This window comes from Brachybacterium aquaticum, from assembly GCF_014204755.1.
GTDB lineage: Bacteria > Actinomycetota > Actinomycetes > Actinomycetales > Dermabacteraceae > Brachybacterium > Brachybacterium aquaticum.
In genome coordinates this window covers 3,405,884-3,449,336 of record NZ_JACHLZ010000001.1, presented here as the reverse complement: position 1 = coordinate 3,449,336, position 43,453 = coordinate 3,405,884, and the positions used below count along the sequence as shown (strand labels likewise).

The following is a 43,453-nucleotide window of genomic DNA, read 5'->3' as shown; positions in this document are numbered from 1 at the left end:
TCCCCATCGTCCCCCCCCCTCAGGATCCCCTACCTTCGTCCACCCCGCGTCCGCCGTCAAACCGGTCTCGAACCAGCTCTCATGTGCTCCGCACCGCGGGCGCACCGCCCGTCGGCGGGGCCCGGACAAACTTGTGCGCGCTCACGGTCGACGCCAGACCCGGCATCGACCGTGAGCGCGCACGACTCAGGCAGGGAGAGGCGGGGCCGCCCGGCCCCGTCGGCCGTCGGACCTCCAACCGCCAGACACCGTCGGCCGCCGGACCTCCAACCGCCCGGCCCCGTCGGCCGTCAGCCCTCCGCGTCCACCGCGGGGATCGCGCCGGTCGTCGTGCCCTCGCGCACCGAGCCCTCGCGCACCGCCTCGTCCTCGTCGGGGTCCACCCCTGCCGCGAACTGGGACCAGTACAGCCGGTGGTAGGCGCCGCCCGCCTCGAGCAGCTGCTCGTGCGAGCCCTGCTCGACGATGTCGCCGTGCTCCATCACGAGGATGACGTCGGCGTCGCGGATGGTGGAGAGGCGGTGCGCGATGACGAAGCTGGTGCGGTCGGTGCGCAGCGCCGCCATCGCGTGCTGGACGAGCACCTCGGTGCGGGTGTCCACCGAGGAGGTGGCCTCGTCGAGGATGAGCAGGGCGGGATCGGCGAGGAAGGCGCGGGCGATGGTGATGAGCTGGCGCTCACCGGCGGAGACGTTCGCGCCCTCGTCCTCGATGACGGTGTCGTAGCCGTCGGGGAGGGTGTGCACGAAGCGGTCCACGAAGGTGGCGCGCGCGGCGGCGACCACCTCCTCGTCGGTCGCGTCGAGGCGGCCGTAGCGGATGTTCTCGCGGATGGTGCCGCCGAACAGCACCGCGTCCTGGAGCACCATGCCCACCTGGGAGCGGACGGCCCCGCGATCGAGCGCGCGGATGTCCACGCCGTCCAGGCGGATCTGCCCGGCATCGATCTCGTAGAAGCGCATCACGAGGTTCACGAGGGTGGTCTTCCCGGCGCCCGTCGGGCCGACGATCGCGACCGTCTGCCCCGGCTCGGCGACCAGGGACAGGTCGCTGATCAGCGGCTTCTCCGGGGTGTAGGAGAAGGCGACGTGGTCGAACTCGACCCGGCCGCGGGTGGGGGCGGTGAGCTCGGCGCGCTCGATCCGGCGCTCGCGCAACTCCCCGTCGGCCGCGACCTCGCGGGCGGTGATCTCGCCGTCGGGCTGCTGCTCCTCGGCGTCCAGCAGCTCGAAGATCCGCTCGGCGGAGGCGACGCCGGAGATGAGCATGTTCGCCATGCCGGCGACCTCGCCGAGCGGCGCGTTGAACTCGCGCGAGTACTGGATGAAGGCGGTGACCTGGCCGAGCGACATCTGTCCGCTCGCGATGCGCAGTCCGCCCACCACGGCGATGCCGACGTAGCCGACGTAGGTCACCCACTGCATGATCGGCATGATCATTCCCGAGTAGAACTGGGCCTTGAACGAGGCCTCCCACAGCTCCTCGTTGCGCTCGTCGAACTGCTCGCGCATCGAGTCCTGGCGGTCGAAGACGGTGACCAGGTCGTGGCCGGTGAAGGACTCCTCGACGTGGCCGTTCAGGCGGCCGGTGTTGCGCCACTGGGCGGTGAACAGCTTCTGGGACTTGGTGCCGATGATGCCGATGACCACGGCGGACAGCGGCAGGGCGATCATCGCGATGAGGGCGAGCTGCCAGGACAGCCAGAACATCATCACGGTGATGCCCACGATGGTGAGGACCGCGTAGATGAGCGAGGCGAAGGCCTGCTGGAGCGCGGTCTGGACGTTGTCGACGTCGTTGGTGGTGCGTGAGAGCAGGTCGCCGCGCTGGCGGGTGTCGAAGTACGACAGCGGCAGGCGGTTGACCTTCGCCTCGATCCGCTCGCGGAGCCGGTAGACGATCCGCATGACGACGTCGTTGAGGATCCAGCCCTGGATCCAGTCGAACAGCGAGGCAACGAGGTAGACGCCGAGGACCAGCAGCAGCAGCCGGCCGAGCGCACCGAAGTCCACGCCGTCGCCGAGGAAGCCGTCGAAGATGACGTCCATCGCGTCGCCGAGCAGCAGCGGCGCCCACACGCTGAGGACGGTGGAGGCGATGCCGAAGGCGAGCACGATGGCGAGGGCGAGCTTGTGGTCGCCGAACGTCCTGAACAGCCGGAGTGCGGAGGGCCAGAAGGCCTTCGCCTTCCGCGGTGCGGACTCGCCCCACTCGCTGGTCATCGAGTCTTGCATCTCGAGGATCTCGGCGTCGGTGAGCTCGGCGCCGGTGGTCGTCGCCGGCGCGCTCTTCTTCTCGCGCTTCTTCTCCGCGCTCATGCCGGCTCCTCCGCGGTGATCTGGGAGTCGACGATCTCCCGGTAGGTCTCGCTGCTCGCGAGCAGCTCCTCGTGGGTGCCGCGGCCGACGATCCGACCCTCCTCCAGCACGAGGATCTGATCGGCCGACGTGATGGTGGAGATCCGCTGGGCGACGATGATGGTCGTCGCGCCGCGGGTGCGGGTGGCCAGTCCCTCGCGGACCTTGGCATCCGTGGTCACGTCCAGCGCCGAGAACGAGTCGTCGAAGACGTACACACGCGGCGCCGCGACGAGGGTGCGTGCGATGCACAGGCGCTGGCGCTGACCGCCGGAGACATTGGTGCCGCCCTGGGAGACGGAGGACTCGAGGCCGCGGGCGAGCTCCTCCCCCGTCCCGGTGGTGCGGTCCTTCACGAACTCGGTGCCCTGGGCGACGTCGAGCGCCTCCCACAGCTGCTCGTCGGTCGCCGACGGGTCGCCGAAGCGGAGGTTGTGGCCGATCGTGCCGGAGAAGAGGTACGGCTTCTGGGGCACGAGGCCGACGGTCGCGGAGATGGTGGCGCGGGACAGGTCCGTCACCGGCACCCCGTCCAGCAGCACCTGTCCGTCGGTCGCATCGTGCAGGCGCGGGATGAGGCTGACCAGCGTGGTCTTCCCCGCGCCGGTGGAGCCGATGATGGCGGTGGTGCGTCCGGCCTCGGCGGTGAAGGAGACCCGGTCGAGCACCGGCGACTCAGCGCCGGGGTAGGTGAAGGTGACGTCGCGGAACTCGACGCTCGCGCCGCCCTCTGTGTCGCTGACCTCGATGGGGGCGTCGGGCTCATGGAGGGTGGGGACCGTCTCGAGGACCTCGCCGATGCGGCGGGCGGAGATGATCGCGCGCGGGAACATCATGAACATGAAGGTGCCCATCATGACCGCCATAAGGATCTGCAGCAGGTACTGCATGAAGGCGGTCAGCGCGCCCACCTCGACGAGCCCCGTGTCCACGCGGTGACCGCCGAACCAGAGCACTGCGGCGGTGGCGAGGTGCAGGATCACGGTGATCAGCGGACCCATGAGGATGAACAGCCGGCCGATGTTCACCGAGGTGCGGGTCAGGGCGGCGTTCGCGTCGGTGAAGCGGGAGGTCTCGTGCTGCTCGCGCACGAAGGCGCGCACCACGCGGATGCCCATGATCTGCTCGCGCATCACGCCGTTGATGGCATCGATGTTGTCCTGCATCCGCTGGAACAGCGGCATGAGCCGGATGATCAGCAGCCCGACGATCAGGATCAGCACGGGCACGGACACCCACACGAGCCACGACAGCCCCGGGTCCTCCTGGATCGCCATGATGATGCCGCCGATGGACATGATCGGCACCATGACCATCATGTTCAGCGTCATCAGCACGAGCATCTGCACCTGCTGGACGTCGTTGGTGCCGCGGGTGATGAGCGTCGGCGCACCGAAGCGGCCCATCTCCTCGGTGGAGAAGCGGTCCACGCGCGTGTAGACGGAGCGGCGGATGTCGCGCCCGATCCCCATCGCGGTGCGGGCGCCGAACCAGACCGAGGTGATCGCCGTGATCACCTGGACCATCGCGACCAGCAGCATGATCCCGCCGACGCGCCAGATGTAGTCGGTGTCGCCGGTGGCCACGCCGTTGTCGATGATGTCGGCGTTGAGGCTGGGCAGGTACAGCGTCGCGAGCACGGTCGCGAGCTGGAGGACGATCACGGCGGCGACATGCGGCAGGTAGGGCCGGATGTGCTGCCTGATGAGGGTCCAGAGCATGGGGATCTCCCGGAGCAGGGTCGGGCGGCCCCGCCGACGGGGGTGGGCGGCCGGGGGGCAGAGCGAACAGCGGGAACTCGTCGGGGTGGGGTTACCCGTCGAAGCGTAGGAGCGTACGAGGACATATCCCGTCCTCGAAGGGGTGCTCCAGGTACCGCACGTCGGCCTGGGCCGAGGTGAGGCGGAACGGTGCCGGGGCGTCACGAGGGGAGATCGCGATGAAGCGTCCGGGCGGAGCGTGGCCCATCCTGCCCTGCCCGCCTGAGGGACGGCATCAGCTTTTCGTCGAGGGTGCAGGTTCCCTGCGCCACCTCGGCGGGGACTGCGGGAGCGCCCCGACAGGTGAGGCCTTCGTGAGCCGCCCCGACCGACGGGGGCTGCGGGAGCGCCCCGACAGGCGAGGTCTGCGGGGAGAAGTGGTCGGAAGGCGTGCAGGATTCCGGCAACTGCTCCCCGCCGGCAGCGGCCACCCCGTCGGACATGGCGAGAGACCGTGCCGCAGGCTCCGTTGGCAGGCGGCCCGGAGTGGCCTAGCGTGGGCAGCACCGAGGCGAGGAGCCCCTGCCATGACGCCAGAGCAGTCCGCGCTGGTCACGCGCGTGCGAGCCCTTCTGCCGGCGGACGCCGCCGTGCGCGAGGTGTCCATGTTCGGCGGACGCGCCCTCATGGTCGACGAGAGGATGCTGGTCAGCGCCGGGAAGGACGGATCGCTGCTGGTGCGCGTCGACGAGACCCAGCACGAGCAGCTGATGGAGCGCCCCGGCACCTCGCAGCCCACCATGGGAGAGGGACGATCGATGGGGCCCCGCTGGATCCTGGTCGCGCAGGAGGCGCTCACGGCCGACGGGGACCTGGCGTCCTGGATCGAGACGGCGCTCGAGCACCACCGCACTGCGGGCTGAGCCGGGGTACCGTCACGCGGTCGCGATCCCCGCGACTATCGGCAGCACCAGGGTCATCACCAGCGCGTTCAGCACCATCGCGGCGCTGGACCAGCCCCCGGAGACGGCCGAGTCCCCGAGCACGCGCGAGGTGCCGATGCCGTGCGCGGTCAATCCGATCGCGAAGCCGCGCGCCCGCTCGTCGGTCACCTTGATGAGGCTCAGCAGCGCCGGTCCGACCACCGCGCCGAGCACGCCGGAGATCAGAGTGAGCACCACGGCGAGCGGCACGGACGCGTGCAGCGACTCGGCGATGGAGAGGCCGACGGGGCTGGTCACCGAGCGCGGCAGGGCGGCGCGCAGGATGCCGTCGTCGGCCCCCAGCAGGCGCATCGCGCCGACGGTGACGGTCACGCTCACCGCGCCGGCGACCGCGAGCGTGAGGAGCACGGCGGGTGTGGAGCTCACCAGTGCTCGGCCGTGGCGCAGCAGCGGCAGGGCGAGGGCGACGGTCGCGGGTCCGAGCAGCGCGGTGAGCAGCGCGACCTGCTGGAGATAGAGGTCGTAGGGCATGCCGGTCAGCTCCAGCACCCCGGCGACCACGAGCACCGTGATCAGCACCGGCGAGGCGAGGCCGGGCCGGCCCAAGCGGTTGTACAGCCAGAACGCGCCGAGGTAGACGGTGAGGGTCAGGGCCAGGCCGAACACCGGCAGGGACGTCAGCGCGCTCATGCGGGAGCCTGCCCGGGAGCGGTCGGCCCGGCGGGGTCGCCGGGGGCAGCGGGTCCGCCGGGGGCAGCTGGTCCGTCGGGAGCAGCGGGTCCACCGGGGCCAGCGGGTCCGTCGGCCGACGGGCCCGCCCCGTTCCCCCGCCGCCGGTCCTGCCGGCGCAGCAGCGCCTGCAGCAGCCAGCCCGAGACCAGCAGCGCCGCGACGAAGGAGCCGACCACGGCGAGTGCGAGCGGCAGCGCGTTCTCGACGAGGGTGCGCAGCTCGAGGACGATCCCGACACCGGGCGGCACGAACAGCAGCTGCAGGTGCTGCAGGAGCGGGGTGGCGGCGGGCTCGGCAGCGCGGACCACCGGCCGGGTCCAGCGCACCACGCCCAGCACCACCAGCAGGAGCAGGCCGAGCACCACTCCGGGCACCGGCAGGCCCAGCAGCTCCGACGCGGCGGACCCGGCCAGCTGGGCGACCAGCAGGATCACCAGGCCCAGCAGCACGGGAGGCAGGGCGACGGCGCGGGACATGGAGCCCATGGTGCCAGGTCGGGGGCGCGCAGCGAGCGGGCTGTCCGGACGCTGTGTGCGGAGGGCGGTCGCCCACGCCGGTGCCGCCGGGGACACTGGGGACGTGACCGCTCCCCCGACCGCCGACCATCCGCCCGCCGTCCGTCCACCCGGCGCCCGTCCGCCCGCCGCCCTGGCCTTCCCGCTGTGCACCGCGCGCCTCGCCCTGCGCCCCTTCGAGATGGCCGACGTCGAGGCCGCGCATCGCGTCTACGGGGACCCGGAGGTGATGCGGTACGTCGCTCACGGCGAGCCGTGGTCCCGCACGGAGACGGAGCGGGCGCTGCAGGGCTACCGCGCCCACCAGGCCGCGCACGGCTACGCGTTCTGGGTGGTGATCGAGCGGGAGTCCGGTGAGCTGATCGGCGATGCCGGGCTCGAGCGCACCGCGCACGGGGTGGAGCTCGGCTATACCCTGGCCCGCAGCTGCTGGGGACGGGGCCTCGCGACCGAGGCGGCGCGTGCCGTGGTCGAGGCCGCGGTCGGGCCACTGGGACTGGTGCGCCCGCCAGCCGGGCTGGTGGCGCTGGTGGACCTGCGCCACCCCGCCTCCGCGGCAGTGCTCGAGAAGCTCGGCTTCGCCCTGGGGCCGACGGTGACCGCGTTCGGCCGCCCGCACCGCCGCTTCACCCTCCAGCGCTGAGGGCACCGGCCGGCGCACGGGGAGCACATGCTGGAATCCGCCACGCATTCCGACCACTTCTCCCCGCGGACCGGGCGCAGGGGCACACGGGGCGTCCGCTCCGCCCCCGCCCCCGCCGCCACATGCAGGGAACAGCAGTGCGCGCTCACGGTCGATGTCAGCGTGCACATCGACCGTGAGCGCGCACAGGTCACGCCTCAGGTCACGCCTGAGGGCGTCCCCTCACGGCATCCCGTCTCAGGACTTCCCGTCAGGTCACCCCCAGGGCATCACTCCGCCATGAAGATCCCGTTGCCCGGGCCCAGCGGCAGGTCGAAGAAGAAGAACACCGCGAGGATGACGGTCCACACGATCCAGAAGGGGACCACGAAGGGCAGCATGCGCGCCATCAGGGTGCCCAGGCCCGCGTCGGGCTGGTACCTCCGCAGCATGCCCAGCAGCACGATCATGTACGGGTTCATCGGGGTGATGACCTGGGTGGCGGAGTCACCCACGCGGAACGCGGCCTGCGTGAACGCAGGCTCGTAGCCGATGATCGCGAACATCGGCACGAACACCGCGGCCATGATCGCCCACATGCCCGAGCCCGAGATGATGAACAGGTTCAGGAAGCTGGCCAGCAGGATGAAGCCGAGGATGGCGCCGAAGCCGGTCAGGCCGATGCCCTCCAGCGCCGCGGCGCCGGTGACAGCGATCCAGGTGCCGATGCCGGACCAGTTGAACAGGGCGATGAAGTTGCCCAGGATGAAGGCCAGCACGATGAACGGCAGCATCTCCTTGAGCGCGGAGGTCATCATCGCCACCGCATCGCGGGTGTTGCGCAGGGTGCCCACCACGACGCCGTAGACCAGGCCGAGCACCATGAAGTACATGACCACGATGAACACGATCGAGGCGAGCAGCGGGGACTTGGGCAGGAAGCCGCCCTCCTCGTTGCGCCACGGGGACGCGCCCGGGAGCACGGCCAGCAGCACCACGATGGTCAGCAGCACCGCCGCGATGATGGTGGCGAGCAGCGCCTTGTTCTCCTTCGGGGAGAGGGCGGCGCGCATGTGCTCGGCGTCCTCGGCGGAGTCCTCGTGCTCCTCCTCGGTAGCGATCTCGTCGCGGGAGATGCCGTTGCGGATGATCCGCGGCTCGATGAACTTGTCGATGATGAAGCCGGCGACGAACCCGAGGATGATCGACGAGACGATGTTGAAGAACCAGTTCGACACCGGGTTCACGGCGGTGAAGTGGAAGCCGGGCAGGGCCTCCATCACCGAGGTGGTGATGCCGGCGAACAGGGCGTCCAGCGAGGTCGGGAAGATGTTGGTGGAGTAGCCCGCACCGGCGGCGGCGAAGCCGCCCAGCAGACCGGCCACGGGGTGGCGGCCGGCGGCCTTGAACACGAGCGCAGCCAGCGGCGGGATCACCACGAAGGCGGAGTCGGCCATGATCGAGGCGATGACGCCCACGAAGCCGACCACGTAGGGCAGCAGCGCGGCCGGGGAGGAGCCGAAGACCTTGCGCACGACGGCGGCGAGCAGGCCCGAGTACTGGGCGATGCCGATGCCGAGCAGGATCGGCATCACGGTGACCAGGGGCGGGAAGCCGATGTAGTTCGCGCCGAGGTTGGTGGTGAACCAGGTCAGGCCCTCACCGGTGAACAGGCCCTTGACCTGCGTGGCCTCCTCCGCGCCGGGCACGGTGACGACGACGCCCGCCCACTCCATGCCGGTGGAGACGATGCCGGTGATGAGGAACAGGACCAGGAACAGCATGAACGGTTCGGGCAGCTTGTTCCCGGCCCATTCGATCCAGTTCAGGATCTTGTCGGTGATGCTTGTCTTGGCCGGTGGCGCGGCGCTCGCAGCGGTCATGGGAGGAGCTCCAAATCGGAGGTCGGGGGCCGTGGCCCTGGTCGGGATGCGGTCCGTCCGGCGTGGGCCGGGCGGGGGTTTGGGATGGTCGGCCGACGGGGCCTGGCGGCCGGGTCGGTCCTGTCTGGTCGGGCGGCGGTCGGGGCGGGGCGCCCCTCCCCGTCGGCCGACGGGATCGGTCGGGGGATCAGTCGAAGAACGAAGGCACGTCGATCGCGCCGCCGAGCTCCTCGAACTCCGTAGCGACAGCGGCGGCGAGGTCGCGGTCGTGGAGGGTGTCGAGCACGGTCGCGGCGAGGCCGTAGGCCCCGTCGGCCGCCGCCTCGCGGGCGAGGTCGGAGGTGGCCCACTGCGCGAACTCGCGCGTGTGCAGCGCGACATCGGCCGGGGAGATGCCGATGACCGGGTGGATGCCGGGCACGCGGTAGCTGACGTTGCCGAAGTCGGTGGAGGCGGCGAGCGACGGCGAGACCACGCCGTAGGGCAGCGGGTCGCGTCCGCGGTGGCGCTGCGCCTCGACCCAGCGGCCGGTGAGCGCCTCGTTGGTGCGCACGGGCAGCGACGGCGGGTGCTGGTCCCAGCTGACGGTCACGCCGACGCCCGCCATCATCGCGGCGCCGCGGGCGACGTCCTCGACGCGGCGCGAGAGGTCCTTGAGGGTCTCGGGGCGCTGGGAGCGGACGTACAGGTCGAGCTTCGCGTAGTCGGGGACGACGCTCGCACGCTCCCCGCCCTCGCGGATCACCGCGTGGATGCGGTCGCTCGGCGGGGTCTGCTGGCGCATCAGGCCGATGCCCTGGTACATCAGGCTCGCGGCGTCCAGGGCGTTGCGGCCCATGAACGGCTGCGCGGAGGCGTGGGCGGTGTGGCCGTGATACTCGACGGTGAGGGTGCGCCGGCCGAGCCAGGCCTGATCGGCCAGGTCGTACCCACCGTAAGGATGGGCCATCACCGCGCCGTCGAGGCCGTCGAACGCGCCCTCGCGGGCCATGTACTCCTTGCCGGTGTGGCCCTCCTCGGCGGGGGTGCCGAGGAAGACGACACGGCCGGGCACGGCCGACGGGCCCTCGCTCGCGAGCCTCGCCAGAGCCAGGAAGGCTCCGAGGCCCATGACGGCGATGACGTTGTGGCCGCAGCCGTGGCCGACGCCGGGCAGGGCGTCGTACTCGGAGAGGATCGCGTAGGTGGGGGCGTCCTCGGCGTCGCCGCCCTCGCCGCGGATCTCGGCGTGGATTGCAGTGTCCAAGCCGTACGCGCCGACCGTCGCCTCGAAGCCGTGATCGCCCAGGACCTTCGCGATCGCGGCGGCGGAGCGATGCTCCTCGAAGGCGACCTCGGGGTGCTCGGCGAGGTCGAGCATGAGGTCGATCATGGTCTGGCCGTCCTCGGCGACGAGCGCCTCGAGCCGCTCGCGCAGGGCCGACGGGGCACCGTCGAAGGAGGAGCCCGGATGGACGGAGGTCCGCATCGCCAGCTCCCGCTCTTCGTCGAGCTGGTCGAGGTAGGCGGTAGAAACCTCGGTGTGCCGGGCGTCAGGATTCTGGGCGCCGTCGCGCCCCGACTGCTCAGAAGACATGCGTCTCACTGTAAGGGGGACCTTCGGCGGGCACCGGCACGTTCCGCCGTCTTGTCCGAGCCGTGACATGACGGTGACCGTCTCCGGCGTCATGTCCGGCCCGGCGGGCTCCCGCGCGACACGGGGTGCGCGGCGCCTACCCCTTGGTCACGATGTGCCTACAGTCCGGGCCGCGTCGTTCCACATGCCGGACGGGGCGGTACGATCCCCCACAGTGTTCCGCGGCGATCCCGCGCGCGCACCTCCTCATCGGGTCGCCCACCCCGCGACCCACCGGCCGACCCCGTCGGCCGTCCTCGGCCGTCACCCGTCGGCCCTCCGCGCACCGCCGCCCGGCGGTCGCACCGGCCGACCCCCGTCGGCCGACCTGGCCGATCCGTCGGCCGTCCCGCCGACGTCCCCGTCGGCACACCTTCCCCCGGGCCGCCACCGCTGTCGGCCCACATCCCGCGCCCATCCGGGCGCAGCTCTCCCGGAGGCTCATCGTGAGTGCAACGTCCCCCTCAGCCGGCGCCCATGCGCCGAGCGCCGATCGCGGGGCATTCCGCGGCCGCACCGCGTTCATCTTCGCGGCCATCGGCTCCGCCGTCGGCCTCGGCAACATCTGGCGCTTCCCGGCCGTGGCCTATGACAACGGCGGCGGCGCGTTCATCCTGCCGTACCTTGTCGCCCTGCTGACGGCCGGCATCCCCCTGCTCTTCCTCGACTACGCCATCGGCCACCGCTGGCGCGGGTCGGCCCCCGCCGCATGGCGCCGCTTCAAGCGCTGGACCGAGTTCATCGGCTGGTGGCAGGTGCTGATCACCCTGATCATCGCCTTGTACTACGCACTGATCCTCGCCTGGGCGCTGAACTACACCGTCTTTTCCCTCGACCAGCGCTGGGACTCCCACCCGAAGGGCGCAGCCGGCTTCTTCGGCGAGTACACGCAGGCTCTCGAAGGCGCTGACGTGGACATCTCCTTCGACTACGTCCCCACCGTGCTGATCTCCATGCTCATCGTGTGGGTCGCCGTGATCGTCGTGATGGCGCTCGGAGTGCAGAAGGGCATCGCAGGCGCGTCCACGATCTTCATCCCGCTGCTGGTGATCATGTTCGTGATCCTCGTGATCCGCTCGCTGTTCCTGCCCGGCGCGTTCGACGGCCTGGACGCCTTCTTCCGCCCGAACTGGGGCGCGCTGCTGAACCCGTCGGTGTGGATCGCGGCCTACGGCCAGATCTTCTTCTCGCTCTCGGTCGCCTTCGGCATCATGCTGACCTACTCGTCCTACCTGAAGAAGAAGACCGACCTCACCGGCTCCGGCCTGGTGGTGGGCTTCGCGAACTCGAGCTTCGAGATCCTCGCCGGCATCGGCGTGTTCTCGGCGCTGGGCTTCATGGCGCAGGCGCAGGGCGTGCGGGTCGACGAGGTCGTCTCCGCCGGCATCGGCCTGGCCTTCATCGCTTTCCCGACGATCATCTCCGAGGCCCCCGCCGGCGCCCTGATCGGCGTGCTGTTCTTCGGCTCGCTGATCCTCGCCGGCTTCACCTCGCTGATCTCCATCGTCGAGGTCGTCATCGCTGCGGTGCAGGACAAGTTCGGCCTGGGCCGCGTCTCCTCGACCCTGTGGGTGTGCGTCCCGATCGCGGTGGTCTCCACGGTGCTCTTCTCGACGACCATGGGTCTGCCGCTGCTGGACGTCATGGACAAGTGGGTCAACGAGTACGGCATCGTCGCGGCGGCGCTGGTCTCCTCGCTGATCGTCGCCTACGTGGTGCGCGGCATGCCGACCCTGCGCGATCACCTGAACTTCCGCGGCACCTTCCACATCGGCCGCTGGTGGTACGCGTGCGTGGCGATCATCGCCCCGCTCGTTCTCGCCTTCTCCCTCGTGGGCGGCACCATCCAGCTGGTCACTTCGGGGGAGACCTACTCGGGCTACCCGGTCTGGTTCAACTTCGTGTTCGGCTGGCTGATGGCGATCGGCCTGCTGGTCATCGCGATCGTGCTCTCCGCGATCCCGTGGCCGGCCGGCTCGAACCTGCACAAGTCCGACTCGGACGGCGACCCCATCGCCCCCGAGGTCGTCCCCGGCAAGGGCCTGGTGGTCCGCCCCGAGGCCACGACCCCGCACGAGCTGCGCTCCGCCGAGTTCTGAGGCGCGGGCGGGCCCGCCCGGAAAGCTCGACCGCGAGCGGCCGCCCCGCTCCCGCAGCTCGACGCAGTTCACCGACGCAGTTCACCGACGCAGTTCACCGAAGCCACCGACCGACTCCGCCGTCCGGCCCCGCGGCCGGGCACCCGTCCCCGAGGAGGGATCATGTCTGTCTCCGCCATCGTCATGATGTGCATCGCCATCGTCACCGTCTGGGGCGGCCTCGTCGCCGCCGTCATCAACCTCCGCAAGCACCCCGAGGCGCTCGACGACGAGGACTGAGCTCCCTGTCGTTGCGGTGAACGGAGCCCCGCGCGCGTACCGGGTGGTGCACGTGCGGGGCTCCTCCGTCAGCCGGGGCAGGGTGGGTGGTGCGTCGCTGGAGCGGTGCTCGAGCGACGCCTCAGGCACCGTGGCCCGGGGATAGCGACACCTCAAGCACCGTGGCCCTGCGGCGGTCGCTCCCACCGAGGGGACGGTGCTTGGCGCGTCGCCAAAACGCTGCCCAAGCGACGCCTCAGGCGTCGTGGCCCGGCGATAGCGACGCCTCAAGCACCCTGCCCCGGGGAAAGCGACACCTCAAGCACCCGGACCGCAGAGGGGCCGTCACCGCAGCGGCTCAGCCGAGGTCGAGGACCCGGCGGATCTCGGCGAAGGACTCGGGCACGACGGTGAACTCCGCGAAGCGCCCGCGCTGCTCGCGCACCAGGAGCCCGGCCTCGACGAGCTTCTTCAGGTGGTGGCTGACCGTGGGCTGGCTGATGCCGAGCGCGTCGGTGAGGTCGCCGGCTGTGACGGCCTCGCATCCCTGCACCGCGACATGGGAGAGCACGCGCAGGCGCGTGGGGTCGGCGAGGGCCTTGAGCATGGCGGCCAGGCGCTCGGCGTCGTCGGCCCCGAGCGGCCCCTCCCCCAGGGCGCAGCATGCAGGGGAGACGTCCTGCAGGGGAAGGATCGTGGTGGCAGCCATGCCCGCCATCGTACATTGACACCTATCGATACGTCCGCCTACGCTTCGTATCGACACTCGTCGATATGAAAGTCGCTCCCATGTCCCCTCACGGACCCTTCTCTGACGCGCAGGCCGCCCCGGCCGACGCCACCCCCGTGCCCACCCGTCGCGGCGGCGATCCCTCGCACGGTGGAACTCCCACGCTCCAGGGCAGCCCAGTACCCCACGGCAGCCCCACCTCAAAACACTCACCCGACGCCTCCGGGGTCATGTCCTCCATGTCGTTCCTCGACCGCTGGCTGCCGGTGTGGATCCTCGCCGCCATGGCGGTGGGTCTCCTGCTCGGCCGACTGGTCCCCGGGATCGGCGAGGCGCTCGGCGCGCTCGAGGTGGGCGGGGTGTCGGTGCCGATCGCGATCGGGCTGCTGGTGATGATGTATCCGGTGCTGGCCAAGGTCCGGTACGACGAGACGCACCGGATCACCGGGGACCGCCGCCTCATGGCGACCTCGCTGGTGCTGAACTGGCTCGTCGGCCCCGCACTGATGTTCGCGCTGGCCTGGGCGCTGCTGCCTGACCTGCCCGAGTTCCGCACGGGCCTGATCATCGTCGGCCTCGCCCGCTGCATCGCGATGGTGCTGATCTGGAACGACCTCGCCTGCGGCGACCGTGAGGCCGCGGCGGTGCTCGTCGCGATCAACTCGGTGTTCCAGGTCGTCGCCTTCGGGGCGCTCGGCTGGTTCTACCTGCAGGTGCTCCCCAGCTGGCTGGGCCTGCCCACCACGTCGGCCGAGTTCTCGATCGGCGCCATCGTGCTCAGCGTGCTGGTGTTCCTCGGCATCCCGCTGGTGGCCGGCTTCCTCACGCGCCTGCTCGGCGAGCGCCGGCTGGGACGCACGGCCTATGAGCAGAAGGTGCTGCCGAAGCTCGGCCCGTGGGCGCTGTACGGGCTGCTGTTCACGATCGTGCTGCTGTTCGCCCTGCAGGGGGACGCGATCCTCGCCGCTCCGCTCGACGTGGTCCGCATCGCCCTGCCGCTGCTGGTCTACTTCGTGGTGATGTTCGGACTTGCACTGCTCGCCTCGCGCGCGGTGGGTATGGACTACGCCCGCTCCACCACGGTCGCCTTCACCGCCTCCGGCAACAACTTCGAACTCGCGATCGCGGTCGCGATCGGCACCTTCGGCGCGACCTCCGGACAGGCGCTCGCCGGCACCGTCGGCCCCCTCATCGAGGTGCCCGTGCTGGTCGCGCTCGTCTACGTCGCCAAGGCGATCGGTCCGCGGCTGTTCCCGGGCGACCCGACGCTCCCTCCCGTCCCGGAGCGCCGCACGGTCTCCACCGCCTGACCACCGTCCTGCGTCGGCTCCGCCGCCCGACCGCCTCCACTCCCTGACCGCACCACCGCTCGACCTCAGACTCCCCCGCCCCGAAGGGACCTCCCATGTTCTCCGGCTCCGCCGCCCTCCCCCGCCCCTCCGTCCTGTTCGTGTGCGTCAAGAACGGCGGCAAGTCGCAGATGGCGGCCGCCCTCATGGAGCACCGTGCCGGTGGCACCGTCGAGGTGCACTCTGCCGGCACGAAGCCCGGCAGCGCCATCAACGCCCTGTCCGCCCAGGTCGTCGCCGAGGTGGGGGCCGACATGTCCGGCGGCACCCCCACCGCGATCGACCCCGCGCTGCTCGCCCACGTGGACCGCGTGGTGGCGCTCGGCGAGGAGGCGGTCGTCGAGCCGGTCCCCGGCATGCGCGGCCGCATCGAGACCTGGGTGACCGACGAGCCCTCCCTGCGCGGCATCGAGGGCGAGGAGCGGATGCGGCTGGTCCGCGACGACATCGACCGTCGGGTCGAGGGTCTGCTCGAGGAGCTGACGGGCGGGGCCGACGGGGACGGCGCGAGCGCCGCCACTGCCGCGTCGGCCGACGCGACCGGGGCGCCTGCCCCGTCGGGCGACGCGACCGAGGTGGCTGCCCCGTCGGCCGACGAATCCGCCGCGCCCGCCCCGTCGGCCGCGCCGCGCTCCCCCGTGGCGCCGACGGCAGACGAGGTCGAGCGCCCCTCGGTCCTGTTCGTCTGCGTGCACAACGCCGGCCGCTCGCAGATGGCTGCCGGCTACCTCGAGCACCTCTCCGGTGGACGCATCGAGGTGCGCTCGGCGGGGTCCGCGCCTGCGGAGGGTGTGAACCCGTCGGCCGTGGCGGCGATGGCGGAGGAGGGCATCGACATCAGCGCCCAGCGCCCGAAAATCCTCACGGACGACGCGGTGATCGCCTCGGACGTCGTGATCACGATGGGCTGCGGCGACGCGTGCCCGTTCCACCCCGGCAAGCGCTACGAGGACTGGGTCCTCGAGGACCCGGCCGGCAAGGGCGTGGAGGCGGTGCGGCCCATCCGGGACAAGATCCGCTCCCGCGTCGAAGCGCTCATCGCCGAGCTGCTGCCCGAGGGCGACTGACTGCGCACCAGGGTGCCTGGCGCGTCGCCATCCCGTGGTCACGGTGCCTGACACGTCGCTACGCCTCACCTGTAGCGACACACCAGGCACCCTGCCCCGGAGGACAGGGCACGGCGGCGCACCAGGGTGCCTGACGCGTCGCCATCCCGCGGTCACGGTGCCTGAGGCGTCGCTACGCCTCACCTGTAGCGACACACCAGGCACCCTGCCCCGGAGGACAGCGGCGCCTCATGTGCAGGCCGCGCCCCCGCTCAGCCCGCGAGCACTCCCCCGGCCCAGTAGGCGCCGACCACCAGCAGCACGGTCGCGGCGACGACCGCGACGTCCAGCGCGCTGATCCGCAGGTAGGCGAGGCGGAGGGCGCGGCCGGCAGGGTTCGAGGCGCCGTAGGTGAAGCCACGGGTCTCGAGCGCCTCGACGGTGGTGCGGATGTTCTTGGCGGTGTTGAGCATGATCGGGTAGAACGCAGTGACGGCGAGGCGGCACCACTGCCAGATCACCCTCCAGCCGAGCACGCCGCGGCGGATCACGGGGGCGTGGCGCAGACGCTGCCCTTCGAAGACGGTGACGTACTCGTCCACCAGAATCGGCAGCATGCGGTAGCCGTAGCTGACGCCGAAGGCGAGCAGCTCGGGGGCGCGGAACCACAGCAGCGCGTCGGAGAGCTTCTCGGGGTCCAGGGACACGAACGCCGCCATGGACGCCATGGACACGGCGCCGAGCTTGAGGTTCAGCTCGGCGAGGGCGACGAGGGTGTCGAGGTTGCCGCCGAAGAGGATCGACGCGATGAACAGACCGAGCACGTTGCCGAGCAGGCCGATGAGGAACAGGCCCAGCACCAGCGGCCCCACCCGGGCGAGGGCCACGGCGACGACGCCGATCGCGAAGAGCAGCGCGAGCACGGCGGTGTCGTGAGTGAGCCAGGGCGCGATCGCCATGACGAGGTACCAGGCCAGCACGGCGCGGGGGTCCATGCGGGAGAAGAGTCCGCCGCGGGTGGAGTAGGCGGTGCGCAGCAGCTCGAGGCGCACCCAGTCCACGCTGAGCACGTCATGGGTCTGGCGGGCCATCAGACAGCCTCCTCGGTCGCAGCGGTGGGAGCAGGCGCGGCAGGGCCCGCCGCCGAAGTCCCCGGACCCGCCGCGGGATCGGGCAGCCACGCCCGCATCTCCGCCGCGGTCAGCGGCAGCGAGTTCAGCCCCAGCTCGAGCGCGATGCGGGCGGCCTGCGGCGGGATGAGCCGGGCGCGCTCGGTGACCTCGGGGCGGGAGAAGAGCTCGCGCGGGGTGACGTCGGCGAGCACCCGCCCCTGGTCCAGCACGATCACGCGGGTCGCCCAGGTGGCCACGAGCTCCATGTCGTGCGTGGCGACGACGGCGCAGCGCACGGTGCGGGAGAGGGTGGCGAGCATGGCGGTGACGTCGTCGCGGGAGCGGATGTCCAGGCTCGAGGTCGGCTCGTCCAGCAGCAGCAGGGACGGCTGCATGGCCAGGCCGATGCCGAGGGTGGCGCGGCGCTGCTGGCCGCCGGAGAGGGTGCGGCCGTCGCGGTCGGCGAGCGCGGCGAGGCCCACCTGGTCCATGACCCGGTCCACGATCTGCTCGGTGTCTGCCACGCCCCGGTCGCGAGGGAACAGGGCGATGTCCTCGCGCACGGTGTCCTTGAGGAACATCTGCTGGGGGTGCTGGTAGAGGTAGGAGACGTGGTCGGCCATCCGCGCGGCGGAGCGGCTGCGCGTGTCGATCCCGTCCACGCGAACGGTCCCGGCACGGGGCACGATCAGGCCCGTGAGCAGGCGCATCAGGGTGGTCTTGCCGGCGCCGTTGGTGCCGACCAGTGCCACCCGCTCCCCCGCGTGCAGCTCGAGGGAGAGGTCGTCGAGAACTGTGGAGAGGCCGCCCGCGACGGAGCGGTAGCCGTGGCGGACGTGCTCGAGCGAGGCGATGACCTCGCCGCGGCCGACGGGGGCCGGCTCGGGCGCCGACCCCTCGGCGACCCGCGGTGCCGCGAGCACCACGTCCCGCAGCGCCTCCGCGGCCGAGGGGGCGTCCAGCGCCACCGGGTCGGCGCCGGCAGCGGCGCTGAGGGCGACGGCGTCCGGGGCGGGGACGCCGTGGGCGGCGAGGTCCTCGTGGCGGGCCATCGCCTCGGCGACGGGCAGGTGCCACACGGGGGCGCCGTCGGCCATGAGCACGACGCTGCGGGCGAACTCGGCGATGAACTCGGCGTGGTGCTCGATGGTGATCACGGTGATGCCGTGATCGCGGTTCAGGGCGCGCAGGCGCTGGTAGATCTCGCGGGCGCGGGCGGGGTCGAGCTCGGCGACGGGCTCGTCGACGACGATCACCTCGGGGCGCAGGGCGAGCACGGCAGCGAGGGCGACGAGGTGGGCCTGGCCGCCGGAGAGCTGCCAGACGAACTGGTCGCGCAGGTGGGAGATGCCCAGCTGCGCAAGGGCCTCCTCGGTGCGTTCCCGGTAGTCGGCGTGGCCGAAGTTCAAGGGGCCGAAGGCGACCTCGTCGCGGACCGTCGGCCGCACCAGCTGGTTCTGGAAGTCCTGGTAGACGTAGCCGACGCGGATGGAGAGCTCCGCGACGGACGAGTCCCAGGTGTCGACGCCGTCCACGTGCACGGAGCCGGCGAAGTCACCGTTCCAGTAGTGCGGGACGAGGCCGTTGAAGGTCTTGCACAGGGTGGTCTTGGCCGAGCCGTTACCCCCGACCACCGCCACGAAGTCGCCCCGCTCGATGGTGAGGTCGACGTTGCGCAGGGTGTCGCGGTCGGTGCCCGGGTAGCGGAAGGACAGGTCCTTCACCACGATGACGCTGTCGCGCGGCGCCTCGGCGGCGGGCGCCCCCCCAGTCGCGGGCACGGCCGACGCGGCGGGCGCCTCAGGCACCTCGGTCGCGACGGTCGCGGCAGGCGCGGCCGACGGGGCGGTGGTCGGGGGAACGGTCTGCACGGCGGGCTCCGGTCTCAGGCGTCGTCGCCGGTGCGGCGCGAGCTCTGCGAGACGCGGAACAGCAGGATCGCCACGCCCAGCACGAGGGCGATCGCGAGGACGGAGACGAGGATGAACCAGTCGCCGAACTGGACGATGAAGTCGGGCTCGAAGGCGCCGGCGGACAGGTCGAAGGCCTCGAGGAAGGCGAAGCCGAAGGACACCACCGCCAGCACGAGCGCGAAGGCGACGAACAGCGGGGTGTTCCTCGCCTGGCCGGGGATCGGCTCGCCGGGGACGCGCGGGCGCATACCCATGAGCGGCTCGATCTTGCCGTGCAGGGCGGGGATCAGCCACATGGCGGGGAGGGCGCCGAGCAGGATGCCGGACATGACCACGTCCACGCCGAGGCCGATCAGCTCGAGCGCGATCATCGACTGGGGCAGGCCCTCGACGAGCTCGGCGTCCTCGACGCCGATCCACACCTTGCCCAGGTCCACGACCATGGAGAGGATCTTGTCGACCAGGACCAGCACGATCGCGCCGAGGAAGATCTGCGTGCGGCTGCGGGGATTGCGGATGAGGGAGCCGGCGATGTAGACGGCGAGGAACATCTGCAGGTAGCCCTCGACCTCGGCGAGCCCGGAGAAGTCACCCATGAGCAGGTCCGTGAACACGATCTCGCCCAGCGGGGCGCCGAGCGCGGCCCAGAACGGGGAGAACAGCGCCGCGATGGTCAGCGGCACGAACACCATGTAGGACACGGAGATGTCGACGGGACCGATCGAGGGGTCGGGGATGATCTCGAGGATGATGTTCGACAGGCCGAACAGGGACATCGACAGCACGAAGATCATGAGCTTCTGCGAGGTGGACAGCTCCACCGAGCGCAGGCCGTCGACGCTGCCGCGGAGGGTGCCGCGGCGCTGGTCGGCGGCGGGCTCGACGGGGGCCGGCACGGAGGTGACAGAGGCAGTTCCGGACGGGGTGGTACCGGACGGGGCGGTGCCGGACTGGGCGGTGCCGGACTGGGCGGTGCCGGCGGGACGCTTGTCCTCGGCCGGTCGCGGGGGGATCTGGGTGGACATGAAGGGGCTCCTTCAGGGGCGGGTGCGGAGGGTCTCGTGCGGGCTGAGTCGGTGGGGCGGGGAAGGACTCGGTCGGTGCGGAGGGGTGGGCGGGTGACGGCGCCGGGGCCCGGCGCCGGGTTCAGGGGCGCGCCTCGGCCAGGCGCGCGGAGAGCAGGTCGATGAGGTCTTCCGGGGAGTCCAGGAGGTGGTAAGCCTCGCCGGCGACGAGCGCGGCCTCGAGGGTCTCGTCGGCGTCCTTCCCGCCGCGCAGCAGACAGACGGTGCCGATCCCGGCCGCGGTCGCGCCGACACCGTCGTTCAGTGCCTTGTCGCCGACGTAGACGACGTCCGCCGGGGCGGTGTCGAGCCCGGCGAGCGCAGCCTCGAAGATGGCGCCGCCGGGCTTGCGCACCCCGATCTCGTCGGAGTACGCGGAAGGGCCGAGGTCGCGGGCCACGCCGTAGCGGGCGAGGATCTCGCGCACCCCGCGGCCGGAGACGGTGTTGGAGACGATGCCGACGACGATCCCGTGCGCGCGGCACCACGCGATCAGCTCGAGCGCGCCCGGGCGCGGGGCGGGGACCGACTTCGCGCGGTGCAGGGCGAGCGACAGGCCGCGCGCCTCGAGGCTCAGCGCCGCGCGCAGCGGCTCGGGGAGGTCGCGGCCGACGAGGTCGCCCCACAGCACGGCGGGGTCGATCTCGTCGTGACGGTGGGCGGGGTCGTCGCTCGCGTCGCGCTCGCGCTTGCGGGCACGGTGGCGGTCCCAGCCGGCCGCGACCGCGGCGGAGGCGGTCTCCAGGTCGACCGGGTGGCCCATCCGCTCCGAGAGCTCCACGATCAGCGCGCCGACCTCGCCGTCGCGGTGCGGGTTCGGGGTGGAGAGGGTGATCACGCCGCCGTGGTCGAGCAGCACGGCCGGCCGGCCGCGGCGCGCCGACGGAGCCGATGACACGCCTGCCTCGGAGGCGGCCTGCGCGACGTCCGTCCGCGGGGTCGCGCCCTGCGCCTCGGCGACCTCTGCCGCGGCGGAGCCGTCGGCGGCCCACACATCGGCGGCAGCCCCGTCGGCCGCGCGCGCGAGCGCCCCGCGCAGGGCCGCTACCAGGCCCTCGGGGGTGTCGAGCACGAGGTCGGGGACCTCGGCGACGGGGAACGGCGGGTGGTCGGTGCGGCGGTCGCGGGTGATCACCACGGCGCCGACGCCCGCGCGGCGTCCGGCGGCGACGTCGCGGTCCAAGGTGTCGCCGACGTACCAGGCGTCCGCGGGGGCGATGCCGAGGGCCTCGACCGCGAGGCGCAGCATGCCGGGATGAGGCTTGCGGATCCCGACCTCGTCGGAGTAGATCTGCACGCCGAAGCACCGGTCCAGGCCCAGGTCGGCGAGGATCCGGCGGTGGGCGCGACCGGAGTGGGCGTTGGAGACGATGCCGAGCGGGATGCCGCGGGTCGAGCACTCGGTGAGCAGCTCGGCGATGCCGGGGCGCTGGTGGTGCTCGGCGACGAGGACGGCCATGGTGGCCAGCAGGTCCTCGGCCTCGAGGGTGAGGGCGGCGCGCACGGCGGCGGGCAGGTCGGCGAGGAGGAAGTCGCCGACGATCTCCGCCGGGGCGAGCTCGCGCGGCTCGAGCCGGCGCGACGCGGCGTTCTTCCACAGCGACAGGGCGGTCCGGCCGGCGCGCAGGGACTCCTCGACCAGGGCGGGATCGAGCGGGACCTCGAGCGCGGCGGCGCGGTCCACGACGTCTTCGGCGAGCTCGCGCGCCCAGGTGAGGCGCGCGACGGTGGTGACCACGACGCCGCCGAAGTCGAGCAGGAGGGCCGACGGGGCCGGGAGCCGGGAGGCGTCGGCCGACGAGTCGTCATCCGCATGGGCGTCGGCCGACGGGGCGTCGAGGCCGACCTCCGGCAGGGTGGCGGCGGGCTCGAGGGAGCGGGGAGCGGGGGTCACGTCCTCGACGCTAGGCCGGTCCGGCAGGCGTGCCATGAACGGAGGATGAACCGGTTGCCACGCCTTCGGGTCAGGGACTGAAAGTCTTCAGAAGTGCCGGTCACAGTGCAGGAATCGCCTGGTAGACCGGTGAGGTGTCCACCACTGCGCCCCGCCCCACGCTCGCCGAGGTGGCACGTTCCGCGGGGGTGTCGTCGGCCGCGGCGTCGATGGCGCTGAACGACCGCCCAGGCATCGCGCCGGCGACCCGGGCCCGCGTGCTCGAGGCCGCGCGAATGCTCGGGTACCGGCGCCGCCGCAGCGCGGCCTCCCTGTTCGGGGTGCTGCCCACGGACCTCGGGAACCCTTACCACACCGATGTCATCGCGGGCATCGAGGCGACCGCGGAGGGGCTCGGCGCCGGGGTGGTGATCGCCCACGGCCGCCGCGACAGTGCGCACCTGGAGCGGCAGCTGGCGCGCCTGCTGGACCTCGAGGTGGACGGGATCATCGCCGTGACCACGTGGCTGCCGCCCGCGGCGCTCGAGCGGGCCGGCCGCATCGTGCCGGTGACGGTGATCGGGCGGATGCAGGATCCGGTGCCGGGTACGGACGCGGTGATCACGGACGACACCGTCGGGGCGGCGCTCGCGGTGCGCCACCTCGTCGAGGCCGGGCACCGCCGCCTCGCGCACGTGACCTTGTCCAGCCGTCCCGGTCCGGCCGTGCGGCGCACAGGCTTCCTCGCGGAGGCGCGGAGGCTCGGGCTGGAGGACGGGGTCGAGGTGATCGGCCCGGACTCGGCCGACGCCGGGATCGACATGCTCCTGCGCGGCCTGCGGCGCGGCGACCCTGGCGCGCCGACCGCGGTGTTCGCCGCCAACGACATCGCCGCGGTGCGGGTGCTGCACCGCGCGGCGGATCTGGGCGTCGCCGTGCCGGGGCAGCTGAGCGTGGTCGGCTACGACTCCTCGGCGGTCGCACTCACCGTGCGCCCGCACCTGACCAGCGTGAACCAGCCCCGCCAAGAGATGGGGCGGATCGCGGCGCGGATGGTGCAGGAGCGCAGGGAGGGGCGGGTGACGGACTCGCGCAGCATCGCGGAGCCGGTGCTGCGGGTGCGGGACTCCACGGGCCCGGGACCGGCACGGGCGGCGCGCTCGGTAGACGCCTCGGGCGAGGACTCGGGAGACCCCTCGGGCGAGGGAGTGTGACCTGCGTCCGCTCGGTTCGCGCGGACCTGGCCTCTCAGGTACTCTGGTCACCGCTCATGTTGAGCGCTGGAGGATTCGCCTAGCGGCCTATGGCGCACGCCTGGAACGCGTGTTGGGTTAACGCCCTCGGGGGTTCAAATCCCCCATCCTCCGCCGAACGAACGGCCCCTGACCTGCGGTTTCGCAGTCAGGGGCCGTTCGCATGCCCGGACACTCCGCACGGAGAGGGCCCGGCCCCGAGCCACCTCGGGATCTGCACCCGCCACCGACGGGCGGCACCGGGCGCCTCCCACAGCCGCCGACCGCCCCCGCCCTGCCCGGAGTCGTGACCGCATCGGGATACGCTCCCCCTCCTCCGCGAACGTCGCACGTCAGGGCCTGGTGACCCGCGAGTCACCGGCCCGTCGGACGCCCGCGGGCTCCGAGACCGCCTCCCCCGCCGCGGCCTGCACAGATATCCTTCCCGGAGCAACGAGGTGGCGCGAGCGAGGGGAAGCCGATGTCGAACTCAGGGTGGGGTGGTCCCGGAGGGCCGCAGCAGGGCGGTCCGCCAGGCCAGCAGGGCGGGCAGTCAGGTCAGCCGGGGCAGCCGGGCTCGCACGGGGGCGGGCAGTGGCAGCAGCCGTGGCAGCAGCAGGGCTCCGGGCAGGGCGCCCCGCAGGGCAACAGCTCTGGAGCCCCTCACGGCAACGGGTACGGCGCACCCCAGGGCAACGACTACGGCGCTCCCCAGAACAGCGGCTTCGGCGGACCGCAGGGACCCGGCTTCGGCGGCCCTCAGGGTCCGGGCTATGGCGGCCCTCAGGGTCCGGGCTATGGCGGCCCTCAGGGTCCGGGCGGCCCCGGCGGCCCGCAGGGTCCGCCGCCGCAGCCGCCGCAGAAGAAGCGCCCGTGGGCGCTGCTCGCGGTCGCCGCGAGCTGCGTCGTCGTCCTGATCCTCGTGGTCGGCGGCGGGGTCGCGTTCCTGGCGCTCCGCAGCGGGGAGCCGGCCGCCGGCGGCGATCCGTCCACCGCGGCCACCGAGCCGCCCACAGCAACCGGGACCACCAACCCTCCGGAGACGACCTCGCCCACGGAGGCGACGAGCACTCCGGAGGACGAGGGCAGCGGCTTCACGGTCATCTCGCAGATCGACGTCCCGCCGGGCGATGCGGACGACCTCTGGGCGATCATGGCCGACAACCCGCTCAGCGCGGGGAAGCTGCCCGACGTCGGCAGCTGCGACCTGCCGGCCACCCCGTCCGAGCCCACCAAGGAGCAGCAGCAGGCCGTGCTCGACGCCGCCACGACCTGCCTGAACCAGGTCTGGGCCACCGCCAGCTCCGATCGCGAGCTGCCCTGGGTCTCGCCGACCGTCGTGGTCTACACGCACCCGGACATCCCCTCGGACTCGCCGTGCGAGTCGAACTTCAGCGCCGACCAGCCGCGCATGTGCAACCTCAACTCCACCATCTACTGGCCCGAGGGCTACGGCACGGGCGTGGGCATCCAGGACGAGGCCGCGATCCCGGGCGCGTACCTCTTCGACCTCGCTTACATGTACACACAGGCGGTGTCGTGGAACAGCTCGCTGGGCACCTACTACACGACCCTCGCCGACCAGCTCGAGGGCACCGACGAGGAGCGCGGCATCGAGGCCTGGCGCCGATACAACCTGCAGTGGCAGTGCATCGCCGCGGCCTCGACCATGCAGATGCCGTCCTCGGCGGAGCCCACCTCCGAGCTGCGCGACGCGCTGACCGATCCGACCAGCTGGACCGAGGGCACGCCCCCGCGCACCATCAGCCCCGAGGCGCGGGTGCGCTGGCTGGAGGCCGGCTTCGGCTCCGGCGGCGACCTGACCACGTGCAACACCTGGACGGCCGACGCGGACCAGGTCACCTGATCCGCCTCCCCGCACCGGTCCTCCCCGCCGCACGGCGGGCGAGGGCGAGCCCCACCAGCAGAACGTCGGCAGGAGCAGGATGAGCGAGGGGACCCACGGGCCCGACGAGCCCGACCTCGAGGACACCGTCCTGCGCCCGGCCCCCGGGCTGCGGGCGGGCGGCGGGCCGTCGCATGTCGGCAGGTCGGGCACGGCCGACGAGAGCGGAGCCCGCGCACCCTGGGACCATCCGGCCGACGAGACGGCGACCGACGAGACCGAGGTGGACGAGGACACCCTGGACCGTCGGCCGGGCGCCCAGGCCCCGACCCCGACGGACGATGATCTGCCCGACGAAGACACGATCCTGCGCCCATCCGCCGCCCAGGCCGCATTCTCGGGCTCTCCCCTCGCCCCCGACGTCGAGGACACAGTGAAGCGCCGGCCGGGCAACGTCGAGGACACCGTGGCCCGCCGCCCCTCGGAGCTCGACCACACTGACGCGTGCGAGCCCGCGAACGGCAGTGCTCCCGCAGGTGACGACTTCATCGCGCAGGTCCCGTTGGCCCGCACGATCGTCCCCGACGACGCCCCGATCCAGCGCTTCGACCGCAGGCCGCGCTTCGAGGAGGACCAGCAGAGCTCCGCCCCCGGGGTGCTGCCGGCCTCCGATCCGTGGGCGTCGGCCCCGTCGGTCTCGAGCGCACAGCCGGAGGGCAGGCGGTCCGGGAGCAGCCCTGCCGGGACGCCGTCCTCCGCCTCACCGCACAGCGCGGCACCGGCCGCGTTGTCTGGAGCGTCGCCCGCCTCTGCGGGCCTCTCGGCCACCCTTGCCCGCAGCGCTTCCCCGTCGGCCGGGTCTCCCTCAGCCTCGTCGGCCACGCCCCGGCGGGCGGGGACCCCGACCGCCAGTTCGTCTGCCGGATCCCCTGCGGGCACACCCGCCGCGCCCGCGCGCGCAACCACAACCGGAGGGACGGGCTCCAGTGGGACGGGCTCCGGCGGGCCGGGCTCCCCGTCCGCCCCGCCGGGGATCGACGCGACGCGCTCCCCGCGGCGGCGCGGACTGCTCGTGCCGGCGATCGCCTTCGGCTGCGCGCTGCTGCTGCTTCTCGGCGTCGGCGGCGGGCTCGCCACCGTATGGCTGAACGGACGCGACAGCGATCCCGAGCCGGTGGCGACCGCGAGCAGCTCCGCCGAGCAGAGCGACGCGGAACCCGCCACAGAGCCGGGCGTGTGGCAGCCGCTGGGCGATGACCAGGTGCCCGGCGGCGACGCCGACCAGCTGCAGCAGGTCCTCGCCGACAACCCGCTGGTCAGCGCGCAGCTGCCGCAGGTCGACCAATGCGCCCTGCCGGAGTCCGCAGGCGGGGCCGTGCCCGAGGCCGAGCTGCAGGGCTACCTCGAGGCAGGTGCGGCATGCCTGGAGGAGATGTGGGCCGGGGCGCTGGACCCGCAGGGCATCGACTTCGAGGGCCCCGCGATCGTGGTCTACACCGTGGATGCGCTGCCGGAGGCCGCCGCCTGCGATCCGGTGCGCTTCTCGGAGGCGTCGCCGGTGGTGTGCCACGACGACAACACGCTGTACTGGCCGGCCGCCTGGGATCCCGGGTTCTCCAACGCTTCGGCCGAGGAGGCGTCGCAGCTGTACATGTGGCACCTGTCCTACTCGTACTCGATCTTCGCCCTGGCCAGCGCGGACCTCGACGGCTACTTCGGGGCGCTGCTGATCGCGCTCGCGGACGACCCGACCCGCGCGGAGGAGGCCCAGCGCCGCTACGCCCTGCAGGTCTCGTGCCTGTCCTCCGCGGCCGCGTTCGGGATGCCCGACGGGGTCCGCCCGGGAGGCCGCGTCGCAGGCTTCGTCGCCTCCGTCGAGGCGCAGGCCGCCCCCGCCACCGCCGGGGAGCCCTCCCCCGCGACCCGGGCGGCCTGGGTCGCCGCGGGTCGCGACGGCGGCGGGAGCCTCGAGGCGTGCAGCACCTGGGACGCCGCGGCGGAGGCGGTCGTCTGAGGCCTGCAGTCCGAGCCCCCGAGACGGGGAGCGAGCGCCGGAACGACGCCCGCCCCGGCGCTCACCCGAGCGTCGCGGGCCGCTCCCACTGCGCACCGCGCACGTGCTCGTCGAGGAAGCCGAGGAAGGTCTCGTACCAGACCTGCGCATTGCCGCGGCCGAGGATCCAGTGGCCCTCGTCGGGGAAGTACAGGTAGCGGTGGCGGGTGCGGCCCTGCTCGTCGCGCGGGGTCGCGGAGAACTCGTGCAGGTCGTACCAGAGGGCGTGGCCCTGCGCGATCGGGACTCGGTAGTCCTTGTCACCGTGGATGACCAGCATCGGCACCCGGATCTCGGCGACCGAGGCCTTGGGGTTGTAGAGCTGGTTCTGGGCGCGCATCGAGCGCTCCCAGCCGGCGTTGTCGGTGGTGTGGCCCATCGACTCGGTGTCCCACAGGGAGGCGTGGGTGACGATGCAGCGGAACCGCTCGCCGGTGTGCCCGGCGACCCAGTTGGCCATGTACCCGCCGTAGGAGCCGCCGGCGAAGGCGGTCGCGGTCTCGTCGATGTCGTCCCGGGCGACGGTCGCATCGGTCAGCGCCATGATGTCGGTGTAGGGCGCGCCGCCGAGCTCGTGCTGGCCGCGCTCGATCATGGCCTGGCCGTAGCCGGTGGAGATCGCGGGGTCCGGCAGCAGCACCGCGTAGCCCGCCGCGACGAAGGGGCCGGGGTTCCAGCGGTAGGTCCACGCGTTCCACGAGCCCCACGGGCCGCCGTGCGCGAAGACCACCAGCGGATGCGGGCCCTCCCCGTCGGGCAGGCGCAGCCAGGCGCGCAGGGCGGTGCCGTCCTCGGCGGTGGCGGTGACCTCGGTGAGCGTGCCGGGCTGGGGCACCTCGTCGGCCGGGTTCGGCAGCGCAGTCACCTCGCCCGTGACGGGGTCGATCCGCACCGGGTGCGGGGCGACCGAGATCCCGGAGGCGAGGGCGATCAGCCGGCCGCCGGCGACGGAGAGTGAGGAGAAGGCGAGGTCCTGGCCCGGACCGCCGGTGAGCAGTCGGGGGGCGGCGGCATCGACCGCACCGGACCACACGGCGCCGCGGCCCTGGTCGTCGCTGGTCGCGACCAGGGTGCTGTCGTCCAGCCACTCCGGGTGCACCCACCGGTCCAGCTCCGGCCACACATCGGTGGACTCGCCGGTGGCGAGGTCGAGCACCTCGGCGTGCACGTCGAGGGCGGCCTCGCCGCTCCAGTGCTGCTCGCGCACGATCACGGCGCGGGTGCCGTCGGGGCTGAACGCGCCCGGGGAGTGCTCGCCCTGCGCGGTCGCCTCCCGCAGCAGGCGCGGCGGGGTGTCGCCGGTGAGGTCCAGGAGGTACAGGTCGCTCGCGGCGAGCAGGTCGCCCCGGGAGTCCGACATCGCGACCAGCGCCCGCTCGCCCGCGCGATCGACGGTGACCTCGCGCAGTCGGCCGGGCGGCAGGGCGAGGTGGCGGAAGTGGAGGACCTGGCGGCGCGGGGCGTCTGAGGCGGGGTCCTCGGCGGTGGGGTCGGCGTCGGCCGACGGGGGCTCGGCAACGGCGGCCGACGGGGTGTCCGCGTCGGGCGCGCTCGCGGCGCCCGCGCCGTCCTCGGAGCCCGCACCAACCTCCTCCGCACCAGGCGGGAGCGTCGCCTCGGCGCTGAAGAGGTCCTCGGGCAGCTCGGCGACGGCGAGCACCGGACGGGTGGGGCCGAGGTCGTGGTCCCAGTAGCGGGTCGGGAACTCGGCGTGCAGTGCCGCACTGACCTTGGCCTTCGTGCGCTCGCCGGTGAGCTCCGCGTGCTCGGTCTCGTCGGCCGCCTGCGAGTGCACCTCGAGCACGGCGATCAGGCGGTTCCCCGCGACCTGCAGGCTGCCGAAGCCGCCGGTGCGGGAGGCGAGCTCGCGGGCCTCTCCGCGCACGGGCAGCGCCCACAGCTGGGCGTCCTCGGCCTCCTCGCCGTCCTCGCCCACGCGCTTGGCGGTGAAGAAGGTGGTGCCGTCCTCCGCGGCGGCGACGGAGCCGATCGAGGCGCTGCCCCGGGTCAGCGGCAGGATCCGCTCCCCGTCGAGCTCCACCAGGGTGCGGCGGTAGGAGGTGCCCTTCGCGTCGGGCCGGGCGACGGTGGCGAGCACCCGACCTCGCGCGGTGGTCTCCAGGCCAGACAGCCGGCTCGCGTCCAACAGGGTCTCGATGCTTTCTCGCGTCATGGAACGCCATCCTGCCAGTCACCGGTGACCGGCGGGTCACATTCGGGGCGGACGGACCGCCCCGTCGGCCGCTTGCGAGCGACCGGCGCCACATGCCGCTTGCGTCTCCACTCGAAAGTAGTTTAAAGTTGAATTATCTTCCGAGATCCACCCGAGGAGCCCCACCATCATGCAGTTCGGAATCTTCACCATCGCCGACATCACCCCCGATCCCCTGACCGGCAAGGTGCCCACCGAGAACGAGCGCCTGAAGTCCATGGTCGAGCAGGGCAAGCTCGCCGAGCAGGTGGGCCTGGACGTCTTCGCGATCGGCGAGCACCACAACCCGCCGTTCGTCACCTCCTCCCCCACCACCACCCTCGCCTACGTCGGCGCGCAGACGGAGAAGATCATCCTCTCCACCGCGACCACGCTGATCACCACCAACGACCCGGTGAAGATCGCCGAGGACTACGCGATGCTGCAGCACCTCACCGGCGGCCGCGTCGACCTCGTGATGGGCCGCGGCAACACGGGCCCCGTCTACCCGTGGTTCGGCAAGGACATCCGCAAGGGCATCGAGCTGGCGGTCGAGAACTACGAGCTGCTGCACCGGCTGTGGCGCGAGGACGTCGTGGACTGGGAGGGACAGTTCCGCACCCCGCTGCAGCAGTTCACCTCCACCCCGCGCCCGTTGGACGGTGTGGCGCCGTTCGTGTGGCACGGCTCGATCCGCTCCCCGCAGATCGCGGAGCAGGCCGCGTACTACGGCGACGGCTTCTTCCACAACAACATCTTCTGGCCCATGAGCCACACCAAGCAGATGGTCCAGCTGTACCGGGAGCGCTACGAGCACTACGGGCATGGCAAGGCGCACCAGGCGATCGTCGGCCTCGGCGGCCAGGCCTTCATGCGCAAGAACTCCCAGGACGCGGTCGACGAGTTCCGCCCCTACTTCGACAACGCCCCCGTCTACGGCGGCGGCCCCTCGATGGAGGACTTCACCAAGGCCACGCCGCTCACCGTCGGCTCCCCGGAGCAGGTCGTCGAGCGCTACCTGACCATGGCCGACCACGTGGGCGACTACCAGCGCCAGCTGTTCCTCATGGACCACGCCGGCCTGCCGCACAAGACCGTCATGGAGCAGATCGAGCTGCTGGGCACCGAGGTCGTTCCCGTGCTGCGCCGCGAGCTCGAGGCCCGCAAGCCGGCCGACGTCCCCGAGGCGCCCACCCACGCGGGCCGGGTCGCCGCCGCCGAGGCCGAGCGGGGCGCCTTCGACGACTCCTACCGGTTCGAGACCGGCGACAACTGGACCGGCCTGCGCGCCGAGGACAAGAAGGACATGGACCAGCAGCGATGAGCACTCCCGCGACCCGCACCTACCGGATCCTCGCCGTCTCGGCGGGGCTGTCCACCCCGAGCTCTACCCGCATGCTCGCCGACCAGCTGAGCCGTGAGACCACGGCGGCGCTCTCGGCCGACGGGGCCGAGGTCGAGGTGCGCACCATCGAGCTGCGCGAGTACGCGCACGACCTCACCGACGGCCTGCTCACCCACTTCCCGAACGAACGCCTGGCCATGGTGGTCGAGCAGCTGCGCGCCGCCGACGCGGTGATCGCCGTGACGCCGATCTTCAACGTCGGCCCCTCGGGCTTGTTCAAGCTGTTCATCGACGCGCTGGACATCGACCTGTGGAAGGGCAAGCCGGTGCTGCTCGGCGCGACAGCCGGCACCGCCCGCCACTCCCTGGCGATCGACTACGCGATCCGCCCGATGTTCGGCTACCTCAAGTCCGAGGTCGTCCCGACGGTCATGTTCGCGGCCTCGGCCGACTTCGGCGCCGACACCGAGGGGCAGGCCGACGAGCAGCCGCTCGCGACGCGGGTGCGCCGCGCCGCGTGCGAGCTCGCGACGATGCTGCGCGCCGGACTGCCGGAGGGTGCGGAGGTGGCCGAGGAGACTGCCGCCGATGCGGCCGGCGAGCCCGTCACCGTGGGCGCCCCGTCGCGCCCCGCGCTGGACGCGGAGTTCTCCGACTTCGTCCCGATGGGCGACCTGCTGAAGGGTCGCTGAGCTCGCGCGAGTGAAGGTCGCTGACCTCGTGAGCCTCTCCCCTGCCGACGCCGCGGCCCGGAACCCCTGATGGGGTGCCGGGCCGCGGTGCTGTCGGGAGGTGCTGCGCCGTCGCGGGTGCGAGACGCTCCAGGGGCCTCGAGGGGTGCAGTTCGCGTCGCTATTTCGCGGAATAGCGACATGAACTGCACCCCTGCCCCGGGGTCGGGGCGGGGTCAGCGCCGGGGGTGTCAGCCGATCGCTTCGCCGGCCAGCGGATCCTCCCCGCCGTCGGTGCCGTCGAGGTCGACCGCCGCGGCGGACTCGTCCCGGCGCACCCCGCCGAGCTCGTCGAGGTCCTGGTCGTCACCGGCGAGGTCCGCGAGCTCGCCGGGGTCATAGCCCTCGGCCGCCATCTCGTCGCCATCACGGTTGCCCTGCTCAGCGGCGGTCGCGTCGTCCGCGCCGAGGCCGGACGGGAACGCGGCGTCGGGATCGTCCCAGGCCTGCTCGGCGGCTGCGGCGTCGCGCGCCTCCTCACGGTCCGCGCCGACCTGTCCGTCGTCGATCTGCTCGTCGGAGAACTGCTCGTCGGAGAACTGCTCGGTCATGGTGTGCTCCTTCGCGTCGGGGACGGGGCCCAGCGTACGGAGCGAGGTCGAAGAGGTGAAGAGCGCCGACCGCGGTGTCGGGCGTTCGCGGCTACGCTCGAATCGCGCGACCCCTCGCCTCACCTCGTGAAGGAGCCCCATGATCCGCCCCGGCCTCTGCTCGGTGACTTTCCGTGGTCTCGACGTGCCGCGCGTGGTCGAGCTCGCCGCGCACGCGGACCTGGAGTGCATCGAATGGGCCGGGGACGTGCACGTCCCGCCAGGTGACGTCGACGCAGCGCGTCGCGCGAGGAAGGCCACCGAGGACGCCGGGCTCGCCGTCGCGTCCTACGGCTCTTACCTGCGCTTCGAGGGCGCCGTCGAGGAGGTCGCCGCCGAGGGCGAGGCCGTACTGGCCTCCGCCCTCGCGCTCGGCGCTCCCCGGATCCGGGTGTGGGCGGGGAGTGCGGGCTCGGCCGACGTCGGCCCCGAGCAGCGCGCCCGCCTGGTCGCGCGCCTCGCCGCGTTCGCCCGTCGCGCCGACGCCGAGGGCGTCGACCTGGGGCTCGAGTTCCACGGCCGCACGCTCACCGACGAGATCGGCTCGACCCTGCGCCTGCTCGACGAGGTGGGCGAGGTGAACGTCCGCTCCTACTGGCAGCCGCACCAGGACATGCCGGAGGCCGACGCGCTCGACACTCTGCGCGAGGTCCTCCCCCGCACCTCGAGCATCCACGTCTTCTCCTGGTGGCCGGGGCACGAGCGCCTTCCCCTCGCGGAGCGCTCCTCCCTGTGGCGCGAGGTGTTCACGCTGCTCCAGGCGCACGACCGGGAGAACGGCGGCGAGCGCGATGCGTTGCTCGAGTTCATCCCGGGCGACGATCCCGACCTGCTCCCCCGCGAGGCGGCGACGCTGCGCGAGCTGCTCGGTGAGGCTGCGCGCGCTGCTCAGTGAAGCTGCGCTCCTCAAGCCGACACCCGCACGGCTCCGGCGCTCTGCGCTCACCTCCCGGGAGTGCTGATCTCCTGGACCTCGGCGAGGTGGGCATCCATGGCGGCACGGGCAGCCTCGGCATCCCCTGTCCGGACAGCCTCCAGGATCGCGCGATGACCCGCGAGGGAGGTGCGGCGGCGGTCGACGGTCCTGTGGGAGGCGAGCCGCTCCCCCTCCGTCTGGGCAGCGGCGAACTCCATCAGTGCCGGCAGCAGCGGATTCCGGGAGGCGCGGGCGAGCAGGTGGTGGAACTCGACGTCGCGGCGCACGGACTCCTCGGGGTCGAGGTGCTCACTGGTGGTCTCGAGCGCCCGCCGCAGCAGCACCAGGTCCGAGGGGAGGGCGCGCTGGGCGGCGAGCCGGGCGATCTCCGGCTCGACGATGCGGCGCAGCTCGATCGCATTACGCACCTCGGGCGGGGTGGCGGCCAGCAACGAGGCCAGGTCCGCGGCCTCCGAGGGCGGGCCCAGCACGGTGGTGCCGCGGCCCTGCCGGCGAGCGATCAGGTGCTTGGCCTCGAGCTCGGAGAGCGCCTGGCGCACCGTGGCCCGTGAGACCCCGTACTGCTCGGACAGGGCTCGCTCCGAGGGCAGCAAGGTGCCGGCCGGCTGCTCGCCCGCGCGGATCCGCGTCTCGAGGAGGCCGGCGAGCTCGGCGCCGAGCCGGGAAGGAGCCAGACCCTGGTCGGGGCGCTCCGCGGTGATGTCCATCGGCCCATGGTGGCACAGCGGACGGACCACTCTGACCGCGCGCCTGACGTCCTTACGAGAGGAATGGGCGATCACCAGCACTGACGCGGCCCACCGCCGCGTGCTACGCTGGATTCGTCCACTGGTTAGACCAGTTCCGCCCCAGGCGTGAGCCGTCGTTTCGGCCACTGCGCCGACCCCCCGTCGGCCGCTGGGACAGACCTCGGTCCGCCACTGATGGACACACCGCGGGGCCATGCCCCGCAAGCCCGTGCACGCCGTGGCCCGGAGCGATCCTGTACCGGACCGCACCATTCCCCGGGCGAGGTGGCATGGGACGGTCCCCCACCCACCCCACTGCACCGTTCCGCGACGACGGGAACGGACCCCCGCTCCTCGGCCTGGCCAGTACGGAGCGGTCCTCCGGCATGCCCTGGAACCGATGTCTCACGGGAGCGGAACGCTGATCACGAGACGGTCACGCCACCCCCTCGACCGGGCCTGCACACCCTTGCCTCCATAGTTTCGAGCCACTTCGACCGCTCGATCTGGAGGACCCCGATGACGTTCTGGAAGCACCCCGCCGTGCTGATCGCGGCCGGCGCCATCGCCGGGGCCGCGGTCGGCCTGATCGTCGGGGAACCGGCCGGCGAGCTGAAGGTCTTCGGCGATGTGTTCATCCGCCTGGTGCAGATGGCGATCGTTCCGCTGGTGATGGCCTCGGTGGTCGTGGGCACCGGCTCGCTCGCCGGCGCCGGGACCGGCCGCCTCGCCGCCCGCACCGTCGGCTGGATGCTCGGGTTCTCGCTGATCTCCGCACTGCTCGCCTGGGTGCTGGCGGCGACCCTCCGCCCGGGCGCCGGGATCGACCTCAGCGGCGTGGCGGATCCGGGTCTGGACGCCTCCGCCGCCGAGGCGACCACCTGGCAGGACACCCTGCTCGGCTTCGTCTCCACCAACGTGTTCGAGGCGATGTCCGCCGGGAGCATGATCCCGGTGATCGTGTTCTCGGTGCTGTTCGGCCTGGCCCTGAACCGCTACGTGGCCACCAGCGGGAACCGACTGGTGCTGGAGCTCGCGACCCAGCTGCAGAGCGTGCTGCTGGGCATGATCCGGCTGGTCATGCTGATCGCCCCGATCGGCGTGTTCTGCCTGCTGGCCGCCCTCACCGGCACCGTCGGCGCGAGCGTCGTCCTCTCCGGCCTCGCCTACCTCGGCACCACGGCCCTGGGCGTGGCGATCCTGACGGTCCTGTTCGTCGTGGTGGTCTCCCTGCGCACGGGCCTGAACCCGCTGCGCCTTCCCGCCCACCTCGCCGAGCAGACGGCGGTGGCCGTGACCACCACCAGCTCGGCGGTCACCTTCCCCACCGTGCTGCGCACCGCGATCGAGCGCATCGGCGTCAGCCCGCGGATCGCGAACTTCACCCTGTCGCTGGGGATGACCATGGGCTCCTACGGCGCGGTCCTGAACTACATGATCGTGGTGATGTTCCTGGCGCAGTCCGGGGACATGCAGCTGGGAGTGGGCCAGATCGTGCTGGGCATGGCGCTGGCGATCCTGCTGAACATGGGCACCATCACCGTGCCCGGCGGGTTCCCCGTGGTGGCGATGTTCCTGGCCACCACGATGGGTCTGCCGTTGGAGGCGGTGGGTCTGCTGATCGCCGTGGACTGGTTCACCGGAATCCTGCGCACCTTCCTCAACGTCAACGGCGACACCGTCGTGGCGATGCTGGTCAGTCACGCCGAGGGCGAGCTGGACCGCGAGGTGTACGCGGGTGCCCGCCGCGCCTCGACCGAGGACGCCCCGTCGGACGCCTCGCCGTCCGACGCCCTGCCGTCCGGTGCCCTGCCGTCGGCGTCCGACGCCCCGCCGTCGTCCCCCTCGGCCGCAGCGGAGCCGCGCCCCGCGCTGGCCACATCAACGACCTCAGCCTGACGGGCCCCGTCCCGCCGGTCCTGTGCCACCCCGTTCCCCTACCCCTTCTGCTCCACCCTGCCCATTCCCGCGCCGCCGCTTCGACGTCGCGCCCTCCGCGAGAGGTCCTGCCTTGAACGCCATCGCCCCGCCCCCGCTTCCTCCGATGACTCCTCCCGTCGCCTCCGCTCCGACCGCTCCTGACCCGAGGCTGACCAACGAGGATCTCGCAGCGCTTCCTCCGACGAAGCAGAAGTGGTCCAGCTACAACATCTTCGCGTTCTGGATGAGCGATGTGCACTCGGTGGGCGGGTACGTCACCGCGGGCTCCCTGTTCGCCCTCGGCATCGCCAGCTGGCAGGTGCTCGTCTCCCTGATCGTCGGCATCCTCATCGTGCAGCTCTTCGCGAACCTGGTCGCCAAGCCGAGCCAGCGCACCGGCGCGCCCTACCCGGTGGTGAACCGCTTCCTCTTCGGCGTGCGCGGAGCGAACCTGCCCGCGGTGATCCGCGGCGTGATCGCGATCGCCTGGTACGGGGTGCAGACCTACCTCGCCTCCGAGGCGCTGACGATCGTGCTGTTGAAGTTCATCCCCTCGACCGCGGCCCTGCTCGAACCGAGCTTCCTCGGCCTGGATGCGCTCGGCTGGATCTCCTACGGCATCCTCTGGGTCGCCCAGGTGGCGGTCTTCTGGAAGGGCATGGACACGATCCGACGGTTCATCGACTGGGCGGGTCCGGCCGTGTACGTCGTGATGATCGTGCTGGCCGTGTACATGGTCTCGCAGGCGGGCTGGGAGAACATCAGCCTGAACCTCTCCTCGGGCCCCTCGATGAGCCTCGCAGCCTCCATCCCCGTGATGATCACCGCGATCGCGATCGTGGTCTCCTACTTCTCCGGCCCGATGCTGAACTTCGGCGACATCTCCCGCTACGGGCGCAGCTACGACGCCGTGAAGAAGGGCAACTTCTGGGGGCTGCCCGTCAACTTCCTGTTCTTCTCGATCCTCACCGTGGTGACCGCCTCCGCCACCGTGCCGGTCTTCGGCGAGCTGATCACCGACCCGATCCACACCGTGGAGCGCATCGACCACTGGTTCGCGATCCTGCTGGGCGGGCTCACCTTCGTCACCGCCACCGTGGGCATCAACATCGTCGCCAACTTCATCGCCCCCGCCTTCGACTTCTCGAACGTGGCACCGCAGAAGATCTCCTGGCGCACCGGCGGGATGATCGCCGCCGTCGGCTCGGTGATCCTCACCCCGTGGAACTGGTACTCGAACGACGAGGCGATCCACTACACGCTCGGCATCCTCTCGGCCCTCATCGGTCCCCTGTTCGGCATCCTCATCTCGGGGTACTACGTCGTCGCCCGGCAGCGGATCAAGGTCGAGGCGATGTACTCGATGGAGGAGACCGGACCGTACTGGTATCGGCGCGGCGTGAACCCGAATGCGATCGCGGCCGTTCTCGGTGCAGGACTGCCCACCATCGCCGTGGCGATCCTGCCTCGCGGCCTCAGCGGTGCCGGTCTGATGCCGCAGGCCTGGGCCTCGATCAGCGACTTCAGCTGGTTCATCGGCTGCGCTCTGGGGTTCATCCTGTTCACGGTGCTCGAGCGGGTCCGGCCGCAGGTGCCGCAGCTGGACGGAGAGGTCCGCGGGATCTCCGACGGCACCTCGGAGAGCTCCTGGGCCGACGAGGGCTCGCACGCCTCCCAGGTCGGCACCTCAGCCTCCCTCCCGGAGGGAGTGGACCGATGATCCGCCTGACGATCATCAACCCGAACACCTCCGCGGCGATGACGGAGAAGATCGGTCACGCGGCCCGGTCGGTCGCCGCACCGGACACCGAGATCCGCGCCCTCTGCCCCGGGCCGCTGGACGGACCTGCGGCGATCGAGTCCCACAGCGACGAGATCCGGGCGGCGGCCGCGGTCCAGGCCCTCATCCAGGACGACCTCGCCCGGGGCGGCAGCGACGGCTACATCATCGCCTGCTTCGGCGATCCGGGCCTGGACGCCGCCCGGGAGCTCGTGGATGTGCCGGTGATCGGCGTCGCCGAGGCGGCGATGCACGTCGCCATGCTGGCCGGACGGACCTTCGGGATCGTCACCACGCTCTCGCGGACCCTCGGCCGGGCACGGGACATCGCGCATCGCTACGGGGCCGACGGCGCCCTGGTCGCGGCGTACGGTTCGGGGCTCGGGGTCCTCGAGCTCGAGGACACCCGACCCGAGGCGTACGAACGGATCCTCGGCTGGTGCCGGACGGTGGTGGAGGAGGACGAGGCCGACGTGGTCGTGCTCGGCTGCGCGGGGATGGCGGATCTCTGCCACCGTCTCAGCGCCTCGCTGGGCGTGCCGGTCGTCGACGGGGTCGCCGCAGCGGTCGGGCTCGCCTCGGGCATGGCCCGCATGGGCGTCGGCACCTCGAAGCGCGACGAGTACGCACACCCACCCCTGGCGCCGAGGGTCCGGGCGGCGGAGACCACTGTGTGACTCCTCGACGGAAGACCAGGCGGGGCGGGAGCGCGACGCTATGCTGAGCGGCACCGGGACAGCGTTTCCCGGTGCTGTCCCAGAAGGAGTCCCCGTGCCCGCCGTGCGCCTCAGCGACGTCGCCCAGGACGCCGGCGTGTCCCTCGCCACCGCGTCCCGGGTGCTCAACGGCTCCGCCCGCGTGCCGGGCAAGGAGGTGGCCGAGAAGGTCCGCGCCTCCGCCGCGAAGCTCGGCTACGTCCCCAACGCCCAGGCGCAGGCCCTCGCCCGCTCCCGCTCGGGACTGATCGGCCTGGTCGTCCACAACATCGACGACCCCTACTTCGCGGCGATCGCGGGCGAGATCCAGCAGCAGCTGTTCGCCACCCAGTCCCAGGTGCTGCTCACCCAGACCGGCCGTGACATCGACACCGAGATCCGGGCGCTGCGGGCGCTGATCGCGCAGCAGGTCGATGCGCTGATCCTCGTCGGCTCGCACCGCTACGGCGTCGAGGCGGATGCCTCGATCAGCACGCTGTTGCAGGGCTTCGAGCGCAACGGCGGGACCGTGGTGGGCCTCGGACAGTCCCTCGGGATGGGCCGGACCCTCGCCCCGGACAACGCCGAGGCCGCCGAGGAGCTCGCCGACGCGCTGATCGTGGAGGGGCACCGCCGCTTCGCCGTGGTCGAGGGGATCACGGGCATCCCGTCGGCCGGCGACCGCACCGGCGGCTTCGTCAAGGCGCTCACCGAGGCAGGGATCGAGCCTGAGCTGAGCATCGCCGCGGGGCTGACCCGCCAGGGCGGCCTCGAGCTCGCCGCGCGCCTGGCCCAGCACCTCGAGGACTCCCCGTCGGCCGAGGACCTGCCGCTGTGCGTGTTCGCCCCGGCCGACGTCATGGCCCTCGGCGCACTCGGCGAGCTGCGACGCCGCGGCATCGACGTGCCCGGCCAGGTCGCCGTCGCCGGCTTCGGCGGCGTCAGCGCCGCGGCGGATGCGAACCCGTCCCTCACGACGATCGCCCTGCCGCTCGCGGAGATGGCCGCGCAGGCCGTCGCCTGGGTGCGCGAGAGCTCCGGCGGTCGTGGCGCGTCGGCCGACGGTGACGACACGGCCGACGGGGGCTCCTCGATCGGTGCGGGCCCGTCGCGCGGCGACGGCACGTCGGCCGACGGGGTGGCGAACGCCCACGTGGTGCACGTGCGCGGCGACGTGGTGCTGCGAGAGTCGACGGCACTGAGCGCCGCGCGATGACACATTCCGGCCCCGACCGCACCACCCCCGCCGAGCGAAACGCGCCTGCACGCGGCCCACTCCCCTACGTGGCGATGTGGCTCGTGGCCGTCACGCTCAGCGTCGTCGGGCCGATCGCAGCGTCCGCGACGGGCGATGATCCGCTGGACGTCCGCAACAGGTCAGGGATGATCCTCGCGCCAGTGGTCGCGATCGGCCTGGCAGTCGCCGGCGTCACGGGGTTCCTCTGGGAGCGGGAAGCCCGCCGGAGCCGCTGACCGACCGGGCTGGCACGGGCGGCCGAGTCAGGGCGCGAGATCGCCGAGCGAGCAGGTCACGGTGCCGTCCCCCGCGGTGAGCACAGGCCCGGTGCCCGTGACGACCAGCGAGAACGCCGGCTCCCCCACCACGCTCGTGTCGATCTCCTCGATCGCAGCGCGGAGCGATGCCACCCCTGCGGAGATCTGTCCGCCCCCGAGCTTGATCTCCACGGCCCCCCATCTCCCGTCCGGGAGCAGGACGATCGCGTCGATCTCCTTCCCGTTGGAGTTGCGGTAGTGCCTCACCTCCCCGTCCTGGGCCGAGGCGAGGACGAGGAGATCGTGGACAACGGCGCTCTCGAACAGCAGTCCCAGCGTCTCCAGGTCGGCGAGCAGCGCCTCCGGCCCCGCACCGAGTGCAACGGCGGCCAGAGAGGGGTCGACCAGATGGAGCTTGGGCGATCGACGCAGCCGTGCTCGCGAGCGCACAGCCGGCGCCCAGGGCAGCTGCGCCTCGACGACGAAGAGGCGCTCGAGCAGTTCGACGTATCCGCGGGTGGTCTCCGCGGAGATACTCGAAGCGATGGCCCGAAGGTCCTTGGCGAGTGTCACGTATGTGACCTCCGAGGCCGTGGAGCGGGCCAATGAGCGGATCAGCTGGCGGATCGCGTCCGGACCGTGGCGCACATCGCTCAGCCGGCGCACGTCGGTCCGAGCGATCTCGTCGATGTATCCGCGCAGTCGTTGTGCGGACTGCGCATGGTCGAGCGCGGTCATCGCAGGGAACCCGGGTTGCACGATGCCGTCGATCACGGACTCGATCGCCGGCTCCCCTCCCGTCGACGCGGCAGGGCGCTCACCATCGAACAGAGCCATGAGGCTGACCCGTCCCGGCTCGCCATCGCGCTTCTCGTGCCAGCTCATCGTCCGCTGTCGCAGCCGGAGGAACCTCCCTGCCCCCGTGTGCCGGGTGATGTCGTCGGCGGGCAATGCGGACCCAGTGAGCAGGTACTGCCCCGCGGACTCCGAGCGGTCGACCGCTCGCCGCACCAGATTCCAGATGTCAGGGGCCACCTGCCACTCGTCCAGAAGGCGCGGCCTCTCACCCTCCAGTAGAGCCTCGGGGGCGATCTCCAGGAGCTGGCGGGTCCGGGGGTCATCGACGAAGGCGTAGGAGCGCGCCGCGTTCAGCGCAGTCATCGTCTTCCCACTGGCACGTGCACCTTCGATCACGACGGCCCCTGCGGCCTCGAGCGCTCGCTGCACGGCGAGATCGATGATTCGTGGGCGATACGCCCGACCGAGCTCCTGACCCGTATCCATCTGCCCCCTCTGCCTGTCATGGCGAAGCATCGGCGCAGGCAGATCACCCGCAACGCACGATCCGCACCTCGTGAACCAGCTCCATCAGATGCGCTGGGCTGGATTCTGCAGACATCCTAACCTGGATCCTGCAGACCTTCTAGCCTGGATCTCGCAGACGTCCTAACCCGGATCCTGCAGACCTTCTAGCCCGGATTCTGCAGACTCCCTAGCCTGGATCCTGCAGATTCCGCGCCGCGTCCGCCGCGCATCCCTCGCTGGCGGCGCCAGGCCTCACGAGCCCGTCGGCCCCCTCGCCCATGGTGCGAGCGTCGGCCCCGGGCCCTACGCTGAACGCGGCACGGGGCACCTCGCCCCGACCACCGGCCCTTGAGGAGCTGCGATGAAGTACATGCTGATCATGCGCGCGACGGACGCGGCCCTCGCGGCCTCGCAGGACGTCGACTTCGAGGAGGTCGTCAACGCCATGGGCGCCTTCAACGAGGCGATGATCCAGGCCGACGTCCTCCGCGCGGGCGAAGGCCTCTCCGACGCGGCCGACGAGGCGAACTTCGTGGTCGACTTCTCGCAGACCCCGCCGTCGGTCTCGACCGGCGCCTACGGCCCCACCGAGTCGCTGTTCAACGGCTGGTGGATCCTCGAGGTCGCCTCGCGCGAGGAGGCCGAGTCGTGGGCGGTGCGCTGCCCGCTCGGCCCCGGGATGAAGCTCGAGGTGCGACGAATCCACGCCGATGAGGAGATCGCCGCCCTCGTCTCCGAGGACAACGAGTACATCGCCAAGGAGAAGGGCTGGCGCGCGGAGCAGGAGCAGCGCGGGGAGCGCTGACGGCGTCCTCTCAGTTCCCACCCGCCCCGCTCACGCGTGGGGCAGCACGAGCTCCAGGTAGCGGTCCTTGACGATCCCGAGCGACTCCTCGACCGGGGTCGCCCACACGTCCTCGTTGAAGATCTCGACCTCGATGTCCCCGGTGTATCCGGCGTCCCTGATCAGCGTGGTGATCGCGGGGAAGTCGACGAAGCCGTCGCCCATGTAGCCGCGGGAGAACAGCGGCTCGGCGGCCAGCGGCAGGTTCCAGTCGCACACCTGGTAGCAGAGCAGCCGGTTCGTCTCGGCGGCGCGGGTGATCGCGGAGGCCAGGGCCGGGTCCCACCACACGTGGTAGGTGTCCACCACGACCCCCACGGCGTCGCTGCCCACGGCCTCGGCGATGTCGAGGGCCTGGTGGGTGGTGGAGAGCACTGCCCGGTCGGCCGCGAACATGGGGTGCATCGGCTCGAGGGAGAGGGTGATCCCGGCGTCCTCGGCGTACGGGGCGAGGGTCGCGATGTTCTCGGTGACGCGCTCGCGCGCGGCGACGAGGTCCTTGTCCTCGCGGGTCAGTCCGCCGACGACCATGACGAGCGTGGGCGCACCGAGGGCGACCGCCTCGTCGATCGCGCGGCGGTTGTCCTCGAGCGCCGCGGCGCGGTCCGTCTCGTCGGCCGTGGTGAGGAACCCGCCGCGGCACAGGCTCGTCACGCGCAGTCCGGCGTCGTCGACGCGGCGGCGCAGGGCCGGCAGCCCCACCTCCTCGACGTCCTGACGCCACAGGCCCACGGCCTCGATGCCGTGGGCAGCGGTGGCCTCGAGGAAGTCCTGCAGAGGGGTGGTGCGGCAGGTCCAGCGGTTGATGGACAGGCGCGGGGCGGGGCCGGCGGTCTGCGGGGTCATCGGGAAGCTCCCTGGAGCTGGTCGGCGTTCTCGCTGCCCGCACCCTCGCCGGTGACGTCGTACCCGTTCACGGCCAGCATCGCGTGCCAGCGCTCGGCGGCGAGGGCCGGATCCTCGAGGTTGCCGGTGGTAGCGGCGAGCTCGAGGGTGCGCGAGAGGTGAGGCAGGCTGCGCGCGGAGTGCATGCCGGCCACCATCTGGAAGGCCTGCTGGTGTCCGTTCAGCCAGGCCAGGAACGCGACGCCGGTCTTGTAGTGGTAGGTGGGGGCGGAGAAGACGTGCCGGGCGAGCTGCTCGGAGGCGTCGAGGATGCGCCGCGCCTCCGCAGGATCCCCGGCGTCGAGCGCCTGCACGGCGGCCGACGCGGCAGGCGCGGTCGCGGCGAAGGCGCCGAGCAGCGCGTCGGAGTACTCCCCCGGCGCCTGGGCCTCGTCGGCCTCTCCCGTCGAGGTGCCGTCGCCGACGATGAGGTGGGAGAAGTGGAAGTCGTCGCCGGTGAGCATGCGCACGCCCTTGGGTAGGCGCTCGCGCACGGCGATCTCGGCGGCGTCGTCCAGCAGACTCATCTTCACGCCGCGGATGCGGGCGGGGTCCTCGCCGATGATGCGCAGCAGCGTCTCCGCCCCGACCTCGGGGGCGTCGCTGCCGAAGTAGCCCGCCAGCTGCGGGTCGAAGGCGGTGCCGAGCCAGTGCAGGACCACCGGCGCGGTGGCCTCGGCGAGCACGCGGCGGTAGACGTCCTCGTAGTCCGCGGCGGAGGTCGCGGCGGCCGCGAGATGGCGGCTGGCCATGAGCACGGCCCCGGCGCCGCTCGCCTCGGTGGCGCGCAGCTGCTCCACGTAGGCGTCGACGATCTCGTCGAGGCTCAGCGCGCTCTCGCTGCGCTGGTCGGTGTTGACCCCGGCGACGACGAGGTCGGCGACCGTCGCACCGGGCCGGAAGACCGCCGCGATCGCGGGATCGGCGAGCGCCTCGCGGGCGGCCTCGGCCGTGCGGGAGATGAGCTCGCGGGTCGCCGCGGGGCCCAGGCCCATGTTGCGCTGGGCGGTGTCCATCGCGTCGGCCACCCCGAGGCCGCGGGACCACATGGTGCGGCGGAAGGCG

At 72.1% G+C, this 43,453-nt stretch carries 35 protein-coding genes, 1 tRNA gene and 1 pseudogene (1 of these 37 only partly in view); 20 read left to right on the top strand and 17 right to left on the bottom strand.

The window, feature by feature from the left end; translation table 11 throughout:
• Window positions 1-290: 290 nt before the first annotated feature.
• Both HNR70_RS15525 and HNR70_RS15520 read right to left on the bottom strand, forming a co-directional pair.
• Complete coding sequence (locus tag HNR70_RS15525; RefSeq protein WP_281383226.1) at window positions 291-2,318, bottom strand: ABC transporter ATP-binding protein; 2,028 nt, start codon at window positions 2,316-2,318, stop codon at window positions 291-293.
• Entirely contained in the window at window positions 2,315-4,078 is a 1,764-nt protein-coding gene (locus HNR70_RS15520; RefSeq protein ID WP_184326448.1) for an ABC transporter ATP-binding protein, read from the bottom strand. The genes HNR70_RS15525 and HNR70_RS15520 overlap by 4 nt, the downstream gene beginning before the upstream one ends.
• Before the next feature lie 566 nt (window positions 4,079-4,644).
• Between HNR70_RS15520 and HNR70_RS15515 the strand changes: the two genes are divergently transcribed.
• The gene (locus HNR70_RS15515; protein WP_184326447.1) at window positions 4,645-4,980 is read left to right on the top strand and encodes a TfoX/Sxy family protein; all 336 of its coding nucleotides are present in this window, start codon (window positions 4,645-4,647) and stop codon (window positions 4,978-4,980) included.
• Window positions 4,981-4,992: 12 nt separating this feature from the next.
• Here HNR70_RS15515 and HNR70_RS15510 read toward each other — a convergent pair whose 3' ends face one another.
• A complete protein-coding gene (locus tag HNR70_RS15510) occupies window positions 4,993-5,691 on the bottom strand; it encodes an LrgB family protein (protein ID WP_184326446.1) in 699 nt (232 codons plus the stop codon).
• Entirely contained in the window at window positions 5,688-6,209 is a 522-nt protein-coding gene (locus HNR70_RS15505; RefSeq protein ID WP_184326445.1) for a CidA/LrgA family protein, read from the bottom strand. Before HNR70_RS15505 ends, HNR70_RS15510 begins: the two co-directional genes overlap by 4 nt.
• Window positions 6,210-6,312: 103 nt before the next feature.
• Between HNR70_RS15505 and HNR70_RS15500 the strand changes: the two genes are divergently transcribed.
• Window positions 6,313-6,891 (top strand): GNAT family N-acetyltransferase, encoded by a 579-nt coding sequence (locus HNR70_RS15500; protein ID WP_312857699.1) that lies wholly within the window; start codon window positions 6,313-6,315, stop codon window positions 6,889-6,891.
• A gap of 269 nt (window positions 6,892-7,160) precedes the next feature.
• Here HNR70_RS15500 and HNR70_RS15495 read toward each other — a convergent pair whose 3' ends face one another.
• Window positions 7,161-8,753, bottom strand: a complete 1,593-nt coding sequence (locus HNR70_RS15495) for an AbgT family transporter (RefSeq protein WP_184326443.1) — start codon at window positions 8,751-8,753, stop codon at window positions 7,161-7,163.
• Window positions 8,754-8,940: 187 nt separating this feature from the next.
• Window positions 8,941-10,329, bottom strand: coding sequence for a M20 family metallopeptidase (locus HNR70_RS15490; RefSeq protein WP_184326442.1), 1,389 nt, complete (start codon window positions 10,327-10,329; stop codon window positions 8,941-8,943).
• Window positions 10,330-10,814: 485 nt separating this feature from the next.
• Here HNR70_RS15490 and HNR70_RS15485 point away from each other — a divergent pair, with 485 nt between their 5' ends.
• Together HNR70_RS15485 and HNR70_RS15480 are read left to right on the top strand one after the other, a co-directional pair.
• Window positions 10,815-12,467, top strand: a complete 1,653-nt coding sequence (locus tag HNR70_RS15485) for a sodium-dependent transporter (RefSeq protein ID WP_184326441.1) — start codon at window positions 10,815-10,817, stop codon at window positions 12,465-12,467.
• Between the two features lie 162 nt (window positions 12,468-12,629).
• On the top strand, window positions 12,630-12,746 hold the full coding sequence (locus tag HNR70_RS15480) for a methionine/alanine import family NSS transporter small subunit (RefSeq protein WP_184326440.1): 117 nt from the start codon (window positions 12,630-12,632) through the stop codon (window positions 12,744-12,746).
• A 337-nt stretch (window positions 12,747-13,083) separates the two neighbouring features.
• Here the strand turns inward: HNR70_RS15480 and HNR70_RS15475 are convergent, their stop codons facing one another.
• Entirely contained in the window at window positions 13,084-13,434 is a 351-nt protein-coding gene (locus tag HNR70_RS15475) for an ArsR/SmtB family transcription factor (RefSeq protein WP_246375262.1), read from the bottom strand.
• 251 nt (window positions 13,435-13,685) lie between these two features.
• Between HNR70_RS15475 and arsB the strand changes: the two genes are divergently transcribed.
• The 3 genes and pseudogenes from arsB to HNR70_RS15460 all read left to right on the top strand — a co-directional run bounded on the left by arsB (window position 13,686) and on the right by HNR70_RS15460 (window position 15,871).
• Complete coding sequence (gene arsB, locus HNR70_RS15470; protein WP_184326438.1) at window positions 13,686-14,765, top strand: ACR3 family arsenite efflux transporter; 1,080 nt, start codon at window positions 13,686-13,688, stop codon at window positions 14,763-14,765.
• Between the two features lie 95 nt (window positions 14,766-14,860).
• Window positions 14,861-15,274, top strand: a pseudogene (locus HNR70_RS16135) (arsenate-mycothiol transferase ArsC); the annotation flags it as partial.
• 168 nt (window positions 15,275-15,442) lie between these two features.
• Window positions 15,443-15,871 (top strand): arsenate reductase ArsC, encoded by a 429-nt coding sequence (locus HNR70_RS15460; protein ID WP_184326740.1) that lies wholly within the window; start codon window positions 15,443-15,445, stop codon window positions 15,869-15,871.
• A gap of 251 nt (window positions 15,872-16,122) precedes the next feature.
• On the opposite strand, the gene HNR70_RS15455 is transcribed toward HNR70_RS15460, so the two are convergent.
• The 4 genes from HNR70_RS15455 to HNR70_RS15440 all read right to left on the bottom strand — a co-directional run bounded on the left by HNR70_RS15455 (window position 16,123) and on the right by HNR70_RS15440 (window position 21,833).
• Window positions 16,123-16,941 carry an energy-coupling factor transporter transmembrane component T family protein gene (locus HNR70_RS15455; RefSeq protein ID WP_184326437.1) on the bottom strand — a complete coding sequence of 273 codons (819 nt, stop codon included), beginning with the start codon at window positions 16,939-16,941 and terminating at the stop codon, window positions 16,123-16,125.
• A complete protein-coding gene (locus tag HNR70_RS15450; RefSeq protein WP_376768830.1) occupies window positions 16,941-18,833 on the bottom strand; it encodes an ABC transporter ATP-binding protein in 1,893 nt (630 codons plus the stop codon). Before HNR70_RS15450 ends, HNR70_RS15455 begins: the two co-directional genes overlap by 1 nt.
• 14 nt (window positions 18,834-18,847) lie before the next feature.
• Window positions 18,848-19,900, bottom strand: a complete 1,053-nt coding sequence (locus tag HNR70_RS15445) for a DUF8171 family membrane protein (RefSeq protein WP_246375260.1) — start codon at window positions 19,898-19,900, stop codon at window positions 18,848-18,850.
• 121 nt (window positions 19,901-20,021) lie between these two features.
• Window positions 20,022-21,833 carry an HAD family hydrolase gene (locus tag HNR70_RS15440; RefSeq protein ID WP_184326436.1) on the bottom strand — a complete coding sequence of 604 codons (1,812 nt, stop codon included), beginning with the start codon at window positions 21,831-21,833 and terminating at the stop codon, window positions 20,022-20,024.
• A 134-nt stretch (window positions 21,834-21,967) separates the two neighbouring features.
• On the opposite strand from HNR70_RS15440, the gene HNR70_RS15435 reads away from it, so the two are divergent.
• The 4 genes from HNR70_RS15435 to HNR70_RS16125 all read left to right on the top strand — a co-directional run bounded on the left by HNR70_RS15435 (window position 21,968) and on the right by HNR70_RS16125 (window position 26,904).
• Window positions 21,968-23,026, top strand: coding sequence for a LacI family DNA-binding transcriptional regulator (locus HNR70_RS15435; RefSeq protein ID WP_312857698.1), 1,059 nt, complete (start codon window positions 21,968-21,970; stop codon window positions 23,024-23,026).
• A 68-nt stretch (window positions 23,027-23,094) separates the two neighbouring features.
• Window positions 23,095-23,179: transfer RNA gene (locus HNR70_RS15430), tRNA-Ser, on the top strand.
• A 346-nt stretch (window positions 23,180-23,525) separates the two neighbouring features.
• On the top strand, window positions 23,526-24,911 hold the full coding sequence (locus tag HNR70_RS16310; RefSeq protein WP_281383225.1) for a hypothetical protein: 1,386 nt from the start codon (window positions 23,526-23,528) through the stop codon (window positions 24,909-24,911).
• Between the two features lie 79 nt (window positions 24,912-24,990).
• Window positions 24,991-26,904, top strand: a complete 1,914-nt coding sequence (locus tag HNR70_RS16125; RefSeq protein WP_246375258.1) for a hypothetical protein — start codon at window positions 24,991-24,993, stop codon at window positions 26,902-26,904.
• A 61-nt stretch (window positions 26,905-26,965) separates the two neighbouring features.
• On the opposite strand, the gene HNR70_RS15415 is transcribed toward HNR70_RS16125, so the two are convergent.
• Window positions 26,966-29,116: a S9 family peptidase gene (locus HNR70_RS15415; protein ID WP_184326435.1), complete on the bottom strand. Its 2,151-nt coding sequence runs from the start codon at window positions 29,114-29,116 to the stop codon at window positions 26,966-26,968.
• A 169-nt stretch (window positions 29,117-29,285) separates the two neighbouring features.
• Between HNR70_RS15415 and HNR70_RS15410 the strand changes: the two genes are divergently transcribed.
• Both HNR70_RS15410 and HNR70_RS15405 read left to right on the top strand, forming a co-directional pair.
• Entirely contained in the window at window positions 29,286-30,458 is a 1,173-nt protein-coding gene (locus tag HNR70_RS15410) for an LLM class flavin-dependent oxidoreductase (protein ID WP_184326434.1), read from the top strand.
• Complete coding sequence (locus tag HNR70_RS15405; protein ID WP_184326433.1) at window positions 30,455-31,171, top strand: CE1759 family FMN reductase; 717 nt, start codon at window positions 30,455-30,457, stop codon at window positions 31,169-31,171. Before HNR70_RS15410 ends, HNR70_RS15405 begins: the two co-directional genes overlap by 4 nt.
• Window positions 31,172-31,401: 230 nt before the next feature.
• Here the strand turns inward: HNR70_RS15405 and HNR70_RS15400 are convergent, their stop codons facing one another.
• Entirely contained in the window at window positions 31,402-31,761 is a 360-nt protein-coding gene (locus HNR70_RS15400; protein WP_184326432.1) for a hypothetical protein, read from the bottom strand.
• A gap of 139 nt (window positions 31,762-31,900) precedes the next feature.
• Here HNR70_RS15400 and HNR70_RS15395 point away from each other — a divergent pair, with 139 nt between their 5' ends.
• Window positions 31,901-32,695 (top strand): sugar phosphate isomerase/epimerase family protein, encoded by a 795-nt coding sequence (locus tag HNR70_RS15395; protein WP_184326431.1) that lies wholly within the window; start codon window positions 31,901-31,903, stop codon window positions 32,693-32,695.
• Between the two features lie 47 nt (window positions 32,696-32,742).
• On the opposite strand, the gene HNR70_RS15390 is transcribed toward HNR70_RS15395, so the two are convergent.
• Window positions 32,743-33,444: a FadR/GntR family transcriptional regulator gene (locus HNR70_RS15390; RefSeq protein ID WP_184326430.1), complete on the bottom strand. Its 702-nt coding sequence runs from the start codon at window positions 33,442-33,444 to the stop codon at window positions 32,743-32,745.
• A 540-nt stretch (window positions 33,445-33,984) separates the two neighbouring features.
• Here HNR70_RS15390 and HNR70_RS15385 point away from each other — a divergent pair.
• The 5 genes from HNR70_RS15385 to HNR70_RS15365 all read left to right on the top strand — a co-directional run bounded on the left by HNR70_RS15385 (window position 33,985) and on the right by HNR70_RS15365 (window position 39,333).
• Window positions 33,985-35,364: a dicarboxylate/amino acid:cation symporter gene (locus HNR70_RS15385; RefSeq protein ID WP_184326429.1), complete on the top strand. Its 1,380-nt coding sequence runs from the start codon at window positions 33,985-33,987 to the stop codon at window positions 35,362-35,364.
• 145 nt (window positions 35,365-35,509) lie between these two features.
• Entirely contained in the window at window positions 35,510-37,105 is a 1,596-nt protein-coding gene (locus HNR70_RS15380) for an NCS1 family nucleobase:cation symporter-1 (protein ID WP_184326428.1), read from the top strand.
• Complete coding sequence (locus HNR70_RS15375; RefSeq protein ID WP_184326427.1) at window positions 37,102-37,842, top strand: aspartate/glutamate racemase family protein; 741 nt, start codon at window positions 37,102-37,104, stop codon at window positions 37,840-37,842. Before HNR70_RS15380 ends, HNR70_RS15375 begins: the two co-directional genes overlap by 4 nt.
• Window positions 37,843-37,936: 94 nt before the next feature.
• Window positions 37,937-39,076 carry a LacI family DNA-binding transcriptional regulator gene (locus tag HNR70_RS15370; protein ID WP_184326426.1) on the top strand — a complete coding sequence of 380 codons (1,140 nt, stop codon included), beginning with the start codon at window positions 37,937-37,939 and terminating at the stop codon, window positions 39,074-39,076.
• Between the two features lie 68 nt (window positions 39,077-39,144).
• Window positions 39,145-39,333 (top strand): hypothetical protein, encoded by a 189-nt coding sequence (locus HNR70_RS15365; RefSeq protein ID WP_184326425.1) that lies wholly within the window; start codon window positions 39,145-39,147, stop codon window positions 39,331-39,333.
• A gap of 27 nt (window positions 39,334-39,360) precedes the next feature.
• On the opposite strand, the gene HNR70_RS15360 is transcribed toward HNR70_RS15365, so the two are convergent.
• Window positions 39,361-40,638, bottom strand: a complete 1,278-nt coding sequence (locus HNR70_RS15360; protein WP_184326424.1) for an ATP-binding protein — start codon at window positions 40,636-40,638, stop codon at window positions 39,361-39,363.
• Between the two features lie 382 nt (window positions 40,639-41,020).
• On the opposite strand from HNR70_RS15360, the gene HNR70_RS15355 reads away from it, so the two are divergent.
• Entirely contained in the window at window positions 41,021-41,464 is a 444-nt protein-coding gene (locus HNR70_RS15355; RefSeq protein ID WP_184326423.1) for a YciI family protein, read from the top strand.
• Between the two features lie 30 nt (window positions 41,465-41,494).
• Here the strand turns inward: HNR70_RS15355 and HNR70_RS15350 are convergent, their stop codons facing one another.
• Both HNR70_RS15350 and HNR70_RS15345 read right to left on the bottom strand, forming a co-directional pair.
• A complete protein-coding gene (locus HNR70_RS15350) occupies window positions 41,495-42,349 on the bottom strand; it encodes a sugar phosphate isomerase/epimerase family protein (protein WP_184326422.1) in 855 nt (284 codons plus the stop codon).
• Window positions 42,346-43,453, bottom strand: the 3' portion of a protein-coding gene (locus tag HNR70_RS15345; protein ID WP_184326421.1) for a DUF993 family protein. The gene runs 200 nt beyond the window's last position; only the last 1,108 of its 1,308 coding nucleotides appear in the window; its start codon lies beyond the right edge, outside the window; it ends in the stop codon at window positions 42,346-42,348. The genes HNR70_RS15350 and HNR70_RS15345 overlap by 4 nt, the downstream gene beginning before the upstream one ends.

What these genes read in the sequence shown, in the direction of transcription:
- HNR70_RS15525 (WP_281383226.1), bottom strand. Translation starts at nt 2,318, where the DNA reads ATGAGCGCGGAGAAGAAGCGCGAGAAGAAGAGCGCGCCGGCGACGACC.
- HNR70_RS15520 (WP_184326448.1), bottom strand. Translation starts at nt 4,078, where the DNA reads ATGCTCTGGACCCTCATCAGGCAGCACATCCGGCCCTACCTGCCGCAT.
- HNR70_RS15515 (WP_184326447.1), top strand. Translation starts at nt 4,645, where the DNA reads ATGACGCCAGAGCAGTCCGCGCTGGTCACGCGCGTGCGAGCCCTTCTG.
- HNR70_RS15510 (WP_184326446.1), bottom strand. Translation starts at nt 5,691, where the DNA reads ATGAGCGCGCTGACGTCCCTGCCGGTGTTCGGCCTGGCCCTGACCCTC.
- HNR70_RS15505 (WP_184326445.1), bottom strand. Translation starts at nt 6,209, where the DNA reads ATGTCCCGCGCCGTCGCCCTGCCTCCCGTGCTGCTGGGCCTGGTGATC.
- HNR70_RS15495 (WP_184326443.1), bottom strand. Translation starts at nt 8,753, where the DNA reads ATGACCGCTGCGAGCGCCGCGCCACCGGCCAAGACAAGCATCACCGAC.
- HNR70_RS15490 (WP_184326442.1), bottom strand. Translation starts at nt 10,329, where the DNA reads ATGTCTTCTGAGCAGTCGGGGCGCGACGGCGCCCAGAATCCTGACGCC.
- HNR70_RS15480 (WP_184326440.1), top strand. Translation starts at nt 12,630, where the DNA reads ATGTCTGTCTCCGCCATCGTCATGATGTGCATCGCCATCGTCACCGTC.
- HNR70_RS15475 (WP_246375262.1), bottom strand. Translation starts at nt 13,434, where the DNA reads ATGGCTGCCACCACGATCCTTCCCCTGCAGGACGTCTCCCCTGCATGC.
- arsB (WP_184326438.1), top strand. Translation starts at nt 13,686, where the DNA reads ATGTCCTCCATGTCGTTCCTCGACCGCTGGCTGCCGGTGTGGATCCTC.
- HNR70_RS15455 (WP_184326437.1), bottom strand. Translation starts at nt 16,941, where the DNA reads ATGGCCCGCCAGACCCATGACGTGCTCAGCGTGGACTGGGTGCGCCTC.
- HNR70_RS15445 (WP_246375260.1), bottom strand. Translation starts at nt 19,900, where the DNA reads ATGTCCACCCAGATCCCCCCGCGACCGGCCGAGGACAAGCGTCCCGCC.
- HNR70_RS16310 (WP_281383225.1), top strand. Translation starts at nt 23,526, where the DNA reads ATGTCGAACTCAGGGTGGGGTGGTCCCGGAGGGCCGCAGCAGGGCGGT.
- HNR70_RS16125 (WP_246375258.1), top strand. Translation starts at nt 24,991, where the DNA reads ATGAGCGAGGGGACCCACGGGCCCGACGAGCCCGACCTCGAGGACACC.
- HNR70_RS15415 (WP_184326435.1), bottom strand. Translation starts at nt 29,116, where the DNA reads ATGACGCGAGAAAGCATCGAGACCCTGTTGGACGCGAGCCGGCTGTCT.
- HNR70_RS15410 (WP_184326434.1), top strand. Translation starts at nt 29,286, where the DNA reads ATGCAGTTCGGAATCTTCACCATCGCCGACATCACCCCCGATCCCCTG.
- HNR70_RS15405 (WP_184326433.1), top strand. Translation starts at nt 30,455, where the DNA reads ATGAGCACTCCCGCGACCCGCACCTACCGGATCCTCGCCGTCTCGGCG.
- HNR70_RS15400 (WP_184326432.1), bottom strand. Translation starts at nt 31,761, where the DNA reads ATGACCGAGCAGTTCTCCGACGAGCAGTTCTCCGACGAGCAGATCGAC.
- HNR70_RS15395 (WP_184326431.1), top strand. Translation starts at nt 31,901, where the DNA reads ATGATCCGCCCCGGCCTCTGCTCGGTGACTTTCCGTGGTCTCGACGTG.
- HNR70_RS15390 (WP_184326430.1), bottom strand. Translation starts at nt 33,444, where the DNA reads ATGGACATCACCGCGGAGCGCCCCGACCAGGGTCTGGCTCCTTCCCGG.
- HNR70_RS15385 (WP_184326429.1), top strand. Translation starts at nt 33,985, where the DNA reads ATGACGTTCTGGAAGCACCCCGCCGTGCTGATCGCGGCCGGCGCCATC.
- HNR70_RS15380 (WP_184326428.1), top strand. Translation starts at nt 35,510, where the DNA reads ATGACTCCTCCCGTCGCCTCCGCTCCGACCGCTCCTGACCCGAGGCTG.
- HNR70_RS15375 (WP_184326427.1), top strand. Translation starts at nt 37,102, where the DNA reads ATGATCCGCCTGACGATCATCAACCCGAACACCTCCGCGGCGATGACG.
- HNR70_RS15360 (WP_184326424.1), bottom strand. Translation starts at nt 40,638, where the DNA reads ATGGATACGGGTCAGGAGCTCGGTCGGGCGTATCGCCCACGAATCATC.
- HNR70_RS15355 (WP_184326423.1), top strand. Translation starts at nt 41,021, where the DNA reads ATGAAGTACATGCTGATCATGCGCGCGACGGACGCGGCCCTCGCGGCC.
- HNR70_RS15350 (WP_184326422.1), bottom strand. Translation starts at nt 42,349, where the DNA reads ATGACCCCGCAGACCGCCGGCCCCGCCCCGCGCCTGTCCATCAACCGC.